This is a genomic window from Variovorax sp. EBFNA2 (assembly GCF_033802765.1).
GTDB classification, from domain to species: Bacteria; Pseudomonadota; Gammaproteobacteria; order Burkholderiales; family Burkholderiaceae_C; genus Variovorax; species Variovorax paradoxus_H.
On record NZ_CP138497.1, the window covers coordinates 739,125 to 796,795 of the forward strand.

Genomic DNA, 57,671 nt, shown 5'->3' on the forward strand with positions numbered 1-57,671 from the left:
CCGGCTGTGCGCCCGAAGAGATGGGCATCGGCCCCCTGCTCGCGATTCCCAAGCTTTTGCGCCTGCACGGCCTGCGCATCGAGGACATCGGGCTGTGGGAACTCAACGAAGCATTCGCCGTACAGGCGCTCTACTGCCGCGACCGCCTCGGCATCGACCCCGATCGCTACAACGTCGATGGCGGCGGCATCTCCATCGGCCATCCTTACGGCATGACGGGCTCACGCCTCGTGGGTCACGCGTTGATCGAAGGCCGCAGGCGCGGCGTCAAGTACGTGGTGGTCACCATGTGCGTGGGCGGGGGCATGGGTGCGGCCGGCCTGTTCGAGGTAACGAGCTGATGCAGGCGGAGCAGAAACGGAGACTCGGTCCCGTCCCTCCCGACACCTTTGCACCGTATTGTCAAGGCTGAACGGCCGCGCCACCACCTGAACACTCATGGAAACGCTCACCCTACCCTCGCGCATCCTGTCGCGCCGCAACCTGGACTTCGTGCTCTACGAGTGGCTCGATGCCGGGGCGCTGATCCAACGCAAACATTACTCAGATCATTCGCGCGAGACCTTCGACGCGGCGCTAGACCTCAGCGAGCAGATCGCGACGGAGGTCTTCTATCCGATCAACAAGATCCTCGATGCGCAGGAGCCCACGTTTGACGGCGAGCGCGTGCACACGCCCCCCGAACTCGCCACAGCCCTGCGCGCGTTCTGCGATGCGGGCCTGATGGCCGCGTCGCACGATACCGACTTGGGCGGCATGCAGCTGCCCATGCTGCTGAGCCAAGCGTGCATGGCGTGGTTCCACGGTGCCAGCGTGAGCGCGACGGGCTATGCCATGCTCACCATCGGCAACGCCAACCTGCAGATCGTCTATTCAGACGCGGAACACATCGACCGCTGGGTCCGCCCCATGCTCGAAGGCCGGTATTTCGGGACCATGTGCCTGTCGGAGCCGCAGGCGGGCTCGTCGCTCTCCGACATCCGCACACGCGCGCTGCAGCAACCCGACGGCAGCTATCGGCTGCACGGCAGCAAGATGTGGATCTCCGGCGGCGACCATGAGCTGTCGGAGAACATCGTGCACCTGGTACTGGCCAAGATTCCCGGTGCCGACGGGCAACTGGCACCCGGAACCAGGGGCATCTCCTTGTTCCTTGTACCCAAGAAGCTGTTGGCAGATGCGGAGGGGCCGGCCGAACGCAACGACGTCACACTGGCGGGCCTCAACCACAAGATGGGCTTTCGTGGCACCACCAACTGCTTGCTGAACTTCGGCGAAGGCCGCCATGCGCCGCGCGGCTCCGCAGGCGCCATCGGCTGGCTGATAGGTCAGCCGGGCGAGGGACTGCGCTGCATGTTCCACATGATGAACGAGGCACGCGTGGGCGTCGGTCTGGGTGCAGTGATGCTCGGTTACGCGGGCTACCTGCATGCGCTGGACTACGCACGCAACCGTCCGCAGGGCCGCCCCCCCAAGGGCAAGAATGCCGCAGCGCCGCAGGTGCCCATCATCGACCATGCGGACGTGCGCCGCATGCTGCTGGCCCAGAAGAGCTATGTGGAAGGCGGCTTGGCGCTGGTGCTGTATTGCGCCCGCCTACTCGACGACGTGAAGACAGCGCCAACCAGCACGCAGCGTGAGGACGCCAATATGCTTCTGGAGCTTCTCACTCCCATCGCAAAATCATGGCCCTCGCAGTGGTGCCTGGCGGCCAACGACCTCGCGATCCAGGTGCATGGCGGCTACGGCTACACGCGCGACTACAACGTCGAGCAGTACTACCGCGACAACCGACTCAATTCGATCCACGAAGGTACGCACGGCATCCAGGCGCTCGACCTGTTGGGCCGCAAGGTCGGGCCCAATGGGGGCCACGGCCTCGCCCTTTTGAGAACCCGCATCGAAGCCAGTGTTTTACGCACCGGTGCGGCCACGGACTCGCAGGCCCCGGAAATGGCCGGATGGGGTGCGCAGCTCCTGCAGCACCTCGACGGCATCGAGGCCGTCATTCACCGGCTTCATTCGCTGGGAGACCTCGACCTCACGTTGGCCAACGCCAGTGTCTTTCTCGAGGCGCTCGGCCACATCGTCATGGCCTGGATTTGGCTGGAGCAAGCGCAGGTCGCCGAGGCGGGTTCCTCGAACGCGGTCGCTGACGACGCCGGCTTCTACGCCGGCAAGCGCCAGGCCGCGCGCTTCTTCTTCCGCTGGGAGTTGCCCAAGGTCGGCCCCATGCTCGCGCTGTTGGCGTCCGCCGATGACACGACGTTGCGGATGAGCTCAGACTGGTTCTGAGCGTCGCAGCGCGGGGCGTCATCCCTGCCTGACCTTCAAGTGCATTCGTGCCATCGCGATCACGGATAACACCATTGGCGATGCACCATTGCTTCCGGAGCTGCTGGCACGCATTAGCGCCGGCACTCTGGGTGCCGGGAAGCATGTCTTACTTGTTGTGCTTCTTGATCCGTGTATCAAAGAACTCTGCAAGCACAGGATCATTCGCACCCAGATCCCACTCGCGACTGGCGATGGACTGCACGTATGAGCGGCATACCGCCATCTTTTCGACTGGCGATGCCGCCGCCATGATCGGAGCGATAGCCGATTGATATTGGGCATCAATGATTTTTGGCGCCGAAACCTCAAGCATATCCTTCAATGCCTGCCTAGTGCGGGGGTCAACAGACGGGCTTGCATATCGAGCCTCCAACTCAAGCAAGACAGAGCGACTTTCGTCGAGATAGCGTTGATGGCGGACCTCCCACGCACGAAATTCCTGCTCTCCCGTTGTTCGCAGTAGGGGGCTGTAGGGTGCGCAGATACCAACTAGCCTTAGAAGAATCTGTCGAATCGAGTCCGGAGAGACGATCGCGGCTACAAAAATCTGCTCTTCGGTTGCGTACTTTGGCGTCTGGGCGGACGCCACAGACGCGGCGGTGAAAATGAAACCCCAAAGCAGTCCAACTCCAACCTTGGAAGATATTGCCTTGCAGTTCATCGTAATGAGTTTGTAGATCAACGGCTCCTGGATGACGTGCAGAAAACTGTGTTCGCGTGCCCCGCAGTGCTTTGGCGCCAACACCCAATACGGAATGACATTGCGAAATAGTTCACAAAATTCCGATTTCACGTGAGGTGCGCATTATTGATGGGCATGCTGCCCAACAGCGTAGCGCGTTCCTGCGTGATTCGATTCCGTGTGGAACGCAAGAAGATGCCGAACGCTCGCATAGTCAACATCCCTCCTCGAAATCAGCTGCCCAGCGAGAGGCCCGCTTCAACCGTTCTTCCATTCTCGCAGCACGGTTACCCGAAAAACCTCAACGCTCCTGGTCGACAGCTTGGTAGTCGTCTCAACGGCGAGTCGCTGAGGTTGCATCCGCAACGTCGCACGCTCATGCAGACGCTCCCAGACCTGAAGTCGCCGGACACCGGGTGCGCGTGCAACCGACCTGCCCACCCCCCGCGACGCGGCAGCGCCCCTCATGATCGACGTCATCGCGCTGTTCGCTTTCGCCATTTCCGCGGATCAAGCATCACAGTGTGCAGATCGGCACTCGGCCACCGAAAACGTTGCACCAATGGCCAGGGACTCAGTTCGCCGACATCGCACGAACAGAGTGCGACCGGCAAAGATGGAATGCCGCCTTCGGCTTGTGCGCTCTCTATCTTTCGAGGCTCACCTTGCCGGGCCCCGGAGTCAAGGTCTCGAGCCATTCAAGTTCCTTGGGATCGTAGGGGAAGGAGAAGCTCGAATCATCAAATCGCACTTTCACCATCCATCCGCGCACTCCTACGACGGCCCCACGCCGTCCTTGAAGCTGGACTCGCGCCCCCCTTCTGGCCGGGACTGCGAAACGGAAGCTAATCTGGTCGTAGGTCATTCGCAGATCCTCACGGAAAGAATGTTGACTGCCGTTGACAATTTTCAACCCAGAATCAGAAAGGGTGAATCACAACCGTGTTCATTTCAAGATTTCGATGGTCACCGATTGCACCAGCGCCACGATCGGTCCGAGGTACTGGGCGTGCTGAAGAACTGCGACGACACGTCGACCCCGCTGGTCCGCAAGTGAAGACCGAGCATCAAGACGCCTCCGAACAGCACGCGACTCGGCCTTCGGGTGGCAAACGTGGTCGCCGTCAGGGCGATGCCGCCGTGGCCGGCGACCACTCCCTTGACTCCGCCAGGAGGTATGCGCCCGCCAGGCAGCGCGGGAGCAGCGATCGCCGCCAGGAAGCGAACATCACTCCGGGCAGCCTTGCGTATCCGTTGACTCGGACGACTCGCTCACCGAGTGCAGCACGAGGCAGGCGCAGTGCGCGACAGGAACCGGTTGAGTCCGACGGTCAGCAGCACGGCCACTCACCCATCAGGTGATGCCGGACCAGCGCCAGGCCGGTCATCGGGAAGGCCGAAGATGCCGACGAACTCGCCTGCATGCGCATGGCTCAGTGTCCAAGCCGGGCGTGCTTGAGCCACTGTGCCGATGATCTGGCTGCCAGACCTTCATATGCGCCATCCTGTCCCCTATTCGCAGGCTGTTCAATTCGCTGTGATGCCCAGCGCTTTCACCAGCGGACCAAAGCGCGCACGGTCGGCGACCATCAGGTCATTCAGCACCGACGGAGCGCCGGGGGTCGCCGTCAAGCCGTAGCCGGCAAGTTGCGCGGCCACGTCCGGCCGTGCCAGCGCCTTGTTGATTTCCGCGTTCAGCCTTCGCACGACGTCGGTGGGTGTAGACGCGGCACTGAACATGCCAAACCATACCGTGATGTCCAGATCGGTGTGCGATTCCTTGAACTCCGGCAGTTGGGGAAACACTTCTTTCGCGGCTGGTCCACTGGTTGCCAGCGGGATCACATGGCCAGCTTTCACCTGCGGCATCGCCTCGGCCATGCTGACGATCACCGCATCGACGTCGCCGCCCATCAGGCCCTGCAACGCAAGTGACGTGCCCTTGTAGGGTACATGCGTCATCTGTAGCCCCAAACGCTTTGCGACCAGCTCCATTGCCATGTGAGAAGGGTGGCCCGGGCCGCCGCTGCCGAAGTTGATGGTTTTTGGCTTGGCTTTCGCGAGCCGGATGAAATCGGCAAAAGTCTTAACTTTAAGCGCGGGGCTGACCAATAGCACCAGCGTGGCCTTGCCCAACAACGCGATGGAACGGAAGTCCTTGATCGGGTCGTAGGGCAATTTGGAGAAGGTGAAAGGGTTCACGACCATCACTGCATCGGGCGCCACAAGCAGAGTGTGGCCGTCGCCCGGCGCCCTGGCGACATATTGGGCTGCAATGGCCCCACTGGCCCCCGCGCGGTTATCCACGATACCCGGCTGACCCAGCGCCTCCCCCAGTTTCAGAGCCATGAGTCTGGCGATCACGTCGCCCAGCGCTCCTGGCGGACTGCCCACCACCACCTTGATAGGACGTGCGGAAAGCGGCTGCGCGTGCATCGGTAGATGGGCAGATGCCCCGAATCCAGTGGCGAGGATCTGCAGCAGGGCTGCGCGGCGGCTGGGGAATGCGCGGGAAGAAGCTGTCATGTGGTCTTTCTTGCGTGCGCGGACGTGCCGCCGCTCAAGTGGGGCGTCTCTTGCCAGCAGGCCGCGAGGGCGCAGCTTTGGAGGGACGGCGGGGAACAGCGTCGCAGGCGCGCACGCCTGTTGCCGCATCTGCCGAGAGCAGGAGCATTGCCTGGGCCATGCGCATCCATGAATCCATGAGGTGCTGAAACTCCTCGTCGGAACCCGCGATGAGCTGCCTGACACCGAAGCCGCGTGCAATCGCGAAGGTGAGGCGAACCACGTCCTTGGCCTGGCGAGCGGGATGACCGGCGTCCACCAATGCGTCCAGCCAGGCCTGTTCCACCGGCAGGCGATATTGCTGTGCCAGTCGTTTCACGTCGCTGCCGAGCGTGGAACCGGGGTCTACCATCATCAGGTCGAGAGAAAGCAGGAAATCGTCGCCCAAAAAGAACTCCCGGCTGTCGGCAACCAACTGTTCCAGCAATTGCTCAGGTGCATCGCGACCGGCCGCGATGCGTTCCAGCGCGTGCTGCTGCGTTCGTCGATAGACCTCTTCCAGCGCCTGCAGTACCAGCATGTCCTTCGATGGAAAATGATGTGTTTGTGCGCCTTTGGACACGCCCGCATGCTCGGCCACTTCGGCGATGCGAAAACTTGCATATCGCTTTTTCTTCAGCAGGTCGATAGCACCGTCGATCAGCTTGCGCTGCGTCGACTGGGTGCGTTCGGCCTGGGTACGGCGGGGGCGTGCGGCAGTGGGAGACCTGGGCATGGGCATCTCTAGGGGTGGCTGGAAACCTGTAGTGTCATCTCCCCGATGCCTTCGCAGGCCGCGCGAATCTCGTCGCCGGGCACCACCGGCCCCACGCCTTCGGGCGTTCCGGTCAGGATCACGTCGCCTGGGTGCAGCGTGTACAGGCGCGAAGCGATCACGATCAGGTCCGGGATGTCGATGGTCATCGCGCCTGTCGAGCTGTGCTGGCGCCGTTCTCCGTTCACCCAGAGAGATATCGTCAGTGCGTGGGGATCGGCGATCTCGTCGGCAGTGACAAAACAAGGGCCCAGCACGGTGTAGGTGTCGGGTGACTTCCGGAAGCTGCGGTCTTCTGTCCCGCGCACTGTCATGTCCAGGCCGATGCAGTAGCCCGCGACATGCGACATGGCATCGGCTCGCGAGATGGCATGGCCCGCCTTGCCGATCACCACGCCCAGTTCGAGTTCGTGGTCGGTACGCCGGTCGGGAAGAACAATCTTCACGCCCTCTGCAGGGCCGGAAATGGCCGACGTGGCCTTGAGGAACAGCCCGTATGTCTCAGCAGGACGCGCCACGCCTTCGAGGGCCTTGCGGTGCACGCCCTGGTCCACGCCCGCATCCTTGGTGTCCTGCTCTACATGAAGGCGATAGTTGGCGGGGGCTGCCATCACCTTGCTCGGGTTGGTGATCGGGCTGTGAAGCCGTACCTGCGACAGCTTGTACGGCCGGACGCTGCGCGGAACCAGGCGCGCGGCTTCCATTAACGTGGGCAGGTGCGCGATCAGCGGATCACCCAGCGGCATCGGCCACCGCAATACAGGCAACGCGTCCAGCGCGGGTGTGATGTCGAACACCTCATTGCCCTCGATCAGGCCGAGGCGGTCGTCGTCGAATCGACAGAATTTCATGCAGCTTCTTTCAAGAGTTCTCTGTTGCAACTGCCGGGCATCAAGCCGGTGCGCCGCCGTGTGTCGGGGGCACGTTCCACAGCCAGTCGAAGCAGCGATACAGGTCTTCCGTGGTGCGCTCCTGCAACTGCTGCGTCCGGACTTGGGCATCAGCGCCACCGCAGTGGTAGGTATGCCAGAGTGCGCGCGATTCGAGTTGCACGCGCGCCGTTCGCACGAAGCGCTGCCGCTCGAACGCCGCGAAGGCGTGCGCCGGGTCCGTGGGGTTCTTCATCATGAGCGCTGTCAGGGACGAGGCGTCTTCCAGGGCCATTCCCGCACCCTGTGCGAGTGACTGCAGCGTGGCATGGGCCGAGTCGCCCAGCAAGGTCACGCGGCCATCGGCCCACTGCCGCAGCGGGTTGCGGTCGGCGATGGACCAGCGGCGTTCGAGATTGACCATGGAGATCACGTCACGGACTTCCGGCTGGGTGCGCGCGGCCGTGTCGTCGATGTAGTTCCTGTATCCGTCGTTGTCGGTGGGCTCCAGGCCCGAAGGCACTCGAAACACGGCAACGATGTTCATCTCGGTGCGTTCGCGCAGCGGGTAGTAGATGACGTGAAAACCATCGCCGGTCCACATGGTGACGCCCGTGCGCTTGTGCAGGCTGATTGGCGCCTCGCGCATGGGAACAATGGTGCGATGCGCGACGTAGCCGGTGTCGCGCGGCGCGTCGTCGGGGTGCATCTGTGCGCGCAGACGCGACCGCAGGCCATCGGCCCCGATCAATGCGCAGCCCTCGATGCTTTCGCCCGCCTCGGTCTGCACCTGTACGGCGTCGGAGGTCTGCGAGTAGCCCCTCACGGTGGTGGCCTGGTTCAGGTCCACGCAGGGAAGTTGGCGCACCGCCTTCAGCAGAATTTCGTGCAGGTCCACGCGGTGGATGGCGATGTAGGGGGCGGGGTAGCGGCGCTCGAACGCCTCTCCCTTGAGCGGCACGCGCACCAGTTGCTCGCCCGTGTGAGCGTCCAGCAGGAGCAGGTCGTCGGGCAGATAGGAGGCGCGACGCACTTCGTCGCCCAGGCCCAGGCGCTTGAGCACAGGCAACACATTGGGGCCGATCTGAACGCCGTACCCGATGGGGGCGATCTCGGCGGATTGCTCCAGAAGCCGCACGCTGATGTCCTGCTGGCCCAGACCCAATGCGGCGGCCACGCCGCCCAAACCGCCACCGACGATGAGAACAGGCCGTGTCATTCGCAGGCCTCCAGTGCGTCGTAGCCGCAGAACGCCATCAGACCTTCGTCGGTGAGGGCGACCAGCACGGCGTCGTCGTGCGCCGCATGCGCCACGCGCACGCCCAGCGGCGCCACGAAGACGTCGCCAAAAGACCAGGAGAAACGTTCGTCACCAACGGCGCTCACGCCGCAGCCTCTGAGTACGACGTAGATCGCATTGGCGTGGCGTCGATAGGCTTTTCCCTGCCAGCCTGCAGCCCAATGGTGAACCTTGATCGTGATGGTGGGCATCAAGGCGGAGGTGACGTCCACGGTCTTGCCGAAGAATGCATCACCGCCCTCCCCCGCATCGGTTGCTGCGAGCCGACGCTCGGTGTCAGCCCATTCGATGCGCATCGGCGAGTGGTCCACCTGTTCGGCGTTCTGCTCCCATTGTTCGGGGTGGTCCTCCGCCTTCATCGGTTCCAGCAGGTGCACAAGTGGAAGGTCGAGGCAATCGAACCAGAAGGCCTGCGCGTCACCGTCGTGGCCGTGGCCATGCCAGTGGTTGCCCGGCGTCAGGACGATGTCACCCGTTTCCATCGGATGCCGCTTGCCGTTCACGACCGAGTAGGAACCTTGTGACTCGATGATCACGCGCAGCGCATGCGACGAATGGCGATGCGAACGTGCCCTCTCGCCCGGAAGGATCGATTGGTAGGCCCCCACGAGCGTGCGCGTCGTGGCGAAATCGTTGCCCTCGATCGGATTGCGCAGCACGAAGTTGCGCCGCTCTGCGAGGTCGGTGCCGATGACACGGCCGGCCGCCAGCAGGGCCGGCCGGATCTCGGCGTAGCGCCAATGCACAGGCACGAACTTCGAGCGGGGGGCGGGCCACATCAACGGCTGTGGGCGTGCAACCCAGCCAGGCGTGCAGTTCTGTGCATCGATGGCACGGATGAGTTCGTCCACGTGGGTGATCGTGTCGTACCGCGATGGGGACGTTTCCAAGACTTCGGACATCAGTTGTTTCCTATGGGAATGGGATGCGGCTCAGGCGGCGGCCTGCGCGAGGCCCACGCGGCGGCAGGCATCCTGCGCGGCGAGGCGGCCGAAGATGCAGCCCTTGGCGAGTGACGAGCCGCTCAGGTAGGACGCGCCATGCAGCCCGCCCATGACTTCACCCGTGGCATAGAGGCCTGCGATCGATTGACCGAAGACGTCGAGTACGCGGGAGCCCGCATCGGTGCGCAGGCCGCAGTAGGTGGAGTTGAGTCCGGTGGTGCAGGCGATGCCGTAGAACGGTGCGACCGAGAGTGTGGGCACCGCGCCGTAGCCTGCCGTGAGGCAATCGCGCCCCATTTCATCGCCTCCCCGGCCATCGGCGGCTGCGTTGTAGCGCGCCACCGTGGCCTCCAGTGCGTCGGAGGGCAGGCCGAGCAGTACTGCGAGATCGTCCAGCGAGTCGGCGCGCTGGATCAGCCCGGCTTCGAGCGCCGAGTTGTAGTCGTCGACCGTTGGGAAAGGCGCGGATTGGGCCATGATGCGATGATCAAAGACCTGCACGCCAATGCGCCCAGGTTGCTTCAGGCATTCCTCGCCGATCAGCTTGTACGAGAGCGATTCGTTGACGAAGCGACTGCCGAGCATGTTCACGACGATGCCGCCCTTGTACATGGTGTGCACCAGATGCGGCGCGATCTTTTCCTTGCCCGGGAGCGGCGTGTGGGCCGGTGCACCGTAGGTGCCTTTGGTGAATCCCATGTCAACCAGGTCGGCGCCCAACGCCCAGGCCATGCGCAGACCGTCCCCTGTGTTGCCTTCACCCCCCATGGGTTTGGCGTCGGCAAGATGCGGTGCGAAGCGGGCAACAAGCTCTCTTGAGCGCGAGAACCCCCCGGTCGCGATTACCACGCCGCCACGCGCCATCACCCGCTCGCCGCTTTCCAGTTCCACGCCGACGACCTCGCGTTCGGCGTCCTCGCCGCGGGAGATCAGCCGACGCACGCCTGCGTTCGCGCGAAACGCCCCCCCTGCATCCCGCAGTGCTTGATGCAACACGCGCAGCATGTGCTTGGGGTCCAGGCTGTGCAGGCGCGGCATCGACTGGCCGCCGTTGAGCGTGACGTTGTCGAAATCGAGGCCCAGGGATTCGAGCCAGCGGTAGGCGTCGTATTGATGCTCGGCGTAGGCGCGCACTACTTTGGGATCGTTGGCGTGGTGCCCACAGGTGAGCAGATCCTGCTCGAGCAGTTCCGGTGTATCGGCGATGCCTTGCTCTTTTTGCACGCGCGTTCCGGCGAACGCGAAGGCACCACCGCACATGACGGTGCTGCCACCGTAAGCAGGCATCTTTTCCAGCAACAGGACTGAAGCACCAAGGCGCGCAGCTTCGAGAGCCGCACAGTGGCCGGCCATTCCAGCGCCTATTACGACCACATCGCGATGCGGTGTTGCGTTTTCCATCTTGGTTTTCCTTCGTTCAGTCGAGTTGGACGCCAAGTTGCCTGATGACGGCACCCCAGGATTTGATGTCGGACTTGATCTGCGCATCCATCTGCGCCGGCGACGCGACCAGCGGCGTGAGCGATTGAGAGGCGAGCAGTGCGGTCATTTCGTCACTGCGCAGCACCGTGTTGATCTCTTCGTTGAGCTTGCGCACGATGGCGGGCGGCAGATTCCCCGGGCCTACCACCCCCATCCAGATCATCGGAATGTCGACGCCGGTGATGCCCGCCTCGGAAAGCGTAGGAACCTCGGGCAGTGAGGGCACGCGGGTCTTGCCCAGTACGGCCAACGGCGTCAGGCGGCCAGCCTTAATAAATGGCCCTGCGCCCCCTACGTCAAACATGGCCGAATCCACATCTCCCGCGACCACCGACTGCGTCGCTGGTGCCGCCCCCGCGAACGGCACGTGCAAAACGTCAATCCCTACTTTCGACTTGAGCAATTCGGTTGCCAGCGTATAGGGTTGCGCGGAGCCCGACGAGGCATAAGAGAGCTTTCCGGGATTGGCCTTGGCATGCGCGATGTACCCCTTCATCGATTGAATGCCGGTCTTGGGATTGACGAAGATCACGGTCTGGAACTCAGCCAGCAGGGAGATCGCCGTGTAGTCCTTGTTGGCGTCGTAGCCCAAGGGGCGCTTGTAGAGCGCAGGGAGCATCGACCACGGTGTGGTGACGCACAAGTAGAGCGTATAGCCGTCCGGTTTTGCACCCGTGACGTACTGTGTTGCGATGAGACCGTTGCCGCCAGGTTTGTTGTCGACGATGACCGGCTGACCAAGCCGCTTGGTAAGCCCCTGGCCCAACACGCGAGCAGCAGCATCAAGCCCTCCCCCGGCACTGAAGGGAACGACGATGCGAATCGGCTTATCTGGATAGACCTGGGCGCCAGCGCCTGCAGAGGTGATGGTCAGCGCCGCCGCCAAGAGGGCGCGCAGCGACTGGATGCAACGATTCATGGGGAGTCTCCGTTCGTTTTTGTGAAAATGCTCTTCGGCAGTACCGGGAACGGTGCGTCTTGAGCACGAGGGGCGCCAATCAACCGCCCGTCGCGGAATTGCGGGCCCACCAAGCGGTGGCGACTCGGCCACCGAATCGGCCGGTCTCGGCTGGCTGCAATACGTCGACTTTGAGCGACGCATACGGGCCGAGACCCGCGCCCAGAATGAGATAGCGGATCACATCCCCCAACGGCTCGACGATGCGCGCGTTGCGCAGCGGCCCCATGTCCACGGGCGCCAGACCCAGATCGCGGGCGAGAGCCGCCACGGTGTCACGCGCCTCGGCGTGATCGGAAGCGATGAATGCCGAGACCTCCTGCGCGCGCAACTCCTCCACCGGCATCTCGAAAAGTTCCTGCGCCATGGTGTTGAAGCACTTGACGACCTTGGTCTCGGGAAGCCAAGTCTGGAGTTTTTCGGCAAGAGACTGCGCAACCGGCGCAAAGTCGAACTTGCCTTCGGGAACTGGCCAATTGTTCGGGTCAATGACCACCTTGCCGTCCAATGCAGAGACGTCACCAATCACCTGGGCGGGGCTCACATCCCGAACGCTGTAGAAAATCACCTGGCCGAAGAGGGCCGCTTCGCGATTGCTGCCAGCCTGCGCGCCAACGCCCCCATTGGCGCGGGCCAACTCGGCGGCATCGACCGCCGTCTGCGCGTTGCGCGCGCCGAAGAACACCTCATGCCCGTGAACCGCCCAAGCGCATCCCAGAATGCGGCCCATGTTGCCCGTCCCGACAATTCCAATCTTCATCACATCCCCCTTCAAAGCTGTTCACCGCGGGGGAACAGAGAGAGCAGGCGGTATGAATCGTCCTGGTCGTTGGGCTGGCTGAGCGCCATGCGGAAATGGCCCTGGTAGAGCGAGTCATCGACGGGGCGCTTCGTGACCCAATCCCGCGCCACGCTGCGGTATGAGATCTTCCATACACCGTCGCGACATTCGTAGCGGTTGAACGTGCGGCAAGCCGCCGTGGCTTCCGTGGCGGATCCGTCCGCGGCACGTTCGCGATGGTAGGAAAGGCGGTGCGTCTCGCCCTCAGCCTTGTCGCCGTCAACGCGATACCACTCGTTGAGCACATAGTGCGCTGTGAGCTCGTACCTGGGCAAAAGGTCCCGGAACACCCACTCGGCGAACTGCGTCGCGCTGCCCCTGTACATGTCGCCGTGTTCCTCGATCGCATCCTCGAAAAAGATGGAATGCAACAGAGCTGCGTCGCGTCGATCGACGCCGCGGCAGTAGGCCATCTCCAGTTCGTGAAGTCGATCCTTCACCAGCAACTCGCGCAGCATCTCATCAGTCGTATTCGTCATGGGTTGTCTCCTGAAATTTGCCGGAGGTCGCCTCAAGATGGAACAAACCGACCAGCTGGTTTGTAAGTTTGATCGTTCAGGATTGGAATGGCACTGGGGTTTTCGATAGGTATAGCCATCGGGGCTTCGCACTTGGCGAGCAGTCCCATATCCGAGCGGAACGACATGCCGGCCAATAGATTCTGAATTCCGGCCCGCTCGATCGCAGGCGCATGAGCCGACCGCTTACGGTCCAGCAATCACCGCGCAATCGGCTTTCGTTCGCGATATCAGGGTTCTGATCCCCGCTCGCCGCGCGGCGACGCTGCGAGCTTCCTTCTAAAGGTCGATAGATCGAGCAAGTAGACCTCCTGCCGTTCCAAAGAGGCCTGCGACCGCTCGATCTCCTTCACGTCCGGAATCGACTGAACCGGCACAGGCTGCTGCGCCATCACGCGCGGCAGCCGACCTGAATGCGCGTTGCAACCGACGAGCGAGAAAACTGTTGTTCCGCCTAGCACGCATATGCGTAGCAGCATCTTCGTTAAGTGCATCGGTGACACCCCCTTGTGCAATCACGCGCCGCGGCTTCTTTCCCTATGCGCGCAGCACCCCCCGAATTGACAGCCACACGATGCCGATCGGCCCCCTTTGCCCTCGCAGCCGGCATTTCTTCAACCCCGGCAGTGCCGGATTCGCCCCCTCGTGCGCCTGTCTCCCATGATGAATCAGGAAGCTCAACGCGCGCTGAATTCCCTCCATAGCCGTGCCAAGCCAGTCCCCGCAGACAGTTGCGGCGATGGATCGATCTGCTTACCAGGCCAAGGTCATCGCCAGGACAATTTGTACCAATCGGCTGGAACTGCGCGAGGTCTTTTCGCACACCCCGACGCTTCGGTCGAAGCGCCTCATGGCTGCCCTCTCGATCTCTGGTTGACCGACGAGGCATCAAGCGTCCTTCGCCAATAAGGATTCAACGATTTCGACATACGCGGCCATTGATTGTTCGCGTGTAGTCCCCTTGCGCGCTGCCCAAGCATCGAACTTCGCACGCCCGATCACGTCCATCATGCCTGGCCGTGTGCCGGAAACATTACCGACGCTACCCTGCTTGTACAGCGAGTACAGCGCAAGCAACGTCGCGTCGTCCGGCGCCTTGCGCAGCCTCTTTGATGCAGCGGCAGCGGCCTCGAAGGCTTTCTCTGCCGGGCTAGGGCCATCGGGAACCGGCTCGCCGCCGAAGTGACCGTTCTCTACCTCGACATCGTCCGGGAACCAGCGCACCTCCAAGAGTCGGCCAGCGCGCATCGTCAGCGCCAGCACACCGGGCGAAGCCGCCCGGGTGTCCAGCCGCAGGCTCGCGGGCACGACGCCCATGCCCGCATTGAAGCTCGGCACGCCGAATGCCTCGAAGCGCAAGCCCGCAATCCAGCCCTGAAGGCGTGCCAGACCCTTGGCGCCACGAAATAGCCCGCTGGTGCGGTTGGTCCCCGGCTGAAACCATGCGAAATCTGGAATGCCGCGCGTAAAAACACTGGCGAAGTCCCCTGCTCCCAAGTCTGTCTGTACGCCGTCAAGCAGTATTCGCATCTGAGCCAGCGACATGCCAGCGTCGGCCGAAGCCATGCCCAAAGAGCCCTCAGCGGTGGCGCCGAAGAACTCCAGCACGTTCCTCGCGACGATCTCCCGATCGTTGTCGACGCAGACCATGTGATAGCTGTCTTCCAGCACCACCATGCGCGCCCGGCCCGCCCGTCCACCCCCGCCGATGCGTTCGACCAAAAAATTGGCGGAACGCAGGCTGGTCAGTTCATCTTCCCGCGCATGCACCACCAGCGTGGGACATTCGATCTTTGACAGGTTCCTCATCACCATCGCGCGCAGCCTGTCCACTTCGCGAACACACGCCAGGGGAACCCACCCGTAGTGGAAGTTCTCGCCACGCTCAAACTTGGCTTTGACGATGGCGCGCAGTTGCTCGTTCTTGATACCGTAAGGGTCTTCCTCTGCGACCTTCATTCTTGCAGGCACACCGGGCACGTGGTACAGCAGGCTGCGGGCTTCGCGGTACCAGGGTGTGGCCCAGCCATCGATGTAGACAGGCGGCGCCAGCGCAATGAGCCGACCTTTCGCGTGACGTTCGCGTTTGACGGTCTCCACCGCGAGCAACGCCCCCATGCACATCCCCATGACGTGCAGAACCTCGTGCTGCGCGACTACCTCCTGATATTTCAAGCGCACCGCGTCCAGCCAGTCTTCCGCATGAACGCGGACCAGATCTTCTGGTGTGCTGCCGTGGCCCGGAAGGGTCAGAGAATGCGTGACGAAGCCTGCATTTTTCAGACGCTTGTGCATCGAGCCGAGGTCATACTGCGTCCCGCCTAGCCCGTGGATCAGAAGAACACCTGGCTCAGCCATGACGGCTCCCGCCCGCTCCACCGTCCTGCGCCTGCTGATCGTCGATCGGACGCAGCAAACCGGCCACGCGTTCGACGGCACCATCAGGACCACAGATCCCAGCCCACCTCACCTGGACTGCGCGCGTTCGCCCACCGAGGCGAACCGAGTAGGTCTCGCTGGCCGCCGGCTTTCGTCCTTCGGACACAGCGCGCCATGCGGCCTCGGCTAACGGACGATCCGCCTCGTCGGTGCATGCAAGCCAATCGTCCACGTTCTCGAACGCCGATGTGGCGGTACCCAACACCGCAGGTGCATGCTCTGCCCAGACAGCGGCGCCTGTCACAGCATCGAACTCCACATTGGCAACGCCGGTGGCCTGCAGCGTGCGCTCATAGCGCAGTTGCCAATCCCTGGCCTTCTGCAGTGCTTGGCGGCGTGACTCGGACAGCCCCCGCACCAGCAGCGCCATCATCGCCCAGACGGCTACGTACGCTTGCACTTCGATCACGGCCTCACCGGCAAAGGAATCGGCCACGACGAATGGGCCACCGCCGGCCGTGGTCAGACCGATGACCAGCAGCGCACCGGTCAACATCGCGAGCGACCCGCCGCGCGCACCCCACACCATCGCGGACAGCAGCAGGAACGGCATCGGCAGGTAGCCAAGCGTGGCAGCGACGGTACCAAACCGCTGCTCGCCGCCGGTACCAAACACGACCCAGGCGGTGACGAGAAAAGCGCTGAACGCGGCAGCACCAGCACCGAACTGTGTCATCGGCATTCCTCCCGAGCGCTTGATCCGAAAGCCCCGAAATGCCTCGATAAGAGGAGCCACAAGCAAGATGCCTCCCGCTGTTGAGAAGGCCCATGCACGCCATTCCGTGCCGTAGGCTGCCCCCGGTCGCTGCCAGCGCCAGAACTCTCCAGCGAGCGTGGCTCCGAGCGTGGCAGTGATCAATGTGCCGGCAATCAAGGCCCCGACCGCGCCCACACCCAGATCTGCTCCATGACGACCGCGCAGTGCCACCCACGCCCCGACGGCGACGCTCGCCACCTCGATGGCAGCAAACGGCACAGCCGCGGCCACGCTCAGCTTGTGTCCAACCAGCCCCCACACGAGACTCGCGACCGCCGCTGCGACAACCACTGCAAAGCGATGCCCCGGACCCGCGCAGATCAGCGCCCCGAACACCACACCAGCACTCAGCCAGACCGGGACGGTTTGCGTTCCGACGTCAGCCAGGCTGCACGACAGCCACGCCACGAAGAGATAGGCGACGGCCACCGTCACGACAGTAGCAAGGGGCTGGGAAGATCGCTGGCGCATAGATTTATCCTCTCTTGTGCAGAACGGGTCCGCGAGCTTCAGCGGACGACGGGTGGTGGCGTTGCGTGTAGATCACTGCGCAGCGCTTGGAAAGCAGCAGAGCGGCGCAGCACCGAGCGGCCAGCTTCGATGAGATGAGCCACTTCGCCGGGCTGGACGCTGAACGCTGTGGGAATCCGCATCAACGCGGCGCGCCCTTGCGCGTCAGCCGGTGCGTCGCGCAGGTTCACCTGCACGACATGAATGCGTGCGTCGGACGTGAAAATCTCCTGCCCGCCGGCCTGCCCCTGCAATGTTTCGCCCCATTGCCGCGCAATATCTGCGAGAAATTCCTGTGTTTCGTGCGTCGCACGCGAGCCTGCACCGAAGCGCAGCGCATCGAACACTTCCAGACTGCTGGGCAGTTCATCGCGTTCATCGACCCGCTCATTCGGATCGCGCTCGGCGTTGACCGTGATGAGCACCAACCGTCGCACGCGGCCGGGCTCGAGGCGCACTTCGCGAAAGCCTTCGCCGACGCCGCGCCCCGCCAGCGCACGATCGAGCAGCGGCCGAACGCCGAGGTTGTCCGCGACGCTGCCGTCCACTAAGTGCACATAGGGCCGCGCAGCACCGTCAAGGTAGCTGCGCTGCTGCAATTCGTAGAGCCGCGCGCGATAGCCGGTGCCTTGCGCGAACGGGATGCGCTGGGCAATTCCGTTTTTACGACACTCCTGCGAATGATTGCGCAGCGTCATGGGACTGAGCAGAACGGGCACCGAGGAGGAAGCCGCGACCGCGAACGACAACGGGACACTCCTCAAGTCAGAGCAAAGAAGCTCGAACTGCTCTGCCGTGAACTCAAAGCCTGCCCCCTGCGCCATATCGGTGGCGCTGATCAGCAGCTGTGGGTGACGGTGACGTCGCATCACGTCGCCGAAGGTTCGCCCTTGCAGTAGTTCGTCAAGACGCTGCGCCAGCAGATGACTTCGGCCGAACCACGGCGAGGTAAGTCGATAGAGATTGGTTGGCCTGAGTGCCTGCAGGATCAGGCTATTTTGGAAGTTGCGATAGAGAAAGTCGCGTTCGAAGTCGCGCAGACCCTCCGCTCCGAAAGCGGCAAAGTAAGCGGCGGTGATGCTGCCGCCGGATACGCCTCCGATCACGTCCACTGCATCGAGAAGATCCGTGCGTTGCCCATTCCACTCGAAGTTCGTGTCCTGCAACTCGCGCAACACGCCATAGCCGAACGCGGCCGCCCGTGCGCCACCGCCAGACAACGTGACCGCAACAAGAAGGCTCGGATCGCGTGCGGCAGACTGACGGGCCTGATCGGCCTCGTCTATCGCGTCGGTGCGTGAGGCCAGCACCTGATTGACCCACGGCCTGTGACTGTTGCCACCCACGAGCCAAGCGGCCACAGCGAGCACCACCCCCACCCACAATATTCCCCAAAGGCCGCGCTTCTTCATGCGCGGTCAATACAAAGAGTCTTCTCACGCATCGATAACAAAGATTGATGGAGATGGTTGCGGCCATGCAGGTCGCCCCGATTGCCGCAAACCGGCCCTCGTGAATCTTGCTCATGGCGCCCACTAGTCGCGCGGAGATCGGAAAAATCACCGACTGGACAATCACGCTTCGGACCTTCCGCGCAAGGATCTGATCGCAGTCTTGCCCCAATTGAGCCGCGCTGGATGTCCGCGTCTGGAAATGCGAATCGACCATGGCAACGACCTTTCGTCGGCCGGAAGAGCTCCAGGCGCCTGCGCAATAGGATGCACAGGAGGCTCATGGCCAACCAGGCGTGCTTAGATCCTGAGATCGACTTCGGCAATTTTTTCCATGAGTGCTTCCGCTCGAAAGATTCGCGGCCGCGTCCAATGTGGTGAAGATGTCTCGCGAAGGAAGCTTCATGAATTCATAGGTTCTAAATCTATGCCGAGCGGGTGCGTAATGCCCTGACCATCATTGGGTGCGTCACATACTCCCAACATCGCAATGCATTTGAACTGCGAGGATCGGATCACAGCCGTTTTGAGGCATGCCTCGCCACCTTGCCAAAACTCTACCGACACGTCACGATCTTGGCTTTCAAATAAGTCAAACGGCTTTTATTTTTTTTGATTTTTGGAAGGTGTCATCATGGCCGATCACCCATTCGTATGGGACGGTGTTCGAGCGCAGTCTGGCCGCGTCGTCGTCGAACGGAGGCTTCTGAAGACGGAGGGCCTAGAGCTCACGGTCGCGTCGGAAGATGTACGGACACCAACCGATTGGTGTTTCGAAGAGTCGCACCACACCCTGGTGGTTCATCTGGCCGGGCATCTGAACCGAATGGAGTCTGTTTTTTCCACGGGACCGTCTTCAGACGCGCTTCCGTCAATCGGCGACATCTGGATCATCCCCGCGGGATGCCGATATGCGGCGCTGGCGCAAGGAGATCAGGCACACTTTGCCGAGTTTCGAGTGCCCACAACGTCGCTGGAAGCCGGAAAAGTCGCTGCACGGGTAGGTCATCGTGATCCTTTTCTGTATCACGCCAGCGTCAAGGCGGCGACGCTCGCTGCAAGAGACGACGATCTGGCTGGCATGGCGCTGAAATCCCTGCTGGAAACGCTGCGCTTTCACATCGCGGACACGTACCTGCTGCGGCCTTCGTCAGATCCGGGGTCAGCATCTGGTGATCGCAGGCGATTTTCCCGTCGGCAGCAGAAACTGTTGAATGACTGCATCCATGGGATGAAGCATGGCTCGATCACCGTCGCCGATCTGGCGGCGGCGGCCCAGGTTTCGGCATCGCAACTCTTGGAAGGGTTCAAGGCCAGTTTTGGCACCACGCCCTGGCAGTACATTCTGAGAGTCCGCTTGGCCGATGCTCGGAAGATGCTGGACAGCACAAGCATGAACGTCACCGCTATTGCAGCCTCGACAGGATTCTCAAGTCCCAGTCACTTCGCAACCGCGTTCAGCAAGCATTTTGGAATGAGTCCAACGGCCTACCGCATCGAGCGTCGGCATCACAGCTCATAGGCCACGGCCTCTTTTTCGTCCCATGGACAATCCCAACCTCCGGGGAACGCCGCATCGAAAAATGGCTCACACAAGAGTGATCAAGCGCTAGAGAGGACCAACGCACCGCGGTGTCAATCAGAACTGCCTGATTCGAAATTCACGTCTGGTTCCGATCTGCGCAGGCTTGTCTTCCTGTCTCATGCGATTGACCGGTTCGCCCCGATGACCCAGGCGAATTCCGGCCAGCCGCTTGCACCTCTTTAAGCACCGAGGACAAATTTACGCGCCTCGTGAAGGGTGCTCCAAGGGAACTCAGGAGCTCAACCCCCGGCAGCCTTGGGAGAAAGATAGCCGATCTGCGGGCGCACGCTGTCGTCCGTGTAGCAGTCGCCTGTCGGCGCGTAGCGAATGACCTTCCCGCCCTGGATGTAGAACAGGTTGTTGCAGACAAGGCGATTCTCAGAACAAGTGGTGAAGGCGCTGTGACTCAGGTACTTGCTGTCGCCGCGACGGGCACCAATGCGAGTAAAGCACTGCTCCACTTCCTTACTGTTGACGTAGTTGCGCGTCTCGATGCCGCTTTCTGTTTGGGCGCGATACATCGGAATGGTGAGAAACAACGGATGGGTATCGAGCGCCTCCACCGGGACACCCGCCCAAGCATCCAGATCCTGCTGACGAACCGTAGCGCAGCCGGCGAGAGTGGCGGCGGCGATCGCAGCGCAAGTGAGATATCGAAAAATATGCATGATTGTTTTTTCCTTTGACGAACAATTATTCCTCAGTCAGACGAAAAGCATCAAGCGCCGAGATCGCACGTCTCCATTTTCCAAGCATAGGGAGGACTGCCTGGAGACTACTTTGATCGTACTCATCGGTGGCGCAATGGCGGACCAATCGTTGGCCTAGAGAAGAAATCCGAGGCAGGTCCTACATCTGCATGCGCGGCGGGCCGGCGTGGGTCTCTCGAACGCCGAGCGCACATACGTCGCCGGCAAATGATGTTTCAAAGCCGCACAACGACGAGATGGAACGATGGCTCAGGAGTGCTTGAATGATCGAGATCGATGCAGCCCTGCAGACTTTGCCACATGGCGTAAGTGAGCCCCCCAATCCCGAAGATTAGACGAATTTTCTGGATTATCCATCCAGACTCCAATGGTCAATCTCTCGAGGAAAACAGCCTAAGCTAATCCTTCATTCGTTCAATGGAGATTTACTTATGGCAGTCCATTCCATCAAAGGCAAGGTCGTTCTCGTCGCAGGCGGCGCCAAGAACCTCGGCGGACTGATCGCTCGCGATCTTGCTGAACAAGGCGCAAAGGCAGTTGCGATCCACTACAACAGCGCAGCGTCCAAGGCCGATGCCGATGCGACGGTTGCGGCGATCGAGGCCATTGGCGCGAAGGCAGTTGCGCTCCAGGGAGATCTGACCACGGCGAGCGCCGTCGAAAAGCTCTTCGCCGACACGATCGCCGCTGTCGGGAAGCCCGACATCGCCATCAACACGGTGGGCAAAGTGCTCAAAAAGCCGATGGCAGAGATCAGCGAAGCCGAGTACGACGAGATGACGGCGGTCAACTCCAAGACGGCGTTCTTTTTCCTCAAGGAAGCTGGCAAGAGCCTGAACGACAACGGCAAGATCTGCACTGTCGTCACATCGCTCCTGGGCGCATTCACGCCGTTCTATGCCGCCTACGCGGGCACCAAGGCGCCCGTGGAGCACTACACCCGCGCGGCCTCCAAGGAACTGGGCGCGCGCGGCATTTCAGTGACAGCGGTCGGCCCCGGTCCGATGGACACGCCATTCTTCTATCCGGCCGAAGGCGCTGACGCGGTGGCGTATCACAAGACCGCCGCGGCGCTTTCCCCGTTCAGCAAGACCGGTTTGACTGACATCGAGGATGTGGTTCCCTTCATCCGTCATCTCGTCAGCGATGGCTGGTGGATCACCGGACAAACGATCCTGATCAACGGCGGATACACCACCAAGTAGACGTCTGAGTGACCTGCTGGTTTTCCGTCTGCTCAAGAGAGCCGACCGGAACCCGCGACGCAAATTCGGGTCAGGATATGCGCCCCAAGGCTAAAACCGCCCCATAGAGACGTCTCGCTTCCACCAAAAGCTAGGCGCGTTGATATCGCGGTGATCCTTTCGACGGCAACGCGGCAGATCGACATCCGTCTTTTATCAACAGGGAGTTAACAAAAAAATGGTCGCTATCGCACACCAGGAAGTTCGCAAGGAATTTCCTTCGGCAACAAGTACAGGCGCCCGGCGCTTCGCCGGCAAGACCGCTATCGTCGTCGGCGCCTCTGCGAACGTGGGAAAGGCGCTGGCAGAACTGCTGGCACAGGAAGGCGCCGATCTAGTGATTCACTACAATTCGGCGGCAAAGCAGGAGCAGGCAGAAGAAACCGCCGCAGTTGTGCGTGGGCATGGACGGGAGGCGCTTATTTTTCAGGCGGACCTCACCAAGCCGGCGCAGGCCACAGCACTGTTTGATGCCGCGCTGACAAGATTCGGCAAGGTAGACATCCTCATCAACACGGCGGGGAAAATCATCCGAAAGCCGCTCGCCGAGTTTGAAGAGGCAGAGTTCGATGACCTTTTCAATGTCAATGCCAAGGCCGCGTTTTTTCTACTCAAGGAAGCGTCCAAGAAGATCGCCGACGAGGGTCGGATTCTGAGCTTCGTCACCACAATGGTGGCCGCCTTTGCACCCACGTATGCAGGCTATGCTGGCAGTAAGGCTCCCCTCGAACACTTCAGTAAGGCGCTCGCCAAAGAGCTCGGAGGACGCGCCGTTACGGTCAACTGCATCGCCCCTGGCCCCTTGGATACGTCGTTCTTCTACCCCGCCGAATCCGATGAGAACATTGCTTGGCTCAGATCAATGTCGATAGACGGCGGCCTCGGCAATATCGCCGACATCACTGGGCTTGCGTTGTTTCTTGTCTCGCCCGAAGCGCGTTGGATGACTGGCACCACCAGCTTCATCAACGGAGGCATTATCTCGCCGATCAACTGATGTAGAGGCGAGGACAACCGAGCTATTTTCCGCCGGTGGTGAGCGGAGGCTCCCGTTCAGTCACTTATCGCCAAGGGCGGTGAAGCAACTTGGACTGCGCGCACGGCGTCAGTGAGAACCTAAAAATTTCTCAATGAGCTGGTGCGGTTCGATCATTTCACTGATCAAACCGCACCAGCCGGCTCGCATCACACCGAAACTTTTATCAGGACACAACAACCATGGCATTGTCGGATCTCAAAATGGAAACCCGCACTGGCGTGAAATACAGGCCCAAGCGCATTCTCTCAGTCGTCTCCAACACAACCCAACTCAAAGGCTTTCCCGTCGGGTTCTTTGCCGAAGAAATGACGCGCGCGTTCCTGATGTTCACGGAGGCCGGGCATCAGGTGGATCTTGCGTCCCCCAACGGAGGCGAGGTGATGTTCGATACACACAGCGACCCGCGCACCCCGGGGGGCGCCTACGCCGACGACCTCATCAGCCTGGGCTTCGTCCACCATCCGAAGTTCGGCGCAATGTTGAAAAACACCCTCCCCGTCAGTGCAATTTCGCTGGATGACTATGACGCAGTGTGGGTCGCCGGTGGTGGAGGACCGCTGCTGACCTTCAAGGATGATTCGGCACTGCACGGGCTGATCGCGGGCTTCTATGAAAACGGCAAGATCGTCGCGCTGATATGTCATGGTTCCTCATTGCTGCTCTGGACCCGCCTGTCAGATGGAAAACTTCTGGCCGACGGGAAGCACTGGACTGGATTCACCGATGAAGAGGAAGACGAAGTGAACGCGACCTTCGGCATGAAGCTGAACGAGTACACCATCGAAAGCGAAGCGGCTCATATGGAAGGCACCCGATTCCTATGCCGCCCCGCCAACGAGCCGTTCGCCGTGCGGGACGGACGCCTGATCACAGGGCAACAGCAATACAGCAGCGGCATCACGGCCAGTCTTGTTCTTGAGGCGTTGGACGAACTCTAGACCCTGGGCCGGGCCTAGATCGAGGCATCAAATGGCCTCTTCGGCCGCGGACTCTCGTGCGTCCGTTTCATTTTTGTAGGAGTCGTCGTCATGAGCAACCGCTTTCAATCGATCCTGGACGTCCAGCAATCGCACTTTCGTAGCGACATCACCAAATCCTATGAATGGCGTATCGAGCAACTCGATCGCCTGGAGCGGATGCTGCGTGAACGCCAGGAGGAATTTTGTGCCGCCCTCTACCAGGACTTCGGCAAACCGTCCTTCGAGCAGCTGTTCGAGATCACGGTGCCGCTTGGAAACATCAGGTACTACCGGGAAAACCTCAAGGAGCTGATGGCCCCCCAGCCGGTCGCAATTCCAAGCGGGCTGGAAGCGACCGGCAACAGCGGGCTGATACTGAAGGAGCCCTACGGCGTCACGCTGGTCATCGGCCCCTTCAACGCACCTATCCTGCTGCTGCTTGACCCTGCCATCGCCGCTTTGGCCGCAGGAAACACGGTGGTGCTCAAGCCAGCCAACACGACACCGGCCACAGCAGCCTTGTTTCAGAAATTCGTACCGGAGTACTTCGAGCCCGAGAACGTGTCGATCGTCACAGGCGGTCGCGAGGAGATCGCCGACCTGCTTGCACTTCCTTTCGACTTCATTTTCTTCACCGGCAGTTCGGCGGTCGGCAAGATCGTCATGCGCGCAGCAGCCGAGAACCTGACGCCGGTCATTCTGGAACTCGGCGGACAGAACCCCACCATCGTCGACCAGACCTCCAACCTTGACATTGCAGCCGACCGTATCGCCTGGGGCCACAACGCCATCTCCGGCCAGTGGTGCATCGCACCAGGCTACGTCTATGTCCATGAAAGCGTCGCCGATGCCTTCATCGCCAAGCTCAAGACTGCCATCGTCAAGATGTATGGTGTCGATCCGCAGCAGAGCCCCGACTTCGCCCGCATGATCAGTGAGAAAGACGCGCAACGCGTCGCGTCGTACATCCTGCCCGACAAGGTGGTGCACGGCGGGCGATTCGACATCGCGGCGCGCTACGTCGAGCCGACGATCCTCTATCCGTCGACCTGGGACGATCCGGCATTGCAGCAAGAGGTCTTCGGCCCGGTGCTGCCGGTGCTGCCGTATTCCGACCTGAAAGACATCGTCGCACTCATGAAGCGCAAGCCGAAATCGCTTGCCGCCTATATTTTCAGCAAGGACCAGGCAAGCATCGACTACGTGCTGGGCAGCCTCTCTTTCGGTGGTGGCTGCGTCAACCAGACGAATCTGCATTGCTGGATCGACAGCCTGCCGTTCGGCGGCGTTGGCTACAGCGGCATGGGCAAGTACTACGGAAAAGCTGGCTTTGACGCGCTCAGCAACACCAAGGCCATGCTGATCGGCAACCCCGACTTGGAACTCGACGTCTTTCCTCCCTATGCTGGCAAAGATATTGCGAAGAACCTCAGTGTCTTCGCATAGCGCCATCGCATTTGCTTTGCGAGTACTTCCGGAGAAAACATGCACGATCCAGTTCGCCGTAGAGCACTTCTGATGACGATCGCATCCTTCGCCGTTCCGTTGAGCGCCTGCGCGCACAAGCCGACGGTGCTACCGCCGGCGCCGGGCATGATCGCTTCCGTCACTTACCTGCATCTGCTGGCAAAGACACCTTTCTTCACGGCACTGTCGCGCGAGCAGCTTCAGTGGGTGATCGATCATTCACGCGAATGGTCCGTCGTGCCCAACATCGAGATTGCCGGCAGCGCGCGCGGCGCGGACAGCTTCTGGGTGCTGCTCGACGGTGGCTGGCAGATCGAGCATGCGGGTCAACGCATCAAGGCGGGCCACGCCGATCCGGCCAAATGGTATGGCGGCCGTGACATGCGGGCGCTGAACGTGGGCGACACACGCTTGGTGACCACCGCGAAGAGCTATGTCATTCAGATTCAGCAAACAGATCTGGACGAGATGATTCGGCGGGGATTCGCATTCGGTCCGCACCTGCAGGATGGAATGGCTTTTTATCGTTCGTTACGCAAACAGTGAAAGATACGGAGATTCGACATGCATGTGCTGATGGTCATGGGAGGCGGTTTGGTCCTCCTGGGTGTTTTTGTACTGTTCGGCTGGCTCTGGGGTGCGAGCGCCGCAGGCATGGCGCTGGCGGCCAAGGCCTTCGTGCCGGCGTGGCTGTTGATCGCCGCTGTCAACATGTGGGTGGGCGTCGCCCACGCGGGCTACAGTGCGCGCGAGGAGTTCCCGATCCTGCTGCTGGTCTTCGCCGTGCCCGCTGTTGTGGCGGGCATCGCCGTCTGGCGCCTTTCGCACTCGTGAAACGCAGGCAATGACCATGTCGCACAGGCCCGCTGCGGGCCACCATCCCCTGCTGCGCCATCGCGATGGCCACCACGCGCGCGTGACCTATGAAGAACTGTTCTTCGACCTGGTCTATGTATTTGCGGTGACCCAGCTTAGCCATGAACTGCTGCACAACCTCACGGCCTTTGGCGTGGTCGAGACGTTGATCCTGTGGTTCGCCGTATGGCTGGGTTGGCAGTACACCTGCTGGGTCACCAACTGGTTCGACCCCGAGACACCGCGCATCCGGGGCCTCATGTTCGCGACCATGTTGCTCGGGCTGGTCATGGCAGCCAGCATTCCGAAGGCCTTCTCCGATCGGGGGCTGATCTTCGCGGGCGCCTATGCCGCGATGCAGGTCGGGCGAACCGCCTTCATCGCACTGCAATTGCCTGGCGGTCATCCGCTGGCGCCCAACTACCGTCGCATGCTCGGCTGGGTATCGATCTCGGCGATCTTCTGGATCGCCGGTGCGCTGACGCAGCACGAACTGCGTGCCTTGCTGTGGCTGACCGCCATTCTTTGCGAGTATGTCTCGCCGATGTTCGGTTTTGCCTTGCCCGGAATGGGGCGCTCCCGCACGCAGGAATGGACCATCGAAGGCGGTCATCTGGCCGAACGCTGCCAATTGTTCGTGATCGTCGCGCTGGGTGAAACGGTTCTGGCCAGCGGCGCCACGCTTGCCGATGCCTCAAGCTGGGACATGTCCATCGTGCTGGCGCTGCTGGCCACCTTCGTCGGTACATTGGCCATGTGGTGGCTCTACTTCGGCACCTCGAGCAAGGATGCAACGGCGGCCATCACACACTCGGAGGACCCGGGCCGGATTGGTGCGTATTTTCATTACGTTCATGCCATTCTGATTGCGGGGGTTATCGCATCCGCGGTTGGCAACGATCTGGTGTTGGCGCATCCGCATGCGCGTCCCGGCGCGGCCCAGATTGCCATCCTGCTCGCCGGCCCAGCGATCTATCTGTTGGGCAGCGCCATCTACAAGCGGGTCGTTTATGGCAAGGTGCCGACGTCGCACCTCGCGGGCGTTCTGATGCTGGCGGCCCTGTTACCGGCGGCCCTTGTCGGGGATATGTTGGTCATGGGCTGGCTGACCACCGCGGTCGTGCTGGTGGTGAGCTTTTGGGAAGCCCGCCTGTTGCGCAGCCGCAGCAAGAACAGCTCATGAACGCCAAAGCCGACGCCGGGACGGCACGCGTGCGCACGGCTACCAGTGCACGAGGCCAATTGTTCGATGCGGCCAATGTCGTGTGCTTCTGGCGTGCGGCCCATGCCGACTGGTTCAGCCACGATCCGGCGTTCGACCAGCGATTTGGGGAGCGCTTTTTAGGGCTGCATCTTTCGGCGGCGCGACGCGAACTCGACACCTGGGCGCATGTGCCCGAGGGGTCGCTGGCGTTGCTGATCCTGCTGGACCAGTTCCCGCGCAATGCCTTTCGCGAAACCGCCCACATGTACGCGACCGATCCCTTGGCTCGGCACTTCGCGCGCATGGCGCATACGGCCGGGCACATGGAGGCGGTCGACGCGCAGTTGCGCCTGTTCTTCTGCTTGCCTTTCGCACACTCCGAGGCCCTCGCTGACCAGGATCTTTCAGTGGTACTCAACGCTCGACTGGGCTCGACCGAGCGCTCGCATGCTGAAGGGCACCGCGACATCATCCGTCGCTTCGGTCGCTTTCCACACCGCAACCATCTGCTGCTGCGCGAGACCACCGCGCAGGAGCAGGCCTTCTTGGATCAGGGCGGCTTCGCTGGGTGAGCGCCGCTCGTTCGACCTTGAATCATCTTTATCTCCGCGCCGAGCAGCATTCGAAATCTAGAGCCTGATGGACAAGCTCGATCAATACCGCGTTTTTGTACAGGTGGCTGAGATGGGCAGCTTCATCAAGGCAGCCCATGCGCTTACCTTGCCGCGCGCCACGGTATCCGCTGCGATCCAGCAACTGGAGGAGAAAATAGGAACGCGCCTGCTGAACCGGACCACCCGTCAAGTTCATCTAACGGCAGATGGCGTGCAATTGCTCGCTCGCTTGCGCCCCCTATTGGCGGACGCAGAGGATGTCGAGCATCTATTTCAGAGCAGTCAGCGGCAGGTCGCTGGTCGGCTGCGGATCGACGTGCCCAGCCGCATCGCCCGGCGTCTCGTCGTGCCTGCCTTGCCGAGTTTGCTACGGCGCTATCCGCGGCTGCAGTTGGTGCTCGGCTCCTCCGATCGCGCCGTCGATCTGTTGCAGGAAGGCGTCGACTGCGTCGTGCGCGTGGGGGCTTTGCATGACAGCAGCCTGGTGGTTCGCCCGCTGGGGCATATCGCCCTCGTCAATTGCGCCAGTCCAGCATATCTGCGCGAGCATGGCATTCCGGAAAAACCGGCTGATTTGCTCAAGGGGCATTGGGCAATCGGCTACGCCTCACCGTCCAGCGGCCGGGAGCTTCCCTGGGAGTATCTCGACGCCTCGGGCCAATCCCAGGAGCTGACTTTGCCTAGTCGCATCGTTGTTAACAACGCCGAAACCTACATCGCAGGTTGTCGTGGCGGCAACGGTCTGATTCAGATCCCTCGCTTCGACGTAAAGCACCTGCTGGATCGGAGCGAACTCGTTGAAGTCATGCCGGCGCATCGAGCGTCTCCAATGCCGGTCTCGCTCTTGTATCCGCATCGACGCCAGCGTTCGAGGCGTCTTGTTGCGTTCGTGGAGTGGTTTTCAGGATTGATGGAGCCTCACCTTGAGCGCGGAGCCTGAGGTTACTTCAGCTCATTTTCCGATCACGTCATAGACACGCAGAATCCATGAAATCTGGTAGGTCAAGCTCAGCACGGCGAAAGCGACGTGGAAGCGCGCATTGGTGGTCAAGGAAGCAACAACACACAGCACCACATAGGCGGCGGTTCGTACTGCGTATTCGTATCCTTGTGCCGCTAGATGCTCCTGACCTTTGATCCAGGTATCTGCAACATCAACGAGATACGCCGTCGCCAGCAATGCGAAGAACCACCTGCGACGCGACATGAAATAGTCGCGGTAGCCCGTGTATTCCGCCAAATCATCCGGAAAAAGAACAGCGCAAAGAAGATAGTAGAGCGCAGCGTAGCCGACGACGAAAACGTAGGTCTCGAAACGCCACACTTGCAGGTGCGAGAGGGAGAACTCCCACCACCAGAAGTGCATCATCGACAGCAGCAAGGACACCACCCACAGCAGATGCACCCCGTAGGCACGTTTGCGCCCAGGATGCTGAACGAATCGAGCCACGCCGGAAAGCAGCCGCGCTATGCCAAGGCTTACCACCATGCTGAGCACGATGCGAATGTGGGAAAAAATGGCTGGGTCAACCATCGGAGGAGAAGATGCCATCAGATTCAGTTGCAAAGAGATTCGGTGCAGCCAAGCAACGCCGCAACACATTTGCCATGAAGGCTTGCCTCATCGAGTTGGCTATTGCCTATGATCGTATCGGCATTGCGTTTCACCCGCACGCACATTTCAATCTCGTCGGGGTGGGACGTTGGACGAGCACCGTGTTCGAGTGATGTGGCCTGTCCTCGCTTATCGCAGCGCAGCTCTCCTGCGTCTTTTCAGATACGCGTGCCACAGAGCATCTCATGCGCTTGGCCCAAGCGCACAAGGGAGTGCAACGGCGATCGCATCAGTAGCTGACGAATGAGCTCTCTAGCACGGTTCGGCGATCCTGTTCGGAGGTTCCGGGATCGACCGACAAATCAACACTGTTGTGTGCGCTCGTGTCCGCTAGAAATTCCGCGCGCGAATGCCGCCCCATCGTGCGCAGGGGCGAACGCGCCTGAGTTATCAAAAGACTGAACAAATGGCTCGAACACCCAAGCGTTCATGCTGCTGGCCTCATCGCAGCGCGGCGGATGCGTCACGTCTGATTCACCGCCAAGCGATGCTTCCAACCGATATCCGCGTCCATAGACAGCCTGCAAACGGAAGCCGTTCGTCGCCTTGAGGTGGAGCTTGTGACGCAAACGATAGATATGACTGTCGAGGGTGCGCGAGGCGTTCTCCTCATCGCTCCCAGCGCTCTCTAACAGATGTGAGCGAGACAAAGTTCGTCCGATGTTCTGAAACAGTTTGAGAGCTATATCGAACTCTCGAGGAGTCAGCTCATACCGCTCCAGCAAGTGGGTCGCACCGATTTCTCTACGGAGAACGGCGCTATGCGAGATGCGGTCGAACTCCCACGGTCCAACGCGTACGAGCCCTCCCGTCCCGCGTTGGCCTTGGCGATTTACCAGACGCTGCACGCGTGCACGGAGTTCGTGCAGGTGAACCGGCTTCGCGATGTAGTCATCCGCCCCCAGATCCAACGCCTGAGCCAGATCGAGTTCCGAAGCTCGCGATCCAACAGCAACGATCGGAACGCAGTCCCTGCGCCAATTGCGCAACCATTGCAGGACTCTCGGACCACTTCCATCGATGAACTGCCATTCGAATATCAACAGATCGAAGGACTCGCGAGACAAGTTTCGTTGTAGGGCAGCCTCTTCCCTGAAAGTCTCACAGACGACCGGTGTGTTGCTGACTATCTGCGTCTCAAGCAACTGCGCAAACTGGACCAGCTGATTCGGATCCCTGTCGAAGATGGCTATGCGCATGGTCCTTGGTCTCGCGAGGAGAGCGCAACAAAGTGCGATGTATACACAGTGGAACGAATAGTTTCAGCTCAGTCTGAGGAATGCAGCTCGATTGGAGCTCATTGCGCAACACAACTCAGCCCCCGTTTCAGCTCCGCCACTTTTATTGCAATGACGGGGCGGCCCGAGATGCGGTGAAGCACGGCTACACCCAGTTGAGACTGTATTTCTTCTTCACATTCACAGCTTTCAAAAAAATTGTTCACTTCTATTTTTCTTCGATTTTGAGGAGCTGGAAACGCAAAGTTGTGGCAACCCTTCGAACGCCTACGCCGGCGGTTTCCCCATCGGATCCAGGCCACTTAACTACGTAGCCGGACGTGCCCGCACCTCCGCATTTTGGATCTCGCTCCAAAAGCCCCCGACAAGACTATCCATGCTGCATTTCGCGTCATCGTTAGCCGCTCCAGGGCTGGACGCAAGTTTGCTTCCGAGGGGATACTCCTAGCGCTATCTATGCGCGCTTGCAGCCCTAGCTGCTGGGCTCCGGCCAAATACAGTCATGTCCGGAACCGCAGAAATTCCATTTCTCTGGAAGGACTCGAGTGGAAGTTACAGCGCCACCGGATCTTCGGATGCATCGAGTTGCTCTTCAGGTGCGGCGTCGGACTCGTGATATTGGAAGCCACGGATCAAGACGCATTTCAAAAAGAAGAACATGTCATCTCAATTTTTAATTTAAACAGGAAAAATAGTGAAAGTCTCAGCACTACTTCTCGGCTTGTCTCTCGCCATTCCCGGCATTTCGTCGGCTCAGGAAGATTGCACCAACGCGTCGGATCAATCAACCCTCAACCAGTGCGCTGGCAAGTCCTATGCGAAAGTTGACGCCGAACTAAATGCGATCTATGGACAGATCAGAGGACGATTGAAGGGCGACCCGGAAACGGCCAAACTGCTTGTTGTTGCACAAAGGGCTTGGGTGAACTTTCGCGACGCCGAGTGCACCTTTAGCTCATCCCTGAATAAGGGAGGCAGCATGTATCCCATGGTTGTTTCCGGTTGCAAGGAAGAGATTACTCAAACTCGGATCAAGGATCTTCAGACTTACCTCAATTGCAAGGCCGAGGACGGGGGCTGCCCTATGCCAATGAAATAGGCTCCTCGAGAAACTGCCCAACTTGATATCCCCGCTCTGCGTGAGTCTTCTCAAGCGACGCCACGGGCGGACTTGTTCGGCGGAGTTCCACTGTTTCGCGGCTGTCTTCACTCGAAGCTCGTCGAATGGCAAGCACACTTCGCGATCCAACGTGTCCAATCCACCCTGTTTTTTTTGACAGTCGGGCCGAAGAGTGCCCCCGCCACGGACACGATGGGCGGGAGCCGACGGCTACAGCCAGTGCCAAGAGTGCGCAGACGACGGGGCCGACGCGTGGGCACGCCGGCCGAAGGCGCATCGCACTTTGCGTTTGGCGCGTGCAAGTCGATCGTCAGCCGCCGTCATTTCGGCTTAAAGCGGAATTGGGCGTCCAGTTGCTTGCACGATCAACTCGCGGCTGTTCTCACTGAAGCCGGAGCCGCCTTCGAGACGATGCAGCCGGGGTCTGCACCGAAATCAACGTGGCCTGGGAAGCGATCCTGCCCGCGGGCGACTTCGCGGCCGCTTGCGCGTTGCTGAACCGCTTTCTTTGCGGCCGCTTTACTTCGCGGCGATCCTTGCACGACACCACCTACGACTTCACATCGAAACCTGCTACATCGATCGCTTGCCGATCTCATCGCAAAGGGTTGCGACTGTGCGGTACAGGTTGGCTCTCTTCGGGACTCTAGCCTGCTTGCAAGACGCACAGGCGCAACCCACGGGAAGCTCATCGCAAGTCCGGACCATGTCAAGGCGCATGGTCGGCCGAGGCACTGGAGGGGCTCGTCGCCCCTCAGGCCGACCAATGCCGGGTACCGCGGTCCGACAGCATGTCGACGATCGCGCAGGGGCGCTTGAAGGCCGACGACGGCACTGCTCTGGTCGCCGCTGTCACAGCAGGACTGGGGAACGCTGACCTGCCCGGAATGGACCACCCATGAATATGGGCCACCGGGGCGCTCGTGCCAATCATGGCACGTCGATCCCCGGCAGGTGCGCATATGCCCCGCCAAGCGAGCATCCCGCAAGGAAGATGAGGTCTTCACAGAACTCCTGATCTCGTAGTGCGACCGGTCGCATCAACCTGCCCGAACTGCACCTGTCCGAACGGTGCATCGACTGTGATGATTGGTGGGCGCCAAGGGAAAACTGACGACACCTCTCTTGTCGAGTTCGGATGCGGCCGGCTCACGCATCCGGACGGCGCACTTGGCGGCGGCGAGCCTCAGGCGAGCAGATCTTCAGCCAACTTTCCTGCCTCCAGGGCCGCCTTGAACCAAAGGGGGCGCGGGCCACGGCCACTCCAAACGTTGCCCTGGTCATCCTTGTACTTTGGGACTCTGGCCGCAGCGATTGTCTTCTTGGTCTTTTGGGGCTTTCGAGTTCCCTTTTCCTTGGACATAACCGCTTTCCCGCGGCCTTTCCCAAAGCCAAGCTCTTCCGCGGTGAATCCATAAACCGAAATTGCCTCCTTGATCCGACTGAGTACACCGTCGGCCTCCTTTTTCCGCAATTGATCGGCCTGGCGCTGCAACTGCGCGATCTGGTTTTGAACTTGAAGGAAGGTCTTTGCCATAGGTCTCGATCTTAAAAAAAGAAAGAGCTTAAACCGAATTCTTCCTCCTTTCATGTCGGTGAAATTCCCTACTTTTGAAATTTCGAAAAGCAGATCTATACCTCATTTTGGGAGAATCATTTTTTAGTGCATTCACGGCGAAGCATCATCTTCCCTTTCTGCTACAGCAATCAGCATTTTCTCCTTCCGCCCGTAGCTCAAGGCATTGCGAGAGTCCATAGACTGCTGTCCCCGCTGGCTTGGCGAATCTGAAGGCTGGCCGCCTTGAGTCCGAGCATGCGAGAGGCATCAAGGATGATCTCGTCGCCCGTCGACCCAAAATTTGAAGTCAGCACGTGAATCACACCGCAGCAATCTCGTGCGGAGAAATCGGTTCTGGCTTTCGAAGGCCTGAGGAGAATGCTCTCACGGTCTCGAGGACATGGATCGGTTCGCTCGGCGGGAGAGGCAACTCGGGCAAAGCCGAAGCTCGCGCCTGTTCCACAGACGCCTCGACTCGCGCACGCTGGAGGCGCCCCAAGCCGTGCACAACCCTCAACCCGCACGAGCTGTTCCACCAACTCCGCCATCACGCCAATGGGCCCCTCGTCAAGCGCGTAAGAGCCCGCCTCGCGAGGGCGGCCTCGGCATAGAGATGATCGGCCGCTCCGCGCGCCCCAGCAAGCCTGATGCAGAAAAGCAGCACTGCGCGCCAAGATCGCGCCTGAGTTCGTTGACGAGCGGCCCCTTCCATCGGCGAGGCCTGCCTTGTCAGGCCGCTTGGGCGCGTTCACACCCATCCGATGGTCACCCATTCGCCGTCTCCGTCAAGAGGGACGCGCAAATATCTGCGACTGTCCCGCATATCTTGCCAAGCTGCATTCCCTGTCTCTTCGTTCGGCGCGCACTTGGTTCTCGAAGTTGGTTGCGCCGTTGCGCACCAGTCACCCATCAGGATCAAGGCATGCACACCTTGCAGCGGCGTGAGCCCCTGGCTGCATTCACAGCCCCAGAAAACCCTCTGTGCCCCACCGCGTCCAATCCTCGCAGCCAGACGAGCCGGCTGCACAATGTCTTGGCTTCACCTATCGGTGATCCAGCCCCATTTGGCTCGCGTTGCGGGCGCAACGAACCCATCAACATGGGAGGGATCGGTGCCAGCGTGCAATCAATTTTGATGGTTCTTCCAACCCATCTGTAGGCACTACCGGCACCGTCCCATTTATCGTCTGATTCCCGCCTGCATCAACTGAATGCCCTGCCCGCGTCGAACGGGGTTCCGTCCTTGATAACGTGGTAGCAGGCGCGTGCGAGCTTGTGCGCGACCGCCTTGATCGCGACAACAGACAAGCTGTCAGCGCATTTCTTCTGGTACCAGCGTTTGATCGTCGCGTCATAGCGTACGGCGAAGTGCGCTGCTTCAATGAACGCCTAAGACAAATACTTGTTGCCGCATTTGACGTTCCCCACGCCTTTTTTTTTGCCGTTAGATTCGCGCCGGCTGTCCACCATGCGAGCATAGGAAGCGAAGTTCCCCGCGCCGGCAAAACGGCCGATGTCCCCCGTCTCCAGTGCGATGGTCACGGCCAGGATTTCACCGATGCCGCTGACGGTCTTGAGCGCCTGGTAGTCCTCGCGCAGCTTGACCTTGGCCAGGATGCTGCGCTCGAGCTGATTGACTTGGCAGTCGATGCATTTCATCACTGCCAAGTTCGCCTTCAAGGCCTGCTTCTGCTCGTCAAGCAACTCCATCGCGTTGATGTTTTCGGGCTCCCATCGCTTGATCGCATTGCCCGTCGCTCGTGAACCGAGATTGCGCGCCATCAGATTCTCAATGCTCAAGATTTGGGTGCAGCGCTGGCGTACGAGCTGACTGCGCTTGCGCAGCAGGTCGCGGACGGCACGTTCTTCTCGGGGGTAGATATAACCGACAGGCAAGATACCCAATCGCAACAGGTGCGCGAGATGGCGTGCATCGCTGAAATCGCCACCGTGCTTGAGTCCGTCGTACTGCTTGACCGCGGCGGTGTTGACCAAGTGCACGGTGAAGCCCGCTGCCTGAAGTCCGTCGACCAGCCAGTACCAGTTGTAGGTGGACTCCACCGCCACGCCACGCACCGAACCCGCGCACGCCCGAAGTGCCGAAACGATGGCATCGAGATTGTTCGGAAGACGCCTCGCGTAGACAGTCCGATCCTGCTCGTCGAGAACGGTCACAACACTGTTGTTGGAGTGCAAATCAATCCCCGCATAAAGTTCCATGTCGGTTTCCTTCGTGGGCTCAATCGGTTGAATGGGAATCCAAACGATAGGCCAGTGAACGGAGGCCGACCCTTCGCGGGCTAGATGTTTATCAATATTGTGGGAGGCCGTGTACGCCGCGCGCCAGATGCAGCTTGGCGGGGCCTGCGACGCAGGCGCCTGTGAAAAAGACTGCGGGCAAAAGGTGAACTCCCGGACATTTCAGCCGATGTCCGGACCGGGATCGTCACGGCCGTCCGGTCGCTCACGTACGCGCTGCTGAAAGAATTCATCAGACTTCTGCCCCGCAGCCCCCGCTAGCATCCAAGGACCCGCACGGCCTGCGCTGCGACGGGGGAAAAAAGGAGCAAAAAAATCGTGAAGTGGATCGCGGCTGGCTTTGTGGCACTGGTTCTTGCCGTGCTGTCGTTCAACGCATTCATTGCCAACGACCTGAGCCGCCAGTCCAGCGGTAACCGGCTCATCGCCATGCTCACCGACCTGTACGGCTGGCTGCTGGGCAGCATCGGTGCCATTCCCACGGGCATCCTGTTCGCGGTGTGCGCCGTGGGGATCATCGTGCTCGCCGTGCGGGACGGCAAGGCAACCTGAGCCATGTCTGTCACCACGCGCGTGGCCCTGCTCGACGAGCACGGCACAACTGGGCTGCAGTTGCTGCACAGTCTGCCCCGCCTGGGTTACGACGCCCTCCACTTCTCCGGCCTGACCGACTTTTTTGAGTCGCTGGACCGCGGACAGCAGATCGACCTGTTGCTCTTGGTGGTCGAGAACGAGTTGGCGTCGCGCAGCCTCTTCGCGGCCTGCCGAGCCCTGAACATTCCGACGCTGCTCATCGTGCGCGACAAGCGCTGGGAACAGCTCATGCCCTGGCGCGATGCACCAGGCTGGGACGATTTCGTCGAGTTGCAGGGGGGCGACATCGAGGACGCCATCAACGAGCTGGCCTGGCGCATGCGCACCCTGGTGCTGCGCGCGCGCCATGCCGCGCAGACCGCCAGCATCGGCCCAGCAGCCTGGGGCCCCTACCGCTTTCTTGACATGGCTCACACGGTGCTGTTGCGCGACCGCCGCATCCGCCTGCAGCCGCGCCAGTACGCCTTTGCCGTCACCTTGTTCCGCAACGCCGGGCAGGTCATCACGCGTGACTGGCTGTGGCAATCGATCTGGGACAAGACCACGCCCTATGAAGGCACACGCGTGCTCGACGTGTGCGCGGCCAATATCCGCAAGCGCCTGCACCTGTGCGCCGAGAACGGATATGAGCTGCGGGCGGTCTACAAACAGGGCTACCGACTGGTGCCCTTGTCGGCGACCTCTGCACACGCGGAAAAGCTGAAACTTGGGCGATATGGCGGAAAACCGAACGCCAGCCTGATCCTGAATTTCTGACGCACCTTCTCGTGGGGATGTGAGGCCGGACCTAGGGGGCTTTTCAGGTGGCTACCCTCACACCTACAAGCAGGGCCAGACGCCGCCTGCTGTCAAGCGACGACAGTCAGACGCCCAGATCGTCGGTCACAGCGAACGTCGTCAGGAACTCACTGGCAATAGCAATCGATTGGGGCAAAGCCAAGCTCAACGAAGGTGCTTGGGTGCTCGACATGTGCGAGGCCAACATCCGCAAGCGCCTGAACCCGTGCGCCGAGAACGGCTACGAGCTGCGCGCGGTCTACGAGCAGGGCTACCGGCTGGTGGTGCCCCCGTGTCGGCGATCTCTGCCCACGCGGAGAAGCTGAAATTTGGGCGACAAGGCGGCAGACCGAACGCCCGCCTGATCCTTCATTTTTGACAGCCCCGGCCCCGAGTGGGGCCGGGGCCAGCGGGCGTCAGGCGTCTACACCCACCCGCACGAGCCGGGCCGGCCGCAGCCGGCCGTCTAGCGACGCCAGCCAAGCGCCCAGGTCCTCGTTCGCCACGGGCGTGAGCAGCAACTCGAAAGAGCGCTGCGCGCGCAGCTCGAGGGGCACCGTCTCCACACTCTTCAACTCCGACCGATGTGTGAGATACAGCAGCGGCAGCATCCAGTCAGCCGCCCGATGCATCTCAGGCACACGCGCGACAGTCTTCTGCGCGTCTGCATGCAGACCCACGATGATGCCGTCAAAGCGCTGGCCCGCCTCCAAGACTTGAATCAGGTCAGACATTCGCACGAAAGGAATGAAATCAGCCCCTAACGCCGTCAGCGAGTTGCCGGTGCAGGCACGCTGCAATGCGTCGGAGTCCACCAAAGCGATCCGATACCCCGAAGGGGCGGGCACGTTCATCGTCACTGCTCTCCTGCGACGTCGAGCTCAACGCGCCGGTTGGGTTGCAGGCACTGCAGTAAAGCTGGGGAGTTGCGGGTACCTTCGCAGTCGGAAACCACCGGCTGGCGCTTGCCCATACCTACCGTGCGGATCAGCTTGCGGTCGATACCCTGCTGTACCAGCAGCTCGCGCACGGTGTTAGCGCGCTCGAGCGACAGTGCCTCGTTGTAGGTGTCGCTGCCCAGCCGGTCAGTGTGACCGGTCACCACAATGTAGTGCAGCGACTTGAAATTGTTGCGCAACTCGCCGCCCAGGTGCTCCAGTCGCGTGCGCCCTGCGGGCAGCAGGTCGGTGAGCGAAGCGCCGTCGAAACGGAACAGCCCGTCGGCACTGAGCGTGACCTTCTGCGGCGGTGCCAGCTTCGTGTTGGCCGGGATCGGCGTGGCCGCCGGCGGCTGCGCGAGCAAGGCGCAGTCAGGGTTCTTCCACCAGCCGCCGGTCATCAGCTCGTTGCCGTTGAAGCGCACCATGTACTGGCAAGTGGTGTAGTCGCTGCCCTTGCCTGTATAGAAGTGGAAGATGTAGTTCCACTCGCGCACGCCCCACAGGCCTTCGCTGAAGTGCGGCCAGCCGAGCAACTCGCGCAGCTGGTCCTTGCCCATGCCCGGGCGCACACGCTGGAACTTGTCGGTGCCCGGGAAAGCGCCCTGCTTCCACTTGGCGCTGCCCAGGTCCGGAAACTCCTCGGGCTTGGGCGCCGACGGCTTCTCAGCCGCGGCGCGCGCCTGCGCTTCCTTGTCGATGGCGGCGCCGGGTGATGCGCAGCCTTGGAGGACTGCAAGCGATGCGGCAAAGGCGACCGCGGACAGGATTCGATTCGTATTCATTTTTCTTCACTCCCTCTTCAATTGAAGACCCATTCGGCGCCAACCGTGGCCGCAGCCCCAGCGCGACTCATGCCCACGCCACCGGTCACGCTCCAGCCGTTGTTCTCAGCCGTGCGACGGAAGCTGATACCCACCGCGCTCTCGCCCTTGAAGGTGCCATAGCCGACGCGCATCACCGTCTTGCCCGGCACCGAAGTGCCCGGCATTTGCACAGCCATCGCAGCGGCCACGCCGGCGTAGGCGTTCTTCGCCACGTTGCGGATCTCGCTGCCCAGCGCGTTGGTGCGCGCGTCGGTGTAGGCCGTGTTGGCGGCGCCGGCTTGGTTGAGCTGTTGCACGTTGACCGCGTCGGTCGGCGCCACGCCAGGCGCCACGTTCTGCACCGTCACCGGGCCGGTGGAGGCGCCGTTGCCCATGGTCACGCTGTTGTAGTTGACGCTGCCGTCCACGTTCGTGTCGTAGCGCACTGCGCTTTGCTGCACTGCTTGCAACTGGCGCACGTTCACCGCGTCGGTGGCCTGCGTGCCGCCGGCCACGTTGGTGATCTGGCGTTCGTTGCCGGTCGAGCCGACCGACACCGCCCCCTGCGCCGACTGCACCACGGTGTTCGAGAACATCTCGCGCTGGCCGTTCATGCCGGCGCGGTTGGCCACCGCGCCCTCGCCCAGTGCCACGCTGCTGGCCGTCGAGGCCGTGCTGTTGGCACCCAGCGCGATGCTGCCGGCCGCCTGGGCCTGCGCGCCGTTGCCGGTGGCGATGGAGTTGCTGCCCGTCGCAACGGCCTTCGGCCCGATCGCCACGCTCTCCGCGCCGTCGGCGCTCGAGTCGGCCGCCTTCGAGTTGGCGTGGAAGTACTTGATGCCGCCGCCACCGGTGGTCATGCTGTTGATCGCCTGGTTCGTCGCGTACAGCTGGCTGCCGTTCACCGCGTTGGTGCTGGTGGCGCTGATCTCGCCGGCCGCGACGTTGGTGATCTGGCGCTCGTTGCCCTCCGAGCCGACGCTGACCACGCCCACCGGCTTGGTGCCGGCGAACTGGTAGGTCGTGCCCTGAAGCGTGACCGCTTCGGTCGGCTTGGCGTCCGATGTGGTCGAGTTGTTGCCCAGCGCCACGCTGTTCTTCGTTGTGACCACGGCGCCGGTGCCGACCGCCACGCCCTGGTCGGCCTTGACGACCGCGCCGGAGCCCACTGCCGTGCTATCGGTCCCGGTGGACGTGGGTGCCACGTAGGTCGTCGGCGAACCGGTGATCCACTTGCTGCCCGCTGCCGCGGCCTGGCTCGCCACCGCTTGCAGCTGTGCCACGTTGACCGCGTCGCTCAGGGCGGAGCCGGCGGCCACGCCGGTGATCTGGCGGAACACCCCCTTGGCCACGTCGCCCACGCCCACAGCACCCGTGGTGCTGGTGGTGGCTGCGATGGCATCCGATTGCGCAGCGGTCGCGCCCGGCGGCACATAACCCTGAACGCCCCCCGTCCGGCCCGCCACCGAGCCTGCGCCCAGGGCCGCACCGCCGTAAGCGGTAGCTGTGCTTCCTGCGCCCAGCGCCAGACTGAAATCGCCGGTGGCGCCGCTCTGACCACCCACCGCGACACTCGCCACGCCCGAGGCCCTCGAATATGCGCCCGCAGCCAGGCTGCCATCACCCACGGCCCGTGCCCAATGGCCGAAGGCCGCGCTATCAATGCCATAAGCGCCCGAGAAGTAGCCCACCGCCGTGCTGCGGTCGCCCATCGCCCAGGCGGCATTGCCGATCGACGTGGCGCTGATGCCCGCGGCCTGCGCCGCAGTGCCCATGGCCACTGCGTTGGCGGCGGTCGCCTGCGCGTCCTTGCCCGAGGCAATGGCGTCGACACCGGTGGCACCGTCGTTGTTCTCGTTGCCGCCGCCGGTCGAGTTCACGCTGTAGTACTTGGTCTTGCTCTCGGCCACGGTGTCCTTGAGCTGGCTGACGTTCACCGCATCGGTGTTGGCCACGCCCGGCGCGACATTCGTGATCACCTTGCCGCCAGCGTTGACGCCCGCCGTGGTCACGCTCGGACCGCCGACGATGGTCAGGCCGGTCGCGCCGAGGGTGACGTTCGGGCCGACCGTCACGCCGGCGTTGTTCATCACCGTGTCGCCGGTGGTCACGCTGTCGAACTTCACGTCCTTGGCCGTGGCCACGGTCAGCGTGTTGCCGTTGCGCGTGACCACCATGTTGTCGCCGTTGGCAAAGTTGGCCGTGCCGCCCGGTGCGATGTTCTGCGGCGTCGCCTCGCCGTTCGCGCTCAGGTTCCAGCCCTTGCTGGCCGTGGTGTCGACCAGCTTGAGCTGCTCCTCGGTGGCCGCGCGGCCCACGGTCGCAAAGCTCGGGTCGGTCAGCGTCTTGTTGCTCAGGCCCTTGATGTCATTGCTGACACCGCTGAGGTTCACAGTGCCGCTGGTCACGCCGCCGGCTGCAACGACCGTGGTCGTCGTGCCATTGGTCACCGTGGTACCCGCTGCCGACGTCTTCGTGACATTGCCTGCGCCGTCGTTCACGGTGAGGCCCGTGGTGTTGAGCACGCTCTGGCCCACCGTCACGCTATTGTTGACCTTCACGTCGTCGGCCAGCTTGAAGTCGAGGTCCGTGCCCGTGCGTGTGATCGTGACGTTGCTGTCCGAGTTGCTGAAGTCGACCTTGCCGCCCGGTGCGACATTGCCACCGGTTGCCTCTCCGTTGGCCGCCACGTTCCAGCCTGCGCTGGCCGTGTCATTGACGATCTTCAGCTGTTCTTCGGTAGCCCCACGACCCACGGTCGCGAAGCTCGGGTCGGTCAACGTCGTGTTGCTCAGGCCCTTGATGTCGTTGGTGACACCGCTGAGATTCACGCTGCCGCTGGTCACGCCGCCGGCTGCGACGACCGTGCTCGTCGTTCCGTTCGTCACGGTGGTGCCTGAGGCCGTCGTCTTCGTGACATTGCCCGCGCCGTCGTTCACAGTCAGGCCCGTCGTGTTGAGCACGCTCTGGCCCACGGTCACGCTGTTGTTGACCTTCACGTCGTCGGCGAGCTTCACATCGAGATTCGTGCCCGTACGCGTGATCGTGACGTTGCTGTCCGAGTTGCTGAAGTCGACCTTGCCGCCTGGCGCGACGTTGCCACCGATGGCTTCGCCGTTCGCGGCCACGTTCCAACCGGTGTTGGCCGTGTCGTTGACGATCTTGAGCTGTTCTTCAGTGGCGCCACGACCCACGGTCGCGAAGCTCGGGTCGGTCAACGTCGTGTTGCTCAGGCCCTTGATGTCGTTGGTGACACCGCTGAGATTCACTGTACCGCTGGTCACGCCACCCGCCGCGACGACCGTGGTCGTCGTGCCGTTGGTCACCGTGGTGCCTGCGGCCGACGTCTTCGTGACATTGCCTGCGCCGTCGTTCACGGTGAGGCCCGTGGTGTTGAGCACGCTCTGGCCCACCGTCACGCTGTTGTTGACCTTCACGTCGTCGGCCAGCTTGAAGTCGAGGTCCGTGCCGCTGCGTGTGATGGCGATGTTGCTGTCAGAGTTGCTGAAATCGACCTTGCCGCCCGGCGCGACGTTGCCACCCGTGGCTTCGCCATTGGCCGCGACATTCCAGCCTGCGCTGGCGGTGTCGTTGACCAGCCTGAGTTGCTCTTCAGTCGCGCCACGACCCACAGTCGCGAACGTCGGATCGGTCAGCGTCTTGTTGCTCAACCCCTTGATGTCATTGGTGACACCGCTGAGGTTCACGCTGCCGCTGGTCACGCCACCGGCAGCCACGGCAGTGGTCGTGGTGCCATTGTTGACCGTGAGGCCGGTGGTGTTGAGCACGCTTTGCCCCACCGTCACGCTGTTGTTGACCTTGACGTCGTCGGCCAGCTTGAGATCCAGGTTCGTACCGCTTCGCGTGATGGCGATGTTGCTGTCCGAATTGCTGAAGTCCACCTTGCTGCCCGGTGCCACGTTGCCACCGGTTGCCTCTCCGTTGGCCGCCACGTTCCAGCCTGCGCTGGCCGTGTTGTTGACCAGCTTGAGCTGCTCTTCGGTGGCGCCACGGCCCACGGTGGCGAACGTCGGATCGCTCAGCGTCGTGTTGCTCAGGCCCTTGATGTCGTTGGTGACACCGCTGAGGTTCACGTTGCCGCTGGTGACGCCGCCTGCGGCTACTGCGGTGGTCGTCGTGCCGTTGTTGACCGTCAGGCCCGTGGTGTTGAGCACACTCTGACCGACGGTCACGCTGTTGTTGACCTTGACGTCGTCAGCCAGCTTGACGTCGAGATCCGTGCCCGTGCGCGTGATCGTGATGTTGCTGTCCGAGTTGCTGAAGTCGACCTTGCCGCCCGGGGCGACATTGCCGCCCGTGGCTTCGCCGTTGGCCGCCACGTTCCAGCCCTTGTTGGCCGTGGTGTCGACCAGCTTGAGCTGCTCTTCGGTGGCCGCGCGGCCCACGGTGGCAAAGCTCGGATCGGTCAGCGTCGTGTTGCTCAGGCCCTGGATGTCATTGCTGACGCCACTGAGGTTCACGTTGCCGCTGGTCACGCCACCAGCCGCCACCGCAGTGGTCGTCGTGCCGTTGTTGACCGTGAGGCCAGTGGTATTGAGCACGCTCTGGCCCACCGTCACGCTGTTGTTGACCTTGACGTCGTCAGCCAGCTTGACGTCGAGATCCGTGCCCGTGCGCGTGATCGCGATGTTGCTGTCGGAATTGCTGAAATCCACCTTGCCGCCCGGCGCCACGTTGCCACCGGTAGCTTCGCCATTGGCCGCTACGTTCCAGCCTGCACTGGCCGTGTCGTTGACGATCTTGAGCTGCTCTTCAGTGGCACCACGGCCCACCGTCGCGAAGCTCGGATCCGTCAGCGTCTTGTTGCTCAGCCCCTGGATGTCGTTGCTGACACCGCTCAGCTTCACATCGCCGCTGGTCACGCCACCGGCGGCCACCGAGGTGGTCGTGGTGCCGTTGTTGACCGTCAGGCCCGTGGTGTTGAGCACGCTCTGGCCCACCGTCACGCTGTTGTTGACCTTCACGTCGTCGGCCAGCTTGACATCGAGATCCGTGCCCGTGCGCGTGATCGCGATGTTGCTGTCCGAATTGCTGAAGTCGACCTTCGCCCCCGGCGCCACATTGCCGCCCGTGGCTTCGCCGTTGGCGGCCACGTTCCAGCCTGCGCTGGCCGTGTCGTTCACGATCTTGAGCTGTTCTTCAGTGGCGCCACGGCCCACGGTCGCGAAGCTCGGGTCGGTCAACGTCGTGTTGCTCAGACCTCGGATGTCGTTGGTGACGCCACTGAGGTTCACCGTGCCGCTGGTTACGCCACCGGCAGCCATCGCCGTCGTAGTCGTGCCGTTGGTCACGGTGGAGCCCGTCGCCGACGTCGTCGTAACGTTGCCTGCGCCGTCGTTCACGGTGAGGCCCGTGGTGTTGAGCACGCTCTGGCCCACCGTCACGCTGTTGTTGACCTTCACGTCGTCGGCCAGCTTGAGGTCCAGGTTCGTGCCGCTTCGCGTGATGGCGATGTTGCTGTCCGAATTGCTGAAGTCCACCTTGCCGCCCGGTGCCACGTTGCCGCCTGTAGCTTCGCCATTGGCCGCGACATTCCAGCCTGCGCTGGCCGTGTCGTTGACCAGCTTGAGCTGCTCTTCGGTGGCGCCACGGCCAACCGTGGCGAAGCTCGGGTCCGTCAACGTCTTGTTGCTCAGGCCCTGGATGTCGTTGGTGACACCGCTCAGCTTCACATCACCGCTGGTCACACCGCCGGCTGCAACCTGAGTCGTCGTGGTGCCGTTGTTGACCGTGAGGCCCGTGGTGTTGAGCACGCTCTGCCCCACCGTCACGCTGTTGTTGACCTTCACGTCGTCAACGAGCTTGAAGTCCAGGTCCGTGCCCGTGCGCGTGATCGCGATGTTGCTGTCCGAGTTGCTGAAGTCGACCTTCCCGCCCGGGGCGACATTGCCGCCCGTGGCTTCGCCATTGGCCGCCACGTTCCAGCCCTTGTTGGCCGTGGTGTCGACCAGCTTGAGCTGCTCTTCGGTGGCCGCGCGGCCCACGGTGGCAAAGCTCGGATCGGTCAGCGTCGTGTTGCTCAGGCCCTGGATGTCATTGCTGACGCCACTGAGCTTCACGTTGCCGCTGGTCACGCCACCGGCTGCGACCGCCGTCGTGGTCGTGCCGTTGGTCACGGTGGAGCCCGTCGCCGACGTCGTCGTGACGTTGCCTGCGCCGTCGTTCACCGTCAGGCCCGTGGTGTTGAGCACACTCTGACCCACCGTCACGCTGTTGTTGACCTTCACGTCGTCAGCCAGCTTGACGTCGAGATCCGTGCCCGTGCGCGTGATCGTGATGTTGCTGTCCGAATTGCTGAAGTCGACCTTGGCGCCTGGAGCCACATTGCCGCCGGTGGCCTCGCCGTTGGCAGCCACGTTCCAGCCCGCGTTGGCAGTCGCATCGACCGCCTTAAGCTGGCTCACGTTCACCGCATCGGTGTCGTCCGAACCGGCGGCCAGGTTGGTGATGCGTCGCTCCTTGCCCACGCTGCCTACCGACACTTCACCCATCGGTGTACCGGCCACCGACGCTACGCCGGCTGGCTTGTAGGCTTCCTTGAGTGCCAATGCCGCGGCGCTCTGCGTCGCCACCGAGCCCGCGCCCAGTGCCACGCCTTGTCCGGCGGTTGCCTTTGCCTGATCGCCGATAGCCACCGCACCTGCGGCATCGGCCAGCGTGTCGCTTCCCAACGCGATCGTATTGAGTTGCCCAGCCGTACTGGCTACTGCTCGCGTACCAATGGCGATGGCGCCCGTGACACCCACTCCTGTGGCATCGGCGCCTGCTCTCGCACCCGGACCAATGGCAATCTGGCCATAGGCGCTGCCTAGCGATGCGTTGGCACTTGGGCCACCAGCCAACGCACCTGCACCCATGGCAACCGAGCTGTTAATCGCCCGTGTGGAGTCTCCCAGCGCGAGTGCGCCATTGCCCACGCCCGTGGCACCGTTGCCGATGGCAACCGGGGCTGCGATAAGACCTGCTACTACGCCACCACCTCCACCACTCTCCGCAGTGGCCCCCGCACCAATGGCTACACCAGCACCATTGCCGCTCGCAGCCTTCGCGGCAGCACCCGTTCCGATTGCTACGGCGCTCGTTGCCGCTGCGGCAGTGGCAGCATTTTTCCCGATGGCAATGGAGTCGATACCTAGCGCACCCGTATTGTCGTAGTTGCCGCCACCGGAGGAATTGACACTGAAGTAATGCGTCTGCGTGGCCTTGAGTTGGGCCACGTTCACCGCGTCGGTGTTTTCCGTGCCGGCGGCCACGTTAGTGATCTGACGAGTGTCACCGTTGGCCCCCCCGCCCACGCTCACCGCGCCTAGCGTACTGACCCATGTGGCCGAGGCGTTGGTTGAGGCCAGACCGGTCGCGGGGTCATAACCCACTGCGCCCGCTGCTGTGTTAGCGACAGAAAGCGCCCCCAACGCCACACCACTCGCCACTGACGCCTCGCTGCCGTTACCAAAGGCGCTCGCACTAGTTGCGCTTGCGATTGCCCCACTTCCTAGAGCGGAGGCAAAGGCTGCGCTGGCATTGGCACCGCCGCCCACAGCAACTGCTGCCAGTTTGCTAGCTTCGCTGCCCGTACCGATTGCTACCGCCTGCGAGCTGCTGGCATTGCTTCCAACGCCCAGCGCGATGCTGGTCTGGCCGCTGGCCTGGCTGCCAGTGCCAATAGCCGCAGCCTGCGCCCCCGAAGCGTTGGCTTTCGTGCCGATTGCCAAGGCACCCGCGTTGTTGCCATTGAGAACGCCGGCGCCCCCCGTTGCGGTGGCGCCATCACCTATAGCAACACTGCTAAGCAAGGTCGCATTGGCGTTATTGCCGAGGGCGACGGCGTTTTCTGCGCCGCTGGCTGTGCGCGCGTTCACGCCGGCAGCCAAGCTGTTTTTACCCTGCGCCCCCTCGTTGGCGTAGTTGCCGCCCCTCACGCCTGCATCGTTCACACTGTAGTAGTGTGTCTGCCCCGCTCTCAGCTGGCTCACGTTGACGGCGTCGGTCGGCTCTGCGCCCGCCGCTACGTTGGTGATGCGGCGGTGCACGACGGCGCCACCTGCCAGGGCGGGAATGCCGCCCACACTGACTTCGCCCGCCGCCTTGGTGCCAGCGACGTCGGCCAGATTTCCGGTCGGGGAGTAGGCTGCATTGCCCAGCGTGCTGCCATTGGCCACGCTCTGCGAACCCAGGGCCACCGAACCTTCATGGGTGACGCTGCTGCCAAGGCCCAGCGCTGTTCCGGACTTCGCCAGCGCCGAGGCTAATGATCCGACTGCGGTGGTGTAGTCGCCATTGGCCTGAGCGCCTGCGCCCTGCGCTGTTGCGCTCGTTCCCAAGGCGTTCGCGGAGCCCCCTAACGCCGTGCTGTCGACCCCAACGGCCTTGGCTCTCCCCCCGACGGCGGTGTTGCCACTGGACGCCGGATACGACGGACCGGTGGTGGCGTCGCCGCCCGCGACGGTGCCAGCGCCGATCGCCGTGTTGTATTGCCCATCGGCGTTGGCGTTGCTGCCAAACGCCGCGGTGGCATTGCCCCGGGCGCTGGCAGTCCTGCCGACGGCGGTGCCGCCTTGGTCAACCGCTAACCCGCCCCCTGCATTCGTCGCCTTCGCATCGCTGCCGATCGCGATGGTGTAGTCGCCGTTGGCGCTGGCATTCACGCCTGCGGCCAGCGCGTTCGCGCCCGTCGCGCCATCATTGCCATAGTTGCTGCCAGCGCCGGTCACAGTGGAGCTGACACTGTAGTAGTGTGTCGCCCCCGCTGCCATGGCAGCATTCACCGCCTTGAGCTGGCTCACGTTCACCGCGTCTGTGTCCACTGTACCCGCTGCCACGTTGGTGATCTGGCGGAACTTGCCGGTCGCCGCGTCGCCCACGCTCACCGCGCCCAGATTGCTGTTGGTGGCGTTGATGGCGGCGGCCTGCGCGGTGGTGACGCCGGTGGGCACGTAGCCCGTGCGGGTGGGGTCTTCCAGGAAAGACTTGGTGTCAGCGATCGAGTTGGCGCCCAACGCCACACCGCTGCCAGCCGTGGCTTGCGCGCCCTGGCCCACGGCCGTGGCGGCCACGCCTGTTGCCTTGCTGAACTGCCCCAGCGAAGTGGCGCGTTCGCCGTCAGCCTGTGCCGACTGGCCCAACGAGGTGCCATACGCGCCCGCCGCCGTGGCGTACTGGCCGATGGCCGAGCTGTAGGTGCCCGTGGCTTCTGCGTGCTGACCCACGGCCGTCGAGTTGTCACCGTCGGCCACTGCGCCTTCGCCCACAGCGGTGGTCCAGATCTTGGTGGCGTAGCTGTGCTGGCCCAGTGCCGTGGAATGGTCACCAATGGCGCGAGCGTACTGGCCCGCTGCCGTGCTGGCCAGGCCGCTGGCAATGGTGCCCATGCCGACAGCCACCGAGTTGTCGCCCGTGGACTGCGCTTCCTGGCCTACGGCGGTCGCAAAAGCGCCGTCCGAGCGCGAGGCCTGGCCGACCGAAGTCGAGCGCTCGCCGATGGACTGGCTGAACTGGCCCACGGCCGTGGACCACAACCCCGGGGCTTGAGCCGCCTGCCCCACCGCCGTGGTGTTCTCGTTGCTGGCCAGTGAACCTTGGCCCACCGCGGTCGAGTACACCTGCGTCGCCTGGCTGTACTGTCCCAGCGCTGTCGCGAACTTAGCCGTCGCGTGGCTGTCCTGGCCCAAGGCCGTGGCGTATTGACTCGTGGCCTGGCTCCATTGACCCACGGCGGTCGACTCCTGGCCGCTGGCATTGGCGATCTGACCGATTGCCGTGCCACGGTATTCCGCGACGGAGCCTTGGCCTACCGCAGTTCCTTCCCAGCTATTAGCGCTGCTGTTCTGGCCCACTGCCGTACTGTGCTGGCCGGCTCGGCTCAACGAGCCCACGGCGGTCGCGAACTCGTCGGACGCGGTCGATGCTTCGCCAAGTGCTGTGGAAGCCCAGCCTTGCGCGCGGGCGCCACGGCCGGCTGCAGTAGATGCCGCGCCACTTGCCACCGCATCCGCTCCGAGGGCAGTCGATCCCCAGATCTCAGCGCGGGAGCCAGCACCCAGGGCAGTCGAGAATTCACCACTCGCACTCGCACCCGTGCCCACGGCAGTCGTGTTCCGATCAGGGGCATACGCGCTTGCGCCCAAGGCGGTAGCGGACTCTGCAGCGGCATATGCACCAGCGCCCACGGCGGTGGCGTTGGGTGCAGCACCGGTGCCCGTGGGATCACCAGCAAACGCACGTGCACCGAGGGCCGTCGTGTAGTTGGATTCCGCCGTGGCGTGCTGCCCCGCCGCCAGCGTTTCGACGCCCAATGCCCCGTCGTTGTTGAAGTTGGTGCCGTCGATCGCTGGCGTGATGGGAATTGCAGTGCCAGTGTCGTTGACGCTGAAGTAGTGCGTGGTGGCCGCAGCCTGCGCGGCCTTGAGCTGACTCACGTTGACCGCGTCAGTGTCCGCACCACCAGCTGCGACATTGGAAACGCGCCGTTCCGCGCCCGAGGCTCCTACGCTCACCACATTGCTACCGATGGCGGTGCCCGCCACCGTTGCGCCGTTGGGCGCATACGAGGTCACGGTCGAGGCCGCCACAGTGCTGCCGTTGCCAATGCCCACCGCGCCATCCAGGCCAGCCGCAATGGTCACGTTGTTGCCCATTGCGAAGGCGTTGTCGGACGCGATGGTGTTGTTATTGCCCAGCGCGTAGCTGCCCGAGCCACTGACGATGTTCGGGTCGCCGATGGCGCCGCTGTTGTCGCCGCTGACCTTGTTGCCGGTGCCGATGCTGATGCTGCTGGTGCCCGTGGCCTGGGCGCCCTTGCCGATGGCGATAGCGTTGGCTTTGGAGGCCAGCGACGACGTGCCGATGGCCACGGTGTCGTTGACCGGCTGGGCTGCCGTACCGATGCCTTGACCAGCCGTGTTGCCCATAGCGACGTTGTTGTTTCCGTTCGCACCAAAGCCGGCGAACGAGCCGCTAGCGACGTTGCTGCTGCCGGAAACGTTGCTGCCTGCGTACGACCCGTTGGCGACGTTGGCCTCTCCCGTCACATCACTGCCTGCAAAGTAGCCAGTGGCCACGTTGTTCGCGCCGCTGACGCGGTAACCTGCATTCGGGCCGACACCCACGTTGTTGCTGCCGGTGACCGCGCTCCCAGCGTTGTTACCCACGCCCGTATTGCCGCTGCCGCGGACGTCCCGGCCCGAGCTATTACCCACGCCCGTGTTGTTGTTACCTGTAACCTGCACCTGCGAGCCGTTGCCCATGGCGGTGTTCTGAGAACCCGAGACGCTCTGGCCCGCCTCGTAGCCGACGGCCGCGTTGTAGCCTCCGCTGCTGTTCTGCCCGGCGTTGTAGCCAACGCCCATGCTGCCCAGCGGGATGCCGGCCCCCTTGCCGGCGCCTTCGCCGATGTAGATGGACCGTTGCGAGGGGGCTTCGGCGCCCAGGCCGATGGCGATGGCGCCCTGAGACCCTTGGGCCTTGGCGCCAGCGCCCAAAGCAATGTTGCCGATAGCCGCGGTCCCCTCGGACACGGCACCAGTGCCGATGGCAATGCTATTTGTGCTTGTTGCCTTGGCGCCGTAACCAGCGGCAAAGGCCTGCACGCCGTCTGCCTTCGTGTTCTCACCGATTGCGACGGCACGGAGTCCAGTGGCCTGGGCTTGGAGCCCCATCGCCACGGATTGGCTTCCGATCGCCTTGGCATCGGGGCCGATGGCCGTGCTGTTCACCCCAAGGGCGCCGGAGTTGGCTTGCGTCGAGTTGCCAACCACTGTCGAATTCACATGCAGGTACGGCGTCTCGTCGACGCTTACCCAACGTCCCCCCTTCCACGTCACCAGGCCTTGGGTCAGGCCGTTGGTGGTGGTGCCGGCGGTGGTGTTGAAAAGCATCATCCCGTCGGCCGGCACGCCGCCGGGCAAGCCCCACGTGGTGGCGTCGGTGAGCGCGACGCGCGGCATCATCACGCCGCGGGTGTACGAATTGATATCAAGAACAGCGCCGGGCACGGGGTCGGGCGACGCGTGTCCCGTGTAGTCGGTAATCGCCGCCTGCGCATTTGCGTTGCTGGCGGCACCCAACAGCGCCGCCCCCATCACGCCAGCCGTCACTGCCGCGCGCACTACGCTCCCGCGCTTGCCGCGCGCCCGGGTGGCTTCCGACGCAGCAACCCATGCGCCGAGCGATTCATTCCAGATGGATCGATAAGACTTGTTCATTTCCCAGTTCCTCGGTTTGAACCGGCCTTAGCTCCAAGAGCGAGCTGAGATGACCGGTGATGTGGAGTGATCGGAGCGCCGGGTGGCGCTACAGGGGGCGGATGATGTCGAGGGTCTCCAAGAGCAAACTGGCTGGCGTGAGGTTTGGTCAGATTTGCGGACAGCTTTCGTCTGCATTTGTGAATTTCTTTGCTACTTCATGACGAATGCCAACAATGTTGCTTACATTCACGCTTCGGAATTCGTCAGATTTCAGCAATGGATTCGCTGTCAAAATCTCCGCCGCTACCCCCTGGAGCCCATGCGCATCGCCATCCTTGAAGACGACCCCGATCAGCTCTCGCATCTCGTGCGAACCCTTGAGCAGCTGTTAACAATTGGCGAGACAACCGTGACTTGCATCACGTTTTCGAATGGGTCGACATTGCAACAGGCGCTGCGGCGGGAGAGCTTTGATCTACTGGTTCTCGACTGGAACGTGCCTGGGCTGGCCGGCGTCGAGCTGCTGCAGTGGCTGCGCAAGTGGCAGACCGACAAGGTGCCGGTGCTCATGCTCAGTTCGCGCGCCTCCGAGCAAGACGTGGTGCAGGCGCTCAACCTCGGCGCCGACGACTACATCGTCAAGCCGTTCCGTCCACTGGAGCTTCGCGCACGCGTGCAGCGCTTGATGGCCCGGCGCGCACCCGTCGCCTCGACCGACGGTGAGCGTTTCGGCCGCTGGGAGTTCGACAGGGTTTCACAGAGCGTTCTGATTCAGCCCGCGCCTGGCGACGACGCGCCAGCACAACGTCAAGCCCTCACGGACCGCGAATTTAGGCTCGCGCTGACGCTGTTCCAACATATTGGCGACACCGTGTCCCGCGCCCATCTGCTCGAAAGCGCCGGTTACAGCAACGAAGAGCTACCTTCGCGCACTCTGGACAGCCACATCTATCGGCTACGCAGCAAGCTGGGCCTCGAAGCCCAGAGCGGACTGAGCCTGCGCACTGTTTACGGGCGCGGCTACCGGCTCGAATCCACGCAGCAACCGCAGGTGGATTCCTGATGCCGACGTACGGCGCCAAGTCCCCTCTGCACCACCTCGTGGCATGCGCCTGGTTTGTCGCTGCTACGGTGGCAAGCGCGCAGTCGCCGCATGTGGTGAAGCCCGGCGAAACCTTGTGGAGCATCTCGAACCAGCAGTTAGCCACGCCATTGCGCTGGCCCGAGGTCCAACAACGCAACCAAGTCGGTGAACCACGCCTGCTCCAGCCGGGCACAGTGCTGTACTTTTCCGACGGCCGGCTCGTGCCCGAGGGCGCTGCGGTGGTCACAGCGGTCGAAGGCCAGGCCTCACGCAAGCGCGTGGGCGGCGAACAGGCCCTCACGCCCGGCATGCCGATCCAGGCCGGTGACACGCTCATCACCGGCACCGATGCCTTCGTGACCCTCGGGGTCGCCGGCGGCAGCCGCGTTGTGCTGCCGTCGCGCAGCGCGCTCGAGGTGTTGGCCGTGGATGCCAACACGGTACGGCTGCGGCTGATCGAGGGCCGCGTCGAATCGCAAGTGCACAAGCAGCAACCGAACCAGCAGTTCGAGATCCGCGCGCGGTCGATGGGCCTGGGCGTACGGGGCACGCACTTCCGCGTGCGCGACGAAGACGGTGTGCTGACCGGCGAAGTCATCGCGGGCGAAGTGGTCGTGCAGCGCACATCGCAGGCCGAACCGCCGCTCGTGCTGCGCGAGGGCCGCGGCGCGGTGCTGACGGAGAACGGCCCGTCGCAGGCGATGGGCCTGCTGCCAGCGCCCCAGTTGGTGGCCGAAACGACGGCGCGCAACGACCGCACGTTCCGCTTCACGCCTATGCCGGGCGCACAAACTTACCGCCTGCAGCTGGCGCGCGACGAACGCTTTTTGCTGCCGGTGCACGAGCAGCGCGGCCCTGGGCCTTCTTTCACGGTGCCGGCAGAACTGGCGTCGGGCCTCTACCAGCTGCGCCTCACGGCCTTCGACGCTGCGCGGCTCGAAGGCCTGCCGGGCGACAGCACCGTCTACCTGCCCACGGTCACGGGCGGCACAGGCGGCCAGGGCACGTCGTCTGTGCTTTCAGACGGGCGCGTGGAGGTCCGCTGGCCGGGCGCCTCCGGGCAACGCTACACCTTCGAACTCTCGCGCAGTCCCGACTTCGCGGTATTGCTGCTCAACGAGCCCTCGGTCTACGCCACCGGCATGACGGTCGGCCCCTTCGCGCTTGGCGGGCGCTACCACTGGCGTGCGCGCCAGGCCATCGCCGACGGCGCCGCGTCCTCTACGCCCGAAGCGGCTGGCTTCAGCGGAAGCTTCGACATCCCGGTGCGCTAAAGCGGGGCCACGCGCATGCGGCTCATCGTCGAACGCCTGTTGATGGCGCTGCTGCTGCCGCTGGCCATGCTCGGCCTCGCGCAGCGCCCCGGCCTGCCGCAGATGGACGCGTACATCCACGACCGTCTGCTGATCCTGGCCTCGCATCGGGCGTCGCCCGATATCCTGATCATCGCCATCGACGAGCACAGCCTGCGCGAACTCGGGCGCTGGCCTTGGAGCCGCGAAACCCACGCGCGCCTGCTCGAGCGGCTCGCGCCGGCCGCGCCCCGCGCGGTGCTGCTCGACCTCTTCCTGACCGAGCCGAGCGCCGACCCGCGCGAGGATGCGCGCCTGGCGCAGGCCATGGGCCTGCTGCCCGTGTACCTGCCGCTGCTGCATGCGAGCCCCCTGGCCTTCTCGAGCCACGAATGGCCGGGCTTCCTGCCGCCCCTGCCGGACTTTGCTGCGCAGGCCCGCGGCGTGGGACACGCCGACCTCGCACCCGACACCGACGGCGTCGCGCGCACGCTGTACTTGCTCGAAGGCTATCCGACCCATCTGCAGCCCTACGTGGGCGCACTGATCGCGCAGCGAATCTCGCAGCCCGCGTCCACCTCCGAGGCGACGCCGACCGATTGGCTGCGCCAGGGCCCGCTGCACCTGCTGTTTGCGGGCCCGCGCGGCAGCTACCGCACCGTGCCCTATGTCAGCGTGCTGCGCGGCGAAGTGCCCGCCGAGTTGCTGCGCGACAAGCTCTTGCTCGTCGGCGCCACCGCTCCCGGCCTCGGCGACCAGACGCTCACGCCCAACGCCGGCATCCGCGGCGTGCTGCCCGGCGTGGAAGTGCATGCCAATGCCATCGACAACCTGATGCACGGGCGCAACGTGAGCATGTCGCCGCCGCTGTGGCATACGGCCTGGACCATCGTGCCGCTGTGGATCGCGCTGTGGCTGCTGGTACGGCTGGGCCGGCATGCGCTGCCGGTCACCTTCGGCCTCGCGAGCGCATGCCTGCTCATCAGCGGCGTCGCCATGCTGGGGTGGCACCACTGGCTGCCGCCCGCCGCGCCGATGCTCGGCCTGGCCATCCTCTACCTGCTGTGGAGCTGGCGGCGCCTGGAATCGCAGTTCGTCTACCTACGCCGACGCGCGCAGGTGCTCGACGCCCTCCCCGGTGGCACCTTCGAAGTGATGCCCGTGCGCGCGCCGGCCCCGGCCGACCCGACAGCGCATCCCAAGCAAGCGCTCGACCGGGCGATTGCACGCCTGCGCCGCATGCAGCAGCTGATGGACAAGGCCATGCAGGCCATGCCCGTGGCCATGCTGATCTGCGATGAAGAGGGGCGCATCGGATCGGGCAACGCGGCCGCCTTCCGGCTGCTGGGCGGTGGATCGCTGCCATCCAACGACAACGACTGCGCTGCACTGCGCGGCGTTCGGCTGCCCGAGCTCATCGCGCCATTCGCAGTGAAGCCAGCAAGCGGCATGGACGCCGCCCGCGCTGCCCACTGGACCGACCTGCGGCACTGCGAATTCGTGACCTCCGACGCGCGCGTGTTCCGCCTCGAGGCCGCGGTTTTCAGCGGCGACGCGCCCGAAGACCGGGGCTGGGTCGTGATGCTGCCCGAGCTCACGGCGGAGCGCGAGGCGCAGCGCCAGCGCGACGAGTGGCGGCAGTTCCTGTCGCACGACCTGCGCAGCCCGCAGGTCACGATCCTCAGTATCCTCTCGATGCACGAAGCCACCGCCGATGCCGGCCTGCGCACGGCGATCCGGCGTGAAGCCGAGCGCACCCTCGCGCTGGCCGAAGGTTTCATGGACTTCGCGCTGGCCGAATCGGACGACTACCGTTTTGCGGACACGCACATCGGCACCGTGCTGCTCGATGCCAGAGACCAGGTGTGGCACTACGCGCAGGCCCAAGGCGTGCGCGTCGAAGCGCGCCTGGACGACGACGCCGGCGACACCATCCTGCGTGCCGACGGCGCGCTTCTGACCCGCGCCATCGTCAATCTGCTCAACAACGCCGTCCGCCACAGCCCGTCCGGGCGCAGCGTGGAACTGCGCCTGAACGTCGAACCCGGCGCCGAACGTGCGGACGCGACACATGTACGCATTTCCGTGGGCGACCAAGGCTCGGGCATGACGCCCGAACAGCTCGACGCCCTGCTCCACGCACCACGCGGTCGGCGCGTGCCCGCGACGCCGGAAGCCGCCCCCAGCGAAACGCAAAGCGTCAGCACACGGCGCATGGGCCTGGGCTTTTCCGTCGTGCGCGCGGTGGTCCAGAAGCACCACGGCACCCTGGGCGCGAGCAGCACGCCCGGCATCGGCACGACCGTCTGGTTGCGGCTGCCCCTGACAGATTCACGGCGTAGCACATCGAGGTGACGAGTTTTCCAACCCCGATGGGGACAACGTTGTGGAAAACCGTGTGTGCAGCGCGCCAAACCGTTGCCTGGCGGGGCCTGCAACACGGTGCCTGCGAAAGAGGCAGCGAAGGTAAAAAAACCGGGGAGATATTTCTCTCGGTGTTTTCGCCACAGTTCAGCTAGCCGCCTCGCATCTGCGCCAAGCCTGTCAACCAACGAAGAGCCATAGGCAATGCTAAGCCGCCTCTCGTTGCAGCAGCAGGACTGATGGTCGCCCTGCTCGGCCGTCTGCTCTTCGCGTGGGTAAATCAAGATGTCAATGACGAGCGCGACGAGCGCGACGAGCAGGATGGCACTCTTGATCACGTTTCGCACCGTGGACTGGATATCCATAATCGTCATGCCATTGAGCAAGATGCCGATGAGTACCGTGCCCACCAGCACGTTGCGCACTCCGCCCTTGCCGCCGCTCAGCCCGATGCCGCCGAGCACCACCACCAGGATCACATCACATCAGGCGGGCGCTGGATCCTCTGGACATCACGAATCCCGGGAAGATGCTTCGTATGTAGTCAAAATCTCAGCAGCGGCAATTCAAGAATCATCGTGAGCGCAGTTGCCGCGTTGAAAGCGACCCTGCGCTGATATCCATGCGATACCGGAAAACTCGCGCGTCGATGAGTTCTCCATACTTCTCCACTGACGCTCCCAGTCGGGCGATGCTTTTCCCGGCTGCGGCCTCGCTGGTGCATTCGACGAGCACGTAGCAGTCCTCACTGCCCACGTAGGCCGAACCCGCCGTCACCGGCCTGGAAAGGCCGGCATCGGCCTCGACAAGGTGGATCGAAGCCGTGCCCGGTTGCTCGAGCACTTCCAGAACGCCCGCCAGCGCCGGCATCATGGCCGGATCGCCGGAAGGTCGCAGCCGCATCAGTGCGACTGCAACGCCTCGCGCGACCCCTGCGCTGTGCACCAAGCGTCCGACCACACGCGTCGGCGCGATGAATCGGGAAATGTGGTGATGCGACCACTCGGTCTGGTTCGCCAGGGCCGCCTTGTAGGGCGCACCGTCCAGCACATCGAAGCTGGTGGCGTTGTAGATCTGCAGGTAGCGGGTTGGCGCACCGACAGACTCATACCGTCTGGCCTCGAGAAAGCCAGGTATTGCCACTCTCTCGGCCAGATGCTCGCGGTCGAACCACTCGTTGAAGTCGGCCTCCTCTTCGGGGAGCACTTCCATGGATGAAATCAGGATACCGTCGCCAGCAAAGACCATGTCGATTCTCTCTTTCGGATGATGATGATGTTGGTCGGTGCGGATCAATCGATCCTGATGTTCGATTCGGTGATCACCTTCTCCCACTTGATGCGGTCCCGCTTGATCGTTTCGGCCAGTCGCTGCGGCGAGCCGCCTTCGAGCTCCATTCCCATTTCAAGCAACTTGCTCTTCATCTCCGGGTCCTTCAGGATGTCATTCACGTTCTTGTTCAGCAGTGCAATGACAGCGTCGGGCGTCCGGGCGGGTGCCAGCAGTGCAAACCAGTGCAGCAGCTCGAAATTGGCAAAGCCCTTGGTCTCGGAGACTGCGGGCAGTCCGGGATAGGCGGGCGAGCGCTTCGCCGTGGTGACTGCGAGTGCCTTCATCCGGCCGGCCTTGGCCATCGGCATCGACTCCGGACCGATGGCCATCATCACAGACACCTGGCCGGACATCAGATCCTGAAGCGCGGGCGCGCCACCCTTGTAGGGCACATGCGTCATCTCGAT

At 62.7% G+C, this 57,671-nt stretch carries 42 protein-coding genes and 3 pseudogenes (2 of these 45 cut by a window edge); 21 read left to right on the forward strand and 24 right to left on the reverse strand.

Annotated features, from left to right (window positions below; translation table 11 throughout):
• Both RZE79_RS33885 and RZE79_RS33890 read left to right on the forward strand, forming a co-directional pair.
• Positions 1–341, forward strand: partial view of an acetyl-CoA C-acyltransferase gene (locus RZE79_RS33885; protein WP_319361816.1) — the 3' portion only. It extends 847 nt beyond the left edge of the window; the window shows 341 of its 1,188 coding nt (coding positions 848–1,188); its start codon lies beyond the left edge, outside the window; it ends in the stop codon at positions 339–341.
• Positions 342–438: 97 nt separating this feature from the next.
• The gene (locus tag RZE79_RS33890) at positions 439–2,295 is read left to right on the forward strand and encodes an acyl-CoA dehydrogenase (RefSeq protein WP_319361817.1); all 1,857 of its coding nucleotides are present in this window, start codon (positions 439–441) and stop codon (positions 2,293–2,295) included.
• Between the two features lie 148 nt (positions 2,296–2,443).
• On the opposite strand, the gene RZE79_RS33895 is transcribed toward RZE79_RS33890, so the two are convergent.
• The 13 genes from RZE79_RS33895 to RZE79_RS33955 form a co-directional block, all read right to left on the reverse strand.
• Positions 2,444–3,130, reverse strand: coding sequence for a hypothetical protein (locus tag RZE79_RS33895; protein ID WP_319361818.1), 687 nt, complete (start codon positions 3,128–3,130; stop codon positions 2,444–2,446).
• 1,416 nt (positions 3,131–4,546) lie between these two features.
• Positions 4,547–5,545, reverse strand: a complete 999-nt coding sequence (locus RZE79_RS33900) for a tripartite tricarboxylate transporter substrate binding protein (RefSeq protein WP_319361819.1) — start codon at positions 5,543–5,545, stop codon at positions 4,547–4,549.
• A gap of 34 nt (positions 5,546–5,579) precedes the next feature.
• Positions 5,580–6,299 carry a TetR/AcrR family transcriptional regulator gene (locus tag RZE79_RS33905; RefSeq protein ID WP_319361820.1) on the reverse strand — a complete coding sequence of 240 codons (720 nt, stop codon included), beginning with the start codon at positions 6,297–6,299 and terminating at the stop codon, positions 5,580–5,582.
• 8 nt (positions 6,300–6,307) lie between these two features.
• Positions 6,308–7,189 (reverse strand): fumarylacetoacetate hydrolase family protein, encoded by an 882-nt coding sequence (locus RZE79_RS33910; RefSeq protein ID WP_319361821.1) that lies wholly within the window; start codon positions 7,187–7,189, stop codon positions 6,308–6,310.
• A gap of 40 nt (positions 7,190–7,229) precedes the next feature.
• A complete protein-coding gene (locus tag RZE79_RS33915; RefSeq protein ID WP_319361822.1) occupies positions 7,230–8,426 on the reverse strand; it encodes an FAD-dependent monooxygenase in 1,197 nt (398 codons plus the stop codon).
• Positions 8,423–9,409, reverse strand: coding sequence for a cupin domain-containing protein (locus tag RZE79_RS33920; RefSeq protein ID WP_319361823.1), 987 nt, complete (start codon positions 9,407–9,409; stop codon positions 8,423–8,425). The genes RZE79_RS33915 and RZE79_RS33920 overlap by 4 nt, the downstream gene beginning before the upstream one ends.
• Before the next feature lie 30 nt (positions 9,410–9,439).
• Positions 9,440–10,852 carry an FAD-dependent oxidoreductase gene (locus RZE79_RS33925; protein ID WP_319361824.1) on the reverse strand — a complete coding sequence of 471 codons (1,413 nt, stop codon included), beginning with the start codon at positions 10,850–10,852 and terminating at the stop codon, positions 9,440–9,442.
• Positions 10,853–10,868: 16 nt separating this feature from the next.
• A complete protein-coding gene (locus RZE79_RS33930; protein ID WP_319361825.1) occupies positions 10,869–11,852 on the reverse strand; it encodes a tripartite tricarboxylate transporter substrate binding protein in 984 nt (327 codons plus the stop codon).
• A 79-nt stretch (positions 11,853–11,931) separates the two neighbouring features.
• A complete protein-coding gene (locus RZE79_RS33935; protein WP_319361826.1) occupies positions 11,932–12,651 on the reverse strand; it encodes an NAD(P)-binding domain-containing protein in 720 nt (239 codons plus the stop codon).
• Positions 12,652–12,662: 11 nt separating this feature from the next.
• Positions 12,663–13,211 carry a nuclear transport factor 2 family protein gene (locus tag RZE79_RS33940; protein ID WP_319361827.1) on the reverse strand — a complete coding sequence of 183 codons (549 nt, stop codon included), beginning with the start codon at positions 13,209–13,211 and terminating at the stop codon, positions 12,663–12,665.
• Positions 13,212–14,138: 927 nt separating this feature from the next.
• Positions 14,139–15,608: an acyl-CoA-binding protein gene (locus RZE79_RS33945; protein ID WP_319361828.1), complete on the reverse strand. Its 1,470-nt coding sequence runs from the start codon at positions 15,606–15,608 to the stop codon at positions 14,139–14,141.
• A complete protein-coding gene (locus RZE79_RS33950) occupies positions 15,601–16,917 on the reverse strand; it encodes an MASE1 domain-containing protein (RefSeq protein ID WP_319361829.1) in 1,317 nt (438 codons plus the stop codon). Before RZE79_RS33950 ends, RZE79_RS33945 begins: the two co-directional genes overlap by 8 nt.
• A gap of 38 nt (positions 16,918–16,955) precedes the next feature.
• Positions 16,956–18,368, reverse strand: coding sequence for a patatin-like phospholipase family protein (locus tag RZE79_RS33955; protein WP_319361830.1), 1,413 nt, complete (start codon positions 18,366–18,368; stop codon positions 16,956–16,958).
• A 673-nt stretch (positions 18,369–19,041) separates the two neighbouring features.
• On the opposite strand from RZE79_RS33955, the gene RZE79_RS33960 reads away from it, so the two are divergent.
• Positions 19,042–19,929, forward strand: a complete 888-nt coding sequence (locus RZE79_RS33960) for a helix-turn-helix transcriptional regulator (RefSeq protein ID WP_319361831.1) — start codon at positions 19,042–19,044, stop codon at positions 19,927–19,929.
• 302 nt (positions 19,930–20,231) lie between these two features.
• Here the strand turns inward: RZE79_RS33960 and RZE79_RS33965 are convergent, their stop codons facing one another.
• The gene (locus RZE79_RS33965) at positions 20,232–20,660 is read right to left on the reverse strand and encodes a hypothetical protein (RefSeq protein ID WP_319361832.1); all 429 of its coding nucleotides are present in this window, start codon (positions 20,658–20,660) and stop codon (positions 20,232–20,234) included.
• A gap of 473 nt (positions 20,661–21,133) precedes the next feature.
• Here RZE79_RS33965 and RZE79_RS33970 point away from each other — a divergent pair, with 473 nt between their 5' ends.
• The 9 genes from RZE79_RS33970 to RZE79_RS34010 all read left to right on the forward strand — a co-directional run bounded on the left by RZE79_RS33970 (position 21,134) and on the right by RZE79_RS34010 (position 29,024).
• Positions 21,134–21,907 (forward strand): SDR family oxidoreductase, encoded by a 774-nt coding sequence (locus RZE79_RS33970; RefSeq protein ID WP_319361833.1) that lies wholly within the window; start codon positions 21,134–21,136, stop codon positions 21,905–21,907.
• Between the two features lie 217 nt (positions 21,908–22,124).
• Positions 22,125–22,943, forward strand: a complete 819-nt coding sequence (locus RZE79_RS33975) for an SDR family oxidoreductase (RefSeq protein WP_319361834.1) — start codon at positions 22,125–22,127, stop codon at positions 22,941–22,943.
• Positions 22,944–23,164: 221 nt separating this feature from the next.
• A complete protein-coding gene (locus tag RZE79_RS33980) occupies positions 23,165–23,923 on the forward strand; it encodes a type 1 glutamine amidotransferase domain-containing protein (RefSeq protein ID WP_319361835.1) in 759 nt (252 codons plus the stop codon).
• A 90-nt stretch (positions 23,924–24,013) separates the two neighbouring features.
• Complete coding sequence (locus tag RZE79_RS33985; RefSeq protein WP_319361836.1) at positions 24,014–25,390, forward strand: aldehyde dehydrogenase family protein; 1,377 nt, start codon at positions 24,014–24,016, stop codon at positions 25,388–25,390.
• Positions 25,391–25,462: 72 nt separating this feature from the next.
• Complete coding sequence (locus RZE79_RS33990; RefSeq protein WP_319361837.1) at positions 25,463–25,957, forward strand: hypothetical protein; 495 nt, start codon at positions 25,463–25,465, stop codon at positions 25,955–25,957.
• A gap of 18 nt (positions 25,958–25,975) precedes the next feature.
• Positions 25,976–26,245, forward strand: a complete 270-nt coding sequence (locus tag RZE79_RS33995; RefSeq protein WP_319361838.1) for a hypothetical protein — start codon at positions 25,976–25,978, stop codon at positions 26,243–26,245.
• Positions 26,246–26,261: 16 nt separating this feature from the next.
• A complete protein-coding gene (locus RZE79_RS34000) occupies positions 26,262–27,449 on the forward strand; it encodes a low temperature requirement protein A (protein ID WP_373696607.1) in 1,188 nt (395 codons plus the stop codon).
• A complete protein-coding gene (locus RZE79_RS34005; RefSeq protein ID WP_319361840.1) occupies positions 27,446–28,042 on the forward strand; it encodes a DUF924 family protein in 597 nt (198 codons plus the stop codon). The genes RZE79_RS34000 and RZE79_RS34005 overlap by 4 nt, the downstream gene beginning before the upstream one ends.
• A gap of 67 nt (positions 28,043–28,109) precedes the next feature.
• Positions 28,110–29,024: a LysR family transcriptional regulator gene (locus RZE79_RS34010; protein ID WP_319361841.1), complete on the forward strand. Its 915-nt coding sequence runs from the start codon at positions 28,110–28,112 to the stop codon at positions 29,022–29,024.
• Positions 29,025–29,036: 12 nt separating this feature from the next.
• Here RZE79_RS34010 and RZE79_RS34015 read toward each other — a convergent pair whose 3' ends face one another.
• On the reverse strand, positions 29,037–29,636 hold the full coding sequence (locus RZE79_RS34015) for a hypothetical protein (RefSeq protein ID WP_319361842.1): 600 nt from the start codon (positions 29,634–29,636) through the stop codon (positions 29,037–29,039).
• On the opposite strand from RZE79_RS34015, the gene RZE79_RS34020 reads away from it, so the two are divergent.
• The gene (locus RZE79_RS34020; protein WP_319361843.1) at positions 29,630–29,812 is read left to right on the forward strand and encodes a hypothetical protein; all 183 of its coding nucleotides are present in this window, start codon (positions 29,630–29,632) and stop codon (positions 29,810–29,812) included. The genes RZE79_RS34015 and RZE79_RS34020 overlap by 7 nt on opposite strands.
• 189 nt (positions 29,813–30,001) lie before the next feature.
• Here the strand turns inward: RZE79_RS34020 and RZE79_RS34025 are convergent, their stop codons facing one another.
• Complete coding sequence (locus RZE79_RS34025; protein ID WP_319361844.1) at positions 30,002–30,898, reverse strand: response regulator transcription factor; 897 nt, start codon at positions 30,896–30,898, stop codon at positions 30,002–30,004.
• A 733-nt stretch (positions 30,899–31,631) separates the two neighbouring features.
• Here RZE79_RS34025 and RZE79_RS34030 point away from each other — a divergent pair.
• Together RZE79_RS34030 and RZE79_RS34825 are read left to right on the forward strand one after the other, a co-directional pair.
• A complete protein-coding gene (locus RZE79_RS34030; RefSeq protein ID WP_319361845.1) occupies positions 31,632–32,036 on the forward strand; it encodes a lysozyme inhibitor LprI family protein in 405 nt (134 codons plus the stop codon).
• Positions 32,037–32,309: 273 nt separating this feature from the next.
• A pseudogene (locus tag RZE79_RS34825) lies at positions 32,310–33,057 on the forward strand (LysR family transcriptional regulator); the annotation flags it as partial.
• Positions 33,058–33,243: 186 nt separating this feature from the next.
• Here RZE79_RS34825 and RZE79_RS34035 read toward each other — a convergent pair.
• Positions 33,244–33,594: an H-NS histone family protein gene (locus RZE79_RS34035; RefSeq protein WP_319361846.1), complete on the reverse strand. Its 351-nt coding sequence runs from the start codon at positions 33,592–33,594 to the stop codon at positions 33,244–33,246.
• A 1,224-nt stretch (positions 33,595–34,818) separates the two neighbouring features.
• Positions 34,819–35,835, reverse strand: a pseudogene (locus tag RZE79_RS34040) (IS110 family transposase).
• 357 nt (positions 35,836–36,192) lie between these two features.
• On the opposite strand from RZE79_RS34040, the gene RZE79_RS34045 reads away from it, so the two are divergent.
• The 3 genes from RZE79_RS34045 to RZE79_RS34055 all read left to right on the forward strand — a co-directional run bounded on the left by RZE79_RS34045 (position 36,193) and on the right by RZE79_RS34055 (position 37,571).
• Positions 36,193–36,426: a hypothetical protein gene (locus RZE79_RS34045; RefSeq protein WP_319361847.1), complete on the forward strand. Its 234-nt coding sequence runs from the start codon at positions 36,193–36,195 to the stop codon at positions 36,424–36,426.
• Between the two features lie 21 nt (positions 36,427–36,447).
• The gene (locus RZE79_RS34050) at positions 36,448–37,224 is read left to right on the forward strand and encodes a winged helix-turn-helix domain-containing protein (RefSeq protein ID WP_319361848.1); all 777 of its coding nucleotides are present in this window, start codon (positions 36,448–36,450) and stop codon (positions 37,222–37,224) included.
• Between the two features lie 203 nt (positions 37,225–37,427).
• Positions 37,428–37,571: a hypothetical protein gene (locus RZE79_RS34055; RefSeq protein ID WP_319361849.1), complete on the forward strand. Its 144-nt coding sequence runs from the start codon at positions 37,428–37,430 to the stop codon at positions 37,569–37,571.
• 90 nt (positions 37,572–37,661) lie between these two features.
• Here RZE79_RS34055 and RZE79_RS34060 read toward each other — a convergent pair whose 3' ends face one another.
• From RZE79_RS34060 to RZE79_RS34070, 3 genes are read right to left on the reverse strand one after another with little or no spacing between them, the layout of a single operon-like run.
• The gene (locus RZE79_RS34060) at positions 37,662–38,099 is read right to left on the reverse strand and encodes a hypothetical protein (protein WP_319361850.1); all 438 of its coding nucleotides are present in this window, start codon (positions 38,097–38,099) and stop codon (positions 37,662–37,664) included.
• A gap of 2 nt (positions 38,100–38,101) precedes the next feature.
• A complete protein-coding gene (locus RZE79_RS34065; protein ID WP_319361851.1) occupies positions 38,102–38,968 on the reverse strand; it encodes an OmpA family protein in 867 nt (288 codons plus the stop codon).
• Positions 38,969–38,985: 17 nt separating this feature from the next.
• Positions 38,986–51,210, reverse strand: a complete 12,225-nt coding sequence (locus tag RZE79_RS34070; protein ID WP_319361852.1) for an ESPR-type extended signal peptide-containing protein — start codon at positions 51,208–51,210, stop codon at positions 38,986–38,988.
• 301 nt (positions 51,211–51,511) lie between these two features.
• Here RZE79_RS34070 and RZE79_RS34075 point away from each other — a divergent pair, with 301 nt between their 5' ends.
• Genes RZE79_RS34075 through RZE79_RS34085 form a run of 3 tightly spaced genes read left to right on the forward strand, consistent with a single transcriptional unit; the run spans position 51,512 to position 55,923 of the window.
• Entirely contained in the window at positions 51,512–52,255 is a 744-nt protein-coding gene (locus RZE79_RS34075; protein ID WP_319361853.1) for a response regulator transcription factor, read from the forward strand.
• A complete protein-coding gene (locus tag RZE79_RS34080; RefSeq protein WP_319361854.1) occupies positions 52,255–53,550 on the forward strand; it encodes a FecR domain-containing protein in 1,296 nt (431 codons plus the stop codon). The genes RZE79_RS34075 and RZE79_RS34080 overlap by 1 nt, the downstream gene beginning before the upstream one ends.
• Before the next feature lie 15 nt (positions 53,551–53,565).
• On the forward strand, positions 53,566–55,923 hold the full coding sequence (locus RZE79_RS34085) for a CHASE2 domain-containing protein (RefSeq protein WP_319361855.1): 2,358 nt from the start codon (positions 53,566–53,568) through the stop codon (positions 55,921–55,923).
• A 251-nt stretch (positions 55,924–56,174) separates the two neighbouring features.
• On the opposite strand, the pseudogene RZE79_RS34090 reads toward RZE79_RS34085, so the two are convergent.
• From RZE79_RS34090 to RZE79_RS34100, 3 genes and pseudogenes are all read right to left on the reverse strand, one after another.
• Positions 56,175–56,414, reverse strand: a pseudogene (locus RZE79_RS34090) (ABC transporter permease); the annotation flags it as partial.
• 91 nt (positions 56,415–56,505) lie between these two features.
• Complete coding sequence (locus tag RZE79_RS34095; RefSeq protein ID WP_319361856.1) at positions 56,506–57,228, reverse strand: DUF4286 family protein; 723 nt, start codon at positions 57,226–57,228, stop codon at positions 56,506–56,508.
• A protein-coding gene (locus RZE79_RS34100; RefSeq protein WP_319361857.1) for a tripartite tricarboxylate transporter substrate binding protein crosses the window boundary here: on the reverse strand, positions 57,225–57,671 show its end. The gene runs 528 nt beyond the window's last position; only the last 447 of its 975 coding nucleotides appear in the window; its start codon lies off the right edge, out of view; the stop codon is at positions 57,225–57,227. The genes RZE79_RS34095 and RZE79_RS34100 overlap by 4 nt, the downstream gene beginning before the upstream one ends.

What these genes read in the sequence shown, in the direction of transcription:
- RZE79_RS33890 (WP_319361817.1), top strand. Translation starts at nt 439, where the DNA reads ATGGAAACGCTCACCCTACCCTCGCGCATCCTGTCGCGCCGCAACCTG.
- RZE79_RS33900 (WP_319361819.1), bottom strand. Translation starts at nt 5,545, where the DNA reads ATGACAGCTTCTTCCCGCGCATTCCCCAGCCGCCGCGCAGCCCTGCTG.
- RZE79_RS33905 (WP_319361820.1), bottom strand. Translation starts at nt 6,299, where the DNA reads ATGCCCAGGTCTCCCACTGCCGCACGCCCCCGCCGTACCCAGGCCGAA.
- RZE79_RS33910 (WP_319361821.1), bottom strand. Translation starts at nt 7,189, where the DNA reads ATGAAATTCTGTCGATTCGACGACGACCGCCTCGGCCTGATCGAGGGC.
- RZE79_RS33915 (WP_319361822.1), bottom strand. Translation starts at nt 8,426, where the DNA reads ATGACACGGCCTGTTCTCATCGTCGGTGGCGGTTTGGGCGGCGTGGCC.
- RZE79_RS33920 (WP_319361823.1), bottom strand. Translation starts at nt 9,409, where the DNA reads ATGTCCGAAGTCTTGGAAACGTCCCCATCGCGGTACGACACGATCACC.
- RZE79_RS33925 (WP_319361824.1), bottom strand. Translation starts at nt 10,852, where the DNA reads ATGGAAAACGCAACACCGCATCGCGATGTGGTCGTAATAGGCGCTGGA.
- RZE79_RS33930 (WP_319361825.1), bottom strand. Translation starts at nt 11,852, where the DNA reads ATGAATCGTTGCATCCAGTCGCTGCGCGCCCTCTTGGCGGCGGCGCTG.
- RZE79_RS33935 (WP_319361826.1), bottom strand. Translation starts at nt 12,651, where the DNA reads ATGAAGATTGGAATTGTCGGGACGGGCAACATGGGCCGCATTCTGGGA.
- RZE79_RS33940 (WP_319361827.1), bottom strand. Translation starts at nt 13,211, where the DNA reads ATGACGAATACGACTGATGAGATGCTGCGCGAGTTGCTGGTGAAGGAT.
- RZE79_RS33945 (WP_319361828.1), bottom strand. Translation starts at nt 15,608, where the DNA reads ATGGCTGAGCCAGGTGTTCTTCTGATCCACGGGCTAGGCGGGACGCAG.
- RZE79_RS33950 (WP_319361829.1), bottom strand. Translation starts at nt 16,917, where the DNA reads ATGCGCCAGCGATCTTCCCAGCCCCTTGCTACTGTCGTGACGGTGGCC.
- RZE79_RS33955 (WP_319361830.1), bottom strand. Translation starts at nt 18,368, where the DNA reads ATGAAGAAGCGCGGCCTTTGGGGAATATTGTGGGTGGGGGTGGTGCTC.
- RZE79_RS33960 (WP_319361831.1), top strand. Translation starts at nt 19,042, where the DNA reads ATGGCCGATCACCCATTCGTATGGGACGGTGTTCGAGCGCAGTCTGGC.
- RZE79_RS33965 (WP_319361832.1), bottom strand. Translation starts at nt 20,660, where the DNA reads ATGCATATTTTTCGATATCTCACTTGCGCTGCGATCGCCGCCGCCACT.
- RZE79_RS33970 (WP_319361833.1), top strand. Translation starts at nt 21,134, where the DNA reads ATGGCAGTCCATTCCATCAAAGGCAAGGTCGTTCTCGTCGCAGGCGGC.
- RZE79_RS33975 (WP_319361834.1), top strand. Translation starts at nt 22,125, where the DNA reads ATGGTCGCTATCGCACACCAGGAAGTTCGCAAGGAATTTCCTTCGGCA.
- RZE79_RS33980 (WP_319361835.1), top strand. Translation starts at nt 23,165, where the DNA reads ATGGCATTGTCGGATCTCAAAATGGAAACCCGCACTGGCGTGAAATAC.
- RZE79_RS33985 (WP_319361836.1), top strand. Translation starts at nt 24,014, where the DNA reads ATGAGCAACCGCTTTCAATCGATCCTGGACGTCCAGCAATCGCACTTT.
- RZE79_RS33990 (WP_319361837.1), top strand. Translation starts at nt 25,463, where the DNA reads ATGACGATCGCATCCTTCGCCGTTCCGTTGAGCGCCTGCGCGCACAAG.
- RZE79_RS33995 (WP_319361838.1), top strand. Translation starts at nt 25,976, where the DNA reads ATGCATGTGCTGATGGTCATGGGAGGCGGTTTGGTCCTCCTGGGTGTT.
- RZE79_RS34000 (WP_373696607.1), top strand. Translation starts at nt 26,262, where the DNA reads ATGTCGCACAGGCCCGCTGCGGGCCACCATCCCCTGCTGCGCCATCGC.
- RZE79_RS34005 (WP_319361840.1), top strand. Translation starts at nt 27,446, where the DNA reads ATGAACGCCAAAGCCGACGCCGGGACGGCACGCGTGCGCACGGCTACC.
- RZE79_RS34010 (WP_319361841.1), top strand. Translation starts at nt 28,110, where the DNA reads ATGGACAAGCTCGATCAATACCGCGTTTTTGTACAGGTGGCTGAGATG.
- RZE79_RS34020 (WP_319361843.1), top strand. Translation starts at nt 29,630, where the DNA reads ATGCCATCAGATTCAGTTGCAAAGAGATTCGGTGCAGCCAAGCAACGC.
- RZE79_RS34015 (WP_319361842.1), bottom strand. Translation starts at nt 29,636, where the DNA reads ATGGCATCTTCTCCTCCGATGGTTGACCCAGCCATTTTTTCCCACATT.
- RZE79_RS34025 (WP_319361844.1), bottom strand. Translation starts at nt 30,898, where the DNA reads ATGCGCATAGCCATCTTCGACAGGGATCCGAATCAGCTGGTCCAGTTT.
- RZE79_RS34035 (WP_319361846.1), bottom strand. Translation starts at nt 33,594, where the DNA reads ATGGCAAAGACCTTCCTTCAAGTTCAAAACCAGATCGCGCAGTTGCAG.
- RZE79_RS34060 (WP_319361850.1), bottom strand. Translation starts at nt 38,099, where the DNA reads ATGAACGTGCCCGCCCCTTCGGGGTATCGGATCGCTTTGGTGGACTCC.
- RZE79_RS34065 (WP_319361851.1), bottom strand. Translation starts at nt 38,968, where the DNA reads ATGAATACGAATCGAATCCTGTCCGCGGTCGCCTTTGCCGCATCGCTT.
- RZE79_RS34070 (WP_319361852.1), bottom strand. Translation starts at nt 51,210, where the DNA reads ATGAACAAGTCTTATCGATCCATCTGGAATGAATCGCTCGGCGCATGG.
- RZE79_RS34075 (WP_319361853.1), top strand. Translation starts at nt 51,512, where the DNA reads ATGCGCATCGCCATCCTTGAAGACGACCCCGATCAGCTCTCGCATCTC.
- RZE79_RS34080 (WP_319361854.1), top strand. Translation starts at nt 52,255, where the DNA reads ATGCCGACGTACGGCGCCAAGTCCCCTCTGCACCACCTCGTGGCATGC.
- RZE79_RS34085 (WP_319361855.1), top strand. Translation starts at nt 53,566, where the DNA reads ATGCGGCTCATCGTCGAACGCCTGTTGATGGCGCTGCTGCTGCCGCTG.